The 55,846-nt window shown below is 47.3% G+C and carries 71 protein-coding genes and 1 tRNA gene (1 of these 72 cut by a window edge); 62 read left to right on the forward strand and 10 right to left on the reverse strand.

What is annotated here, in order from left to right:
- The first annotated feature begins 40 nt into the window (after window positions 1–40).
- The 6 genes from FC34_RS07375 (at window position 41) to FC34_RS07400 (ending at window position 6,507) form a co-directional block, all read left to right on the forward strand.
- A tRNA-Pro gene (locus FC34_RS07375) sits at window positions 41–114 on the forward strand.
- A 137-nt stretch (window positions 115–251) separates the two neighbouring features.
- Window positions 252–719, forward strand: coding sequence for a CtsR family transcriptional regulator (locus FC34_RS07380; RefSeq protein ID WP_057894781.1), 468 nt, complete (start codon window positions 252–254; stop codon window positions 717–719).
- A gap of 17 nt (window positions 720–736) precedes the next feature.
- The gene (locus tag FC34_RS07385) at window positions 737–3,223 is read left to right on the forward strand and encodes an ATP-dependent Clp protease ATP-binding subunit (protein ID WP_057894782.1); all 2,487 of its coding nucleotides are present in this window, start codon (window positions 737–739) and stop codon (window positions 3,221–3,223) included.
- Between the two features lie 323 nt (window positions 3,224–3,546).
- Complete coding sequence (locus FC34_RS07390) at window positions 3,547–4,746, forward strand: quaternary amine ABC transporter ATP-binding protein (RefSeq protein ID WP_057894783.1); 1,200 nt, start codon at window positions 3,547–3,549, stop codon at window positions 4,744–4,746.
- Window positions 4,739–5,584: an ABC transporter permease gene (locus FC34_RS07395; RefSeq protein ID WP_057894784.1), complete on the forward strand. Its 846-nt coding sequence runs from the start codon at window positions 4,739–4,741 to the stop codon at window positions 5,582–5,584. The genes FC34_RS07390 and FC34_RS07395 overlap by 8 nt, the downstream gene beginning before the upstream one ends.
- A 65-nt stretch (window positions 5,585–5,649) precedes the next feature.
- Window positions 5,650–6,507, forward strand: a complete 858-nt coding sequence (locus FC34_RS07400) for a glycine betaine ABC transporter substrate-binding protein (protein WP_057894973.1) — start codon at window positions 5,650–5,652, stop codon at window positions 6,505–6,507.
- A gap of 59 nt (window positions 6,508–6,566) precedes the next feature.
- On the opposite strand, the gene FC34_RS07405 is transcribed toward FC34_RS07400, so the two are convergent.
- A complete protein-coding gene (locus FC34_RS07405; RefSeq protein ID WP_057894785.1) occupies window positions 6,567–7,115 on the reverse strand; it encodes a cysteine hydrolase family protein in 549 nt (182 codons plus the stop codon).
- Between the two features lie 392 nt (window positions 7,116–7,507).
- Between FC34_RS07405 and rpsJ the strand changes: the two genes are divergently transcribed.
- From rpsJ to FC34_RS07555, 32 genes are all read left to right on the forward strand, one after another.
- Window positions 7,508–7,816, forward strand: a complete 309-nt coding sequence (rpsJ, locus tag FC34_RS07410; protein WP_057894786.1) for a 30S ribosomal protein S10 — start codon at window positions 7,508–7,510, stop codon at window positions 7,814–7,816.
- 27 nt (window positions 7,817–7,843) lie between these two features.
- Window positions 7,844–8,476 (forward strand): 50S ribosomal protein L3, encoded by a 633-nt coding sequence (gene rplC / locus FC34_RS07415; RefSeq protein WP_057894787.1) that lies wholly within the window; start codon window positions 7,844–7,846, stop codon window positions 8,474–8,476.
- A gap of 23 nt (window positions 8,477–8,499) precedes the next feature.
- On the forward strand, window positions 8,500–9,123 hold the full coding sequence (gene rplD / locus FC34_RS07420; protein WP_057894788.1) for a 50S ribosomal protein L4: 624 nt from the start codon (window positions 8,500–8,502) through the stop codon (window positions 9,121–9,123).
- A complete protein-coding gene (rplW, locus tag FC34_RS07425) occupies window positions 9,123–9,407 on the forward strand; it encodes a 50S ribosomal protein L23 (protein WP_057894789.1) in 285 nt (94 codons plus the stop codon). Before rplD ends, rplW begins: the two co-directional genes overlap by 1 nt.
- Window positions 9,408–9,439: 32 nt before the next feature.
- Window positions 9,440–10,273: a 50S ribosomal protein L2 gene (rplB, locus tag FC34_RS07430; protein ID WP_057894790.1), complete on the forward strand. Its 834-nt coding sequence runs from the start codon at window positions 9,440–9,442 to the stop codon at window positions 10,271–10,273.
- Between the two features lie 39 nt (window positions 10,274–10,312).
- A complete protein-coding gene (gene rpsS / locus FC34_RS07435; RefSeq protein WP_057894791.1) occupies window positions 10,313–10,594 on the forward strand; it encodes a 30S ribosomal protein S19 in 282 nt (93 codons plus the stop codon).
- Window positions 10,595–10,611: 17 nt separating this feature from the next.
- Window positions 10,612–10,965 (forward strand): 50S ribosomal protein L22, encoded by a 354-nt coding sequence (gene rplV / locus FC34_RS07440; RefSeq protein WP_057894792.1) that lies wholly within the window; start codon window positions 10,612–10,614, stop codon window positions 10,963–10,965.
- 13 nt (window positions 10,966–10,978) lie between these two features.
- On the forward strand, window positions 10,979–11,641 hold the full coding sequence (rpsC, locus tag FC34_RS07445; RefSeq protein WP_057894793.1) for a 30S ribosomal protein S3: 663 nt from the start codon (window positions 10,979–10,981) through the stop codon (window positions 11,639–11,641).
- Between the two features lie 3 nt (window positions 11,642–11,644).
- Window positions 11,645–12,079: a 50S ribosomal protein L16 gene (rplP, locus tag FC34_RS07450; protein WP_057894794.1), complete on the forward strand. Its 435-nt coding sequence runs from the start codon at window positions 11,645–11,647 to the stop codon at window positions 12,077–12,079.
- Window positions 12,069–12,263, forward strand: a complete 195-nt coding sequence (gene rpmC, locus FC34_RS07455) for a 50S ribosomal protein L29 (protein WP_057894795.1) — start codon at window positions 12,069–12,071, stop codon at window positions 12,261–12,263. Before rplP ends, rpmC begins: the two co-directional genes overlap by 11 nt.
- 20 nt (window positions 12,264–12,283) lie before the next feature.
- On the forward strand, window positions 12,284–12,547 hold the full coding sequence (gene rpsQ / locus FC34_RS07460) for a 30S ribosomal protein S17 (protein WP_057894796.1): 264 nt from the start codon (window positions 12,284–12,286) through the stop codon (window positions 12,545–12,547).
- A gap of 30 nt (window positions 12,548–12,577) precedes the next feature.
- Complete coding sequence (rplN, locus tag FC34_RS07465; protein ID WP_057894797.1) at window positions 12,578–12,946, forward strand: 50S ribosomal protein L14; 369 nt, start codon at window positions 12,578–12,580, stop codon at window positions 12,944–12,946.
- A gap of 27 nt (window positions 12,947–12,973) precedes the next feature.
- Window positions 12,974–13,285, forward strand: coding sequence for a 50S ribosomal protein L24 (gene rplX / locus FC34_RS07470; RefSeq protein ID WP_057894798.1), 312 nt, complete (start codon window positions 12,974–12,976; stop codon window positions 13,283–13,285).
- A gap of 23 nt (window positions 13,286–13,308) precedes the next feature.
- Window positions 13,309–13,851, forward strand: coding sequence for a 50S ribosomal protein L5 (gene rplE, locus FC34_RS07475; protein WP_057894799.1), 543 nt, complete (start codon window positions 13,309–13,311; stop codon window positions 13,849–13,851).
- A gap of 14 nt (window positions 13,852–13,865) precedes the next feature.
- Window positions 13,866–14,051 carry a type Z 30S ribosomal protein S14 gene (locus FC34_RS09560; protein ID WP_083479293.1) on the forward strand — a complete coding sequence of 62 codons (186 nt, stop codon included), beginning with the start codon at window positions 13,866–13,868 and terminating at the stop codon, window positions 14,049–14,051.
- Window positions 14,052–14,081: 30 nt separating this feature from the next.
- Window positions 14,082–14,480, forward strand: coding sequence for a 30S ribosomal protein S8 (gene rpsH, locus FC34_RS07480; RefSeq protein WP_057894800.1), 399 nt, complete (start codon window positions 14,082–14,084; stop codon window positions 14,478–14,480).
- A gap of 29 nt (window positions 14,481–14,509) precedes the next feature.
- Window positions 14,510–15,040: a 50S ribosomal protein L6 gene (rplF, locus tag FC34_RS07485; protein ID WP_057894801.1), complete on the forward strand. Its 531-nt coding sequence runs from the start codon at window positions 14,510–14,512 to the stop codon at window positions 15,038–15,040.
- A 35-nt stretch (window positions 15,041–15,075) separates the two neighbouring features.
- Complete coding sequence (rplR, locus tag FC34_RS07490; RefSeq protein ID WP_083479294.1) at window positions 15,076–15,435, forward strand: 50S ribosomal protein L18; 360 nt, start codon at window positions 15,076–15,078, stop codon at window positions 15,433–15,435.
- A 22-nt stretch (window positions 15,436–15,457) separates the two neighbouring features.
- Window positions 15,458–15,967: a 30S ribosomal protein S5 gene (rpsE, locus tag FC34_RS07495; RefSeq protein ID WP_057894803.1), complete on the forward strand. Its 510-nt coding sequence runs from the start codon at window positions 15,458–15,460 to the stop codon at window positions 15,965–15,967.
- 11 nt (window positions 15,968–15,978) lie between these two features.
- Complete coding sequence (gene rpmD, locus FC34_RS07500; RefSeq protein ID WP_057894804.1) at window positions 15,979–16,164, forward strand: 50S ribosomal protein L30; 186 nt, start codon at window positions 15,979–15,981, stop codon at window positions 16,162–16,164.
- A gap of 35 nt (window positions 16,165–16,199) precedes the next feature.
- A complete protein-coding gene (gene rplO / locus FC34_RS07505) occupies window positions 16,200–16,640 on the forward strand; it encodes a 50S ribosomal protein L15 (protein WP_057894805.1) in 441 nt (146 codons plus the stop codon).
- On the forward strand, window positions 16,640–17,953 hold the full coding sequence (gene secY / locus FC34_RS07510) for a preprotein translocase subunit SecY (RefSeq protein WP_057894806.1): 1,314 nt from the start codon (window positions 16,640–16,642) through the stop codon (window positions 17,951–17,953). Before rplO ends, secY begins: the two co-directional genes overlap by 1 nt.
- Before the next feature lie 28 nt (window positions 17,954–17,981).
- Window positions 17,982–18,638: an adenylate kinase gene (locus FC34_RS07515; RefSeq protein ID WP_057894807.1), complete on the forward strand. Its 657-nt coding sequence runs from the start codon at window positions 17,982–17,984 to the stop codon at window positions 18,636–18,638.
- A 146-nt stretch (window positions 18,639–18,784) separates the two neighbouring features.
- Window positions 18,785–19,003 (forward strand): translation initiation factor IF-1, encoded by a 219-nt coding sequence (infA, locus tag FC34_RS07520; RefSeq protein ID WP_054717703.1) that lies wholly within the window; start codon window positions 18,785–18,787, stop codon window positions 19,001–19,003.
- Window positions 19,004–19,030: 27 nt separating this feature from the next.
- A complete protein-coding gene (gene rpmJ, locus FC34_RS09565) occupies window positions 19,031–19,147 on the forward strand; it encodes a 50S ribosomal protein L36 (RefSeq protein ID WP_003567518.1) in 117 nt (38 codons plus the stop codon).
- Window positions 19,148–19,177: 30 nt separating this feature from the next.
- Window positions 19,178–19,543 (forward strand): 30S ribosomal protein S13, encoded by a 366-nt coding sequence (gene rpsM / locus FC34_RS07525; protein ID WP_057894808.1) that lies wholly within the window; start codon window positions 19,178–19,180, stop codon window positions 19,541–19,543.
- An 18-nt stretch (window positions 19,544–19,561) separates the two neighbouring features.
- Window positions 19,562–19,951, forward strand: coding sequence for a 30S ribosomal protein S11 (gene rpsK, locus FC34_RS07530; protein ID WP_057894809.1), 390 nt, complete (start codon window positions 19,562–19,564; stop codon window positions 19,949–19,951).
- A gap of 73 nt (window positions 19,952–20,024) precedes the next feature.
- Entirely contained in the window at window positions 20,025–20,963 is a 939-nt protein-coding gene (locus FC34_RS07535) for a DNA-directed RNA polymerase subunit alpha (protein ID WP_057894810.1), read from the forward strand.
- 21 nt (window positions 20,964–20,984) lie between these two features.
- Complete coding sequence (gene rplQ, locus FC34_RS07540) at window positions 20,985–21,365, forward strand: 50S ribosomal protein L17 (RefSeq protein WP_057894811.1); 381 nt, start codon at window positions 20,985–20,987, stop codon at window positions 21,363–21,365.
- A gap of 318 nt (window positions 21,366–21,683) precedes the next feature.
- Window positions 21,684–21,938, forward strand: a complete 255-nt coding sequence (locus tag FC34_RS07545) for a GlsB/YeaQ/YmgE family stress response membrane protein (protein ID WP_057894812.1) — start codon at window positions 21,684–21,686, stop codon at window positions 21,936–21,938.
- Between the two features lie 87 nt (window positions 21,939–22,025).
- Window positions 22,026–22,757: a hypothetical protein gene (locus tag FC34_RS07550; RefSeq protein ID WP_057894813.1), complete on the forward strand. Its 732-nt coding sequence runs from the start codon at window positions 22,026–22,028 to the stop codon at window positions 22,755–22,757.
- Window positions 22,758–22,794: 37 nt separating this feature from the next.
- Complete coding sequence (locus FC34_RS07555) at window positions 22,795–23,511, forward strand: hypothetical protein (RefSeq protein WP_157052274.1); 717 nt, start codon at window positions 22,795–22,797, stop codon at window positions 23,509–23,511.
- Window positions 23,512–23,599: 88 nt separating this feature from the next.
- Here the strand turns inward: FC34_RS07555 and FC34_RS07560 are convergent, their stop codons facing one another.
- Window positions 23,600–24,367: an acetoin reductase gene (locus FC34_RS07560; protein WP_057894815.1), complete on the reverse strand. Its 768-nt coding sequence runs from the start codon at window positions 24,365–24,367 to the stop codon at window positions 23,600–23,602.
- A 172-nt stretch (window positions 24,368–24,539) separates the two neighbouring features.
- Here FC34_RS07560 and FC34_RS07565 point away from each other — a divergent pair, with 172 nt between their 5' ends.
- From FC34_RS07565 to rpsI, 9 genes are all read left to right on the forward strand, one after another.
- Window positions 24,540–25,376 carry an energy-coupling factor ABC transporter ATP-binding protein gene (locus tag FC34_RS07565; RefSeq protein ID WP_057894816.1) on the forward strand — a complete coding sequence of 279 codons (837 nt, stop codon included), beginning with the start codon at window positions 24,540–24,542 and terminating at the stop codon, window positions 25,374–25,376.
- Entirely contained in the window at window positions 25,352–26,218 is an 867-nt protein-coding gene (locus FC34_RS07570; protein WP_057894817.1) for an energy-coupling factor ABC transporter ATP-binding protein, read from the forward strand. The genes FC34_RS07565 and FC34_RS07570 overlap by 25 nt, the downstream gene beginning before the upstream one ends.
- The gene (locus FC34_RS07575) at window positions 26,211–27,005 is read left to right on the forward strand and encodes an energy-coupling factor transporter transmembrane component T family protein (protein WP_057894818.1); all 795 of its coding nucleotides are present in this window, start codon (window positions 26,211–26,213) and stop codon (window positions 27,003–27,005) included. The genes FC34_RS07570 and FC34_RS07575 overlap by 8 nt, the downstream gene beginning before the upstream one ends.
- Before the next feature lie 130 nt (window positions 27,006–27,135).
- Window positions 27,136–27,375, forward strand: a complete 240-nt coding sequence (locus tag FC34_RS07580; protein WP_057894819.1) for a hypothetical protein — start codon at window positions 27,136–27,138, stop codon at window positions 27,373–27,375.
- A gap of 39 nt (window positions 27,376–27,414) precedes the next feature.
- Complete coding sequence (gene truA, locus FC34_RS07585; RefSeq protein ID WP_057894820.1) at window positions 27,415–28,158, forward strand: tRNA pseudouridine(38-40) synthase TruA; 744 nt, start codon at window positions 27,415–27,417, stop codon at window positions 28,156–28,158.
- Between the two features lie 78 nt (window positions 28,159–28,236).
- Window positions 28,237–30,024 carry an ABC transporter ATP-binding protein gene (locus tag FC34_RS07590; protein ID WP_057894821.1) on the forward strand — a complete coding sequence of 596 codons (1,788 nt, stop codon included), beginning with the start codon at window positions 28,237–28,239 and terminating at the stop codon, window positions 30,022–30,024.
- Window positions 30,017–31,873, forward strand: coding sequence for an ABC transporter ATP-binding protein (locus FC34_RS07595; RefSeq protein WP_057894822.1), 1,857 nt, complete (start codon window positions 30,017–30,019; stop codon window positions 31,871–31,873). Before FC34_RS07590 ends, FC34_RS07595 begins: the two co-directional genes overlap by 8 nt.
- Before the next feature lie 124 nt (window positions 31,874–31,997).
- A complete protein-coding gene (gene rplM / locus FC34_RS07600) occupies window positions 31,998–32,444 on the forward strand; it encodes a 50S ribosomal protein L13 (RefSeq protein ID WP_057894823.1) in 447 nt (148 codons plus the stop codon).
- 13 nt (window positions 32,445–32,457) lie between these two features.
- Window positions 32,458–32,850, forward strand: coding sequence for a 30S ribosomal protein S9 (gene rpsI / locus FC34_RS07605; protein WP_057894824.1), 393 nt, complete (start codon window positions 32,458–32,460; stop codon window positions 32,848–32,850).
- A gap of 126 nt (window positions 32,851–32,976) precedes the next feature.
- Here rpsI and FC34_RS07610 read toward each other — a convergent pair whose 3' ends face one another.
- On the reverse strand, window positions 32,977–33,915 hold the full coding sequence (locus tag FC34_RS07610; RefSeq protein WP_057894825.1) for an alpha/beta fold hydrolase: 939 nt from the start codon (window positions 33,913–33,915) through the stop codon (window positions 32,977–32,979).
- A 177-nt stretch (window positions 33,916–34,092) separates the two neighbouring features.
- Here FC34_RS07610 and FC34_RS07615 point away from each other — a divergent pair, with 177 nt between their 5' ends.
- Entirely contained in the window at window positions 34,093–34,662 is a 570-nt protein-coding gene (locus tag FC34_RS07615) for a TetR/AcrR family transcriptional regulator (RefSeq protein WP_057894826.1), read from the forward strand.
- Window positions 34,663–34,857: 195 nt separating this feature from the next.
- Here FC34_RS07615 and FC34_RS07620 read toward each other — a convergent pair whose 3' ends face one another.
- Window positions 34,858–35,871 carry a Dam family site-specific DNA-(adenine-N6)-methyltransferase gene (locus FC34_RS07620; protein WP_420805044.1) on the reverse strand — a complete coding sequence of 338 codons (1,014 nt, stop codon included), beginning with the start codon at window positions 35,869–35,871 and terminating at the stop codon, window positions 34,858–34,860.
- A gap of 86 nt (window positions 35,872–35,957) precedes the next feature.
- On the opposite strand from FC34_RS07620, the gene FC34_RS07625 reads away from it, so the two are divergent.
- Window positions 35,958–37,367 carry a type II restriction enzyme gene (locus FC34_RS07625; RefSeq protein ID WP_057894827.1) on the forward strand — a complete coding sequence of 470 codons (1,410 nt, stop codon included), beginning with the start codon at window positions 35,958–35,960 and terminating at the stop codon, window positions 37,365–37,367.
- 183 nt (window positions 37,368–37,550) lie between these two features.
- Here the strand turns inward: FC34_RS07625 and FC34_RS07630 are convergent, their stop codons facing one another.
- The 5 genes from FC34_RS07630 to FC34_RS07650 are packed head-to-tail and all read right to left on the reverse strand — an operon-like array spanning window position 37,551 to window position 40,844.
- A complete protein-coding gene (locus FC34_RS07630; protein ID WP_057894828.1) occupies window positions 37,551–38,324 on the reverse strand; it encodes a class II aldolase/adducin family protein in 774 nt (257 codons plus the stop codon).
- A gap of 2 nt (window positions 38,325–38,326) precedes the next feature.
- On the reverse strand, window positions 38,327–38,578 hold the full coding sequence (locus FC34_RS07635; protein ID WP_057894829.1) for a hypothetical protein: 252 nt from the start codon (window positions 38,576–38,578) through the stop codon (window positions 38,327–38,329).
- 14 nt (window positions 38,579–38,592) lie between these two features.
- A complete protein-coding gene (locus FC34_RS07640) occupies window positions 38,593–39,993 on the reverse strand; it encodes a PTS galactitol transporter subunit IIC (RefSeq protein WP_057894830.1) in 1,401 nt (466 codons plus the stop codon).
- A gap of 25 nt (window positions 39,994–40,018) precedes the next feature.
- Window positions 40,019–40,357, reverse strand: a complete 339-nt coding sequence (locus tag FC34_RS07645) for a PTS sugar transporter subunit IIB (protein ID WP_057894831.1) — start codon at window positions 40,355–40,357, stop codon at window positions 40,019–40,021.
- 16 nt (window positions 40,358–40,373) lie between these two features.
- A complete protein-coding gene (locus FC34_RS07650) occupies window positions 40,374–40,844 on the reverse strand; it encodes a PTS sugar transporter subunit IIA (RefSeq protein ID WP_057894832.1) in 471 nt (156 codons plus the stop codon).
- Window positions 40,845–41,077: 233 nt separating this feature from the next.
- Between FC34_RS07650 and FC34_RS07655 the strand changes: the two genes are divergently transcribed.
- The 13 genes from FC34_RS07655 (at window position 41,078) to FC34_RS07715 (ending at window position 55,561) form a co-directional block, all read left to right on the forward strand.
- Complete coding sequence (locus FC34_RS07655; RefSeq protein ID WP_057894833.1) at window positions 41,078–41,839, forward strand: DeoR/GlpR family DNA-binding transcription regulator; 762 nt, start codon at window positions 41,078–41,080, stop codon at window positions 41,837–41,839.
- Complete coding sequence (locus FC34_RS07660; RefSeq protein WP_057894834.1) at window positions 41,836–42,828, forward strand: 1-phosphofructokinase family hexose kinase; 993 nt, start codon at window positions 41,836–41,838, stop codon at window positions 42,826–42,828. Before FC34_RS07655 ends, FC34_RS07660 begins: the two co-directional genes overlap by 4 nt.
- Before the next feature lie 194 nt (window positions 42,829–43,022).
- Window positions 43,023–43,979, forward strand: a complete 957-nt coding sequence (locus tag FC34_RS07665) for an NAD(P)-dependent oxidoreductase (protein WP_057894835.1) — start codon at window positions 43,023–43,025, stop codon at window positions 43,977–43,979.
- 1 nt (window position 43,980) lies between these two features.
- A complete protein-coding gene (locus FC34_RS07670; RefSeq protein ID WP_057894836.1) occupies window positions 43,981–44,910 on the forward strand; it encodes an ADP-ribosylglycohydrolase family protein in 930 nt (309 codons plus the stop codon).
- A gap of 321 nt (window positions 44,911–45,231) precedes the next feature.
- Complete coding sequence (locus FC34_RS07675; protein WP_057894837.1) at window positions 45,232–46,692, forward strand: PTS transporter subunit EIIC; 1,461 nt, start codon at window positions 45,232–45,234, stop codon at window positions 46,690–46,692.
- A gap of 9 nt (window positions 46,693–46,701) precedes the next feature.
- The gene (locus tag FC34_RS07680; protein WP_057894838.1) at window positions 46,702–47,757 is read left to right on the forward strand and encodes a MupG family TIM beta-alpha barrel fold protein; all 1,056 of its coding nucleotides are present in this window, start codon (window positions 46,702–46,704) and stop codon (window positions 47,755–47,757) included.
- Window positions 47,758–47,759: 2 nt separating this feature from the next.
- Window positions 47,760–48,653 (forward strand): N-acetylmuramic acid 6-phosphate etherase, encoded by an 894-nt coding sequence (murQ, locus tag FC34_RS07685; protein ID WP_057894839.1) that lies wholly within the window; start codon window positions 47,760–47,762, stop codon window positions 48,651–48,653.
- A 13-nt stretch (window positions 48,654–48,666) separates the two neighbouring features.
- The gene (locus FC34_RS07690; RefSeq protein WP_057894840.1) at window positions 48,667–49,524 is read left to right on the forward strand and encodes a MurR/RpiR family transcriptional regulator; all 858 of its coding nucleotides are present in this window, start codon (window positions 48,667–48,669) and stop codon (window positions 49,522–49,524) included.
- A gap of 11 nt (window positions 49,525–49,535) precedes the next feature.
- Window positions 49,536–50,030, forward strand: a complete 495-nt coding sequence (locus tag FC34_RS07695; RefSeq protein WP_057894841.1) for a PTS sugar transporter subunit IIA — start codon at window positions 49,536–49,538, stop codon at window positions 50,028–50,030.
- Between the two features lie 304 nt (window positions 50,031–50,334).
- Complete coding sequence (locus FC34_RS07700) at window positions 50,335–51,174, forward strand: metallophosphoesterase family protein (protein ID WP_083479297.1); 840 nt, start codon at window positions 50,335–50,337, stop codon at window positions 51,172–51,174.
- A 16-nt stretch (window positions 51,175–51,190) separates the two neighbouring features.
- Window positions 51,191–52,024, forward strand: coding sequence for a metallophosphoesterase family protein (locus FC34_RS07705; RefSeq protein ID WP_057894842.1), 834 nt, complete (start codon window positions 51,191–51,193; stop codon window positions 52,022–52,024).
- A 258-nt stretch (window positions 52,025–52,282) separates the two neighbouring features.
- The gene (locus FC34_RS07710; protein ID WP_057894843.1) at window positions 52,283–54,166 is read left to right on the forward strand and encodes an endonuclease MutS2; all 1,884 of its coding nucleotides are present in this window, start codon (window positions 52,283–52,285) and stop codon (window positions 54,164–54,166) included.
- Window positions 54,167–54,334: 168 nt separating this feature from the next.
- Entirely contained in the window at window positions 54,335–55,561 is a 1,227-nt protein-coding gene (locus tag FC34_RS07715; protein ID WP_057894844.1) for an MFS transporter, read from the forward strand.
- A gap of 71 nt (window positions 55,562–55,632) precedes the next feature.
- Here FC34_RS07715 and FC34_RS07720 read toward each other — a convergent pair whose 3' ends face one another.
- Window positions 55,633–55,846 carry the 3' end of a MarR family winged helix-turn-helix transcriptional regulator gene (locus tag FC34_RS07720; RefSeq protein ID WP_057894845.1) on the reverse strand. The gene runs 464 nt beyond the window's last position, so 214 of the gene's 678 nt are visible here — the last part of the coding sequence; its start codon lies beyond the right edge, outside the window; it ends in the stop codon at window positions 55,633–55,635.

Genomic DNA, 55,846 nt, shown 5'->3' on the forward strand with positions numbered 1-55,846 from the left:
CGCGGGTTCGAATCCCGTCTTCCGCTTTTTTGTTTTATACCGGGAAATAGCTCAGCTTGGTAGAGCACTACGTTCGGGACGTAGGGGTCGCAAGTTCAAATCTTGTTTTCCCGATCGTACTGGAAGATCATTTGTCAGCGGACAGATGGTCTTTTTTGTTGCCATTAAGGCAATTAAACCTGCGGGTAGCAATTCTTGGTAAAAGTTAGTATAATGAATGTCAGAATTGGTCAGAAAAGGAGGCGAGCACATTGCAACATCATAGTATGGCCGATATCATCGAGTTATATATTGAAGAATTATTGGCAGATTCGCCCCAGGTCAAGATTCGCCGGGCAGAAATTGCCCAGCAATTCAACTGTGCGCCGTCACAGATTAACTATGTTATCCAAACTCGGTTTAAACCAGAGCGGGGGTACATTGTTGAAAGTAAACGTGGTGGCGGGGGCTACATTCAAATTGAGAAAATGAAGCTTCAAGATGAACAAATGCGTCTCGCGATGATTCGAGACAACTTGCCCAGCGCTTTGAGCCAACAAGATGCACAAAGCCTCGTGCAAGATTTGTTCAATAGTGGTATTGTAGACCAACAATCTGGAAATCTGATGCTCAGTGCGTTGAGCCATCAAACATTGAACTTTGTCGATCTCAAGGTTGAAAACCAGTTAAGGGCCCAGTTAATGCTCGCATTTCTGGACACCTTACGTTATGAACGCTAACCAACAAGGAGGCACCTATGGATAACTTATTTACGCCGAGTGCTAAAAACGTACTCCTCATTGCGCAGGAACAAGCCAAGTATTTCCACCATCATGCAGTCGGCACAGAACACTTGCTCATGGCCTTGGTCATTGAACAAGATGGCGTCGCAGGTAAAACCCTGCGCCAGTTAGGTGTCAGCGAAATTGATGTCCACGACGAAATTGAACATTTTACCGGGTATGGCACAACAGATACGCGTTTAAAGGCTGATAGTTATTTACCATATTCACCAAAGGGCAAAGAAGTTCTTGGTTTCGCCAGTGACGAAGCCAAGCGGCTAGGAGCTTTGCGGGTCGGCACAGAACACATCTTACTCGCTCTCTTGCGGGAAGATGATATTCTGGCCGCTCGAATTCTTCAAAATCTTGGCCTGTCACTCTCTAAGACTCGCCAGGTCTTGCTTAAGAAGATGGGTATTTCAGAAGCTGCATCCAAGCGGCGCCCAGCTAACCGCAATGCGGCCAAGCAAGAAGGCACACCAACACTTGATGGGTTAGCTCGTGACCTGACCCAAATGGCGCGGGAAAACAAGATGGATCCCGTCATCGGCCGTGACAAAGAAGTCCGCCGGCTGATTCAAATTCTTGCCCGCCGCACCAAGAACAACCCTGTTTTGATTGGGGAACCTGGTGTCGGTAAAACGGCCATTGCTGAAGGCTTCGCCGAGAAGATTATTGCGGGTGAAGTTCCAGAGGATATGCAAAACAAACGCCTGATGATGCTCGACATGGGGTCATTAGTTGCTGGGACAAAGTATCGTGGTGAATTCGAAGACCGGTTAAAAAAGGTCATCGAAGAAATCTATAAGGATGGCAATGTCATTCTCTTCATTGATGAATTGCATACCTTAATTGGTGCTGGTGGTGCAGAAGGTGCGATTGACGCGTCCAACATCTTAAAGCCTGCCTTGGCTCGGGGTGAACTCCAACTGATTGGGGCGACTACCTTGGATGAATACCAAAAGTACATCGAAAAAGATGCCGCTTTGGAACGTCGGTTTGCGACCATTCAAGTGGATGCACCAAGTCCTGAAGAAGCCTTTCAAATTCTGCAGGGGTTGCGCCCACGTTACGAAGCTCATCACGGAGTGGCTATTAGTGACGAAGCCTTGCAAGCTGCCGTTACCTTATCTGATCGTTACATCACCAATCGGTTCTTGCCTGACAAGGCCATTGACCTGATTGATGAAAGTGCCGCTAAGGTTCGCTTAGATCAAGCGCGGATTAAGACTAAGAGCGACAAACTCGAAGATAAGTTAGCTGAAACCATTGCCGAGAAGGAATCAGCCATTGCGGATCAAGATTTTGAAACCGCCGCTAAAATTCGCAAGCGCGAACAACAATTGAAAGCCAAGCTCGACAAAGAACCTGATCAAGTTAATGAAACAGGTGTCCGGACCGACGTTGTTGTCGGGGCCTCTGACGTGGCTCAGGTTGTGGCCCAGTGGACAGGTGTTCCTGTCACCCAACTTGAGAAGAAGGAAAGCGACCGCTTAGTCAACCTCGAACAAGTTTTACATGAACGGGTTATTGGCCAGGATGAAGCCGTTTCAGCAGTTGCACGCGCAATTCGCCGGGCGCGGAGTGGTTTAAAGGACCCTAACCGTCCCATTGGATCCTTCATGTTCCTCGGGCCTACCGGTGTTGGTAAGACCGAATTGGCCAAAGCATTAGCGGAAGCAATGTTTGGTGATGAGAACTCAATGATTCGGGTCGACATGTCTGAGTATATGGAGAAGTTCAGTACGAGTCGACTGATTGGGGCCGCTCCTGGTTATGTGGGCTATGATGAAGGTGGCCAACTGACCGAAAAAGTCCGCAACCATCCATACTCTGTGGTCTTGTTAGACGAAGTTGAAAAGGCGCATCCAGACGTCTTCAACTTATTACTGCAAGTCTTAGATGATGGCTACTTGACTGACTCGAAGGGTCGGCGGGTTGATTTCCGGAACACAATTTTGATTATGACATCTAACTTAGGGGCGACTGCCTTACGCGATGATAAGAGTGTTGGGTTTGCTGCTAAGGATGTCAGTGCTGACTTCAAGGCCATGCAAAGTCGGATTATGGAAGAACTGAAGCGGTCATTCCGGCCAGAATTCTTGAACCGGATTGATGAAGTCGTGGTCTTCCACAGTCTGAACAAGGAACAGTTACACACCATCGTTAAGCTGATGGCCAAGACTGTGGTCAAGCGGCTGGAAGATCAAGACATTCATGTGAAGTTGACACCTGCGGCTATTGATGTCGTGGCTAAAGCCGGATTCGATCCTGAATATGGTGCCCGTCCAATTCGGCGAGCACTGCAAAAGGATGTCGAGGATCAGCTGAGCGAAATCTTGCTCACAGGCCAAGCTAAGACTGGCGATCAAATCAATATTGGGGCCCAGAAGGGGAAACTAACCTTTACTGTGAAGAACCAAAATGATGAGTCGACCAAGGTCAAAGTCACTGCCAAGTAATCTTTTGAATCAAAAACCGTGGCCAACGAGTGTGGTCACGGTTTTTTTATGCACTTATATGAGAAGGTGCTCATTTTTCTTTCATCAGATTTGACAAAAACGCAGTCTCCCTATTTCAAAATCAGATGGACCAATGAGGGGGATGAGCTTGCCCGTTTGCACAAATGATTGATTGGTGGGAAGTTTTATTCTGCGAAAGTCGTAGATGAGAGAATGGACCACTTCAGACAATATCTTTTGCAATGTCATTTCAGGGGCGTAACATAGATTGCAACGTTTCATTTATCGAATTAATGAATCGATCAGACAGAGGAGGAATGTCGATGACAACCAAAGTCGAAGTCAAGAACCTAACGAAAATCTTCGGGAAGCGGGTCGGTAAAGCTAAGGCCTTACTGGATGCCGGCAAAAGTAAAGCAGAAATTCTTGCAGCAACAGATTCTACCATTGGGGTGAACCAAGCTAATTTCAGTATTAATGAAGGCGAGATCTTCGTCATCATGGGGCTGTCAGGGTCTGGTAAGTCTACAATGATTCGGATGCTGAATCGCCTGATTCAACCAACGAGCGGGCAGGTACTGATTGACGGTAAAGACGTCATGACTATGGACAAGCAAGAACTGCGCGAATTACGGCGCAAGACTATGAGCATGGTCTTCCAAAGCTTTGCGCTTCTGCCCAACCGGACCATTTTGCAAAATGCGGAGTTTGGTCTGGAAATCCAAGGCGTTGACAAGGCTACCCGGCAAAAGGCAGCGAATGATGCCCTTGAATTAGTTGGCTTGCACGGTTATGCGGAACAGTATCCTGACCAACTTTCTGGGGGGATGCAGCAGCGGGTCGGTTTGGCTCGAGCGCTGGCCAATAACCCAGAGATCCTGTTGATGGACGAAGCCTTCTCGGCTCTTGATCCATTGAATCGTAAGGATATGCAAGACGAATTGCTCGACTTGCAGGCTAACATGCAAAAGACCATTATTTTCATTTCGCATGACTTGAATGAAGCGCTGCGGATTGGTGATCGCATCATGATTATGAAGGACGGGGAAATTGTCCAGTTAGGCACTCCAGAAGAAATTCTGAGTCAACCAGCTGATGATTATGTTGAACGCTTCATTGAAGACGTTGACCGGAGTAAAGTTTACACGGCTGGTAATGTCATGGAACGTGCGACGACCATCAACATTGAGAAAGATGGTCCTCGGGTTGCGGCTCGGCGGATGCGCGAAAACGAAATTTCTTCCTTATATGTGGTCGATAACCAACGCCACTTAATCGGTATTGTCGACGCCAAGAATGTCCGGCATGCCATTGAAAACAAGCAAACTGATTTAGCCCCACTGGTCAATCACGATGTGCCAACCACACATACGGATACGCCATTGGCTGAGTTAATGGATGAGGTGTCTAGCACACCAATCCCATTTGCCGTCGTTGATGATAATAATCGCCTGTTAGGGATTATCATCCGTGGCGCCGTGCTCGGTGCTTTGTCAGGGAACGAGGTGAATACGAATGTCTAACATCCCACAATTACCATTAGCACAATGGATTGACTCATTGGTGAACTGGTTGGCCCATTTTGAAGGTTTCTTCAATGCTGTGACTGCCTTCCTAGGCGGCATCGTGGCCGGCTTCCAATTTATCTTCGATCATATTCCGATCCCTCTCTTCATTATTCTGGTTATTGGCCTTACTTGGTATTTGACCCGACACACTAAGAAGTACGGCTTGCTGATTTTCGAATTAGCTGGACTACTGCTTATCTGGAATCTGGATTTCTGGCGAGATATGACGCAGACGTTAACTTTGGTTCTGACTTCCAGCTTAATCACATTTGTCATCGGGGTCCCATTAGGGATTTGGATGGCACGGAATGAGACCGTTAATGCCATCGTCAAGCCAATCTTGGACTTCATGCAGACCATGCCGGCCTTTGTCTATCTGATTCCGGCCGTTGCCTTCTTCGGCATCGGGATGGTCCCAGGGGTAGTCGCTTCTGTGATTTTCGCAATGCCACCAACAGTTCGCATGACGAACTTGGGGATTCGAGAAGTTGATCCAGCATTGATTGAAGCAAGCAATTCCTTTGGGGCAACAAGCTGGCAGAAACTGGTCAAGGTGCAATTGCCACTGGCTAAGAACACCATCATGGCTGGGATTAACCAGAGCATGATGCTCGCCTTATCAATGGTTGTTATTGCTTCGATGATTGGGGCCATGGGCTTAGGGACGAAAGTTTACTTTGCCGTTGGTCGTAATGATGCTGGTGGTGGTTTTGCCGCTGGTTTAGCCATCGTGATTTTGGCGATTATCTTGGACCGCATTACCCAAGCCTTCAATCAACAACAAAGTCATTAGCCTAAAGGAGGAATACTGTGCGTAAACAGACAAAAATTCTCACCCTTGGCTTTATCGGATTGCTGATGCTGCTGGCTGGTTGTGCCCCACAAAATCAAGCCTACAACCCTAAACAACCACTTGGGGAGCAGGTCAACTACACGATTACAGGGATTGACGCTGGTGCTGGTATCATGGGTGCGGCCTCAACTGCATTAACAGACTATGGTTTGGCCAAAGATAATTGGCAATTACAAACCAGTTCGACCGCAGCGATGACCAGTGCGATAGATAAAGCCATCAAGCATAAAGAACCAATCGTCATCACTGGTTGGCAACCTCACTGGATGTTCACAAAGTATCCCCTGAAGTTCTTAAAGGATCCTAAACATGTGTTCGGACAAGCTGAGAATATCCACACCATTGTCCGTAAAGGGCTTAAGCAGGATATGCCGACAGCCTATAAGTTCTTGGATAACTTCTACTGGACGCCAAAGGATATGTCAGCCGTCATGATTCAAGTTAATGACGGTGTAGACCCAGCCAAAGCGGCTAAAGCTTGGATTAAGGCTAACCCTGATAAAGTGAACACTTGGATTAAAGGGCTGACCCCGATCAAGAATCATCAGAAGATTAAGTTGACGTACGTTGCTTGGGATTCTGAAATTGCCTCGACTAACGTGGTCGCCCAAGTGCTCAAGCAATTGGGGTATGACGTCACCATCCAGGCGATGGAAGTGCAGCCAGTCTGGGCTTCAGTCTCAACCAAAGCGGCAGACGCGCAAGTCTCAGCTTGGTTACCGAAGACTTCTGGGAAGTTCTATTCCGATTACAAAGGACAGTTCGTTGACTTAGGCGTGAACCTCAAGGGGGCCAAAGTCGGGCTAGCTGTTCCGAAGTACATGACGAATATCAATTCAATTGAAGATTTAAAAAAGAAGTAACGCAAAAAGGCGCTGACAAGATGACTGTCAGCGCCTTTTTTGATGGTGTTTGGAAGGGGCTAGATAATCGTGGCATTCAAGACATTCTTGAAGTGGGCTAAGGCAAACTCGGCACCAGCAGGGTTAAAGGTGGCTACGGCGTCTTGATGAATCGTTAAATGATAATTCAAGTTATAGGCATCAACTGCTGTGTGTAAGACGCAGATGTCCGTATCAACGCCGACCAAATGTAAGTCAGTAATTCTGCGCTCGCGTAACCAAATGTCTAATGGCGTGCCCGCGAAACTGGAATAGCGGGTCTTGTCAAAGAAGATGACGTTTTGCGCGTCTTGGTGAGCCGCGTACCAAGGCTGCAATTGGCCATACAGTTCGCGACCCCAACTGCCGCGAACATTATGGGGCGGGAACAGCTTAGTTTCAGGGTGGTATGGATCACCCGGGGTATGAACATCAGTGGGGAGGAAGACGAAATCACCTCGCTGATAGAAAGTTTCCGCCAGTTGCACGATTGCATTCTCTATGGCCTGGGCTGGCTCGCCCGCGGTCAAGGCACCATCTGGCGCGACAAAGTCATTCGTGTAATCAATAATAATCAACGCTTCTGCCATCTGTCTTGACACCTCTCTTTTCTAAAGTGACTTTACCATACCCGCTTGCTCTGACAGCGTCAAGCAAAAGGGAAGCCGGGCGAATGAAAGTTAGTTTGAAAACGTGAATTGCCTCGAAGCACTTTTCATGGTAAGCTAATCAAGTTGTTTTCTAGCACCGACAACAAAAACGCCGGAAAAGTAAGAAAAAGCTTGTTTTCACGGGATTTTTTTTGTATACTTTTACAAGTGCTTGTTCCCAAGGGAGCAGTATGCACTGCAGGATGCTAAGTGCATCGGGTAGCGTGGATGTGAGAGGTTGCGACACGCCCGGCCGCTTTGCCACGGCGAGCGAGTTGGTAATTTTCACGGAGCTAGTCTACTAACTGATAATAGACGAAGGAGGTCACACAATGGCAAAACAAAAGATTCGGATCCGGCTTAAGGCTTACGAACACCGGATTCTCGATCAATCAGCAGACAAGATTGTTGATACTGCAAAGCGCACTGGCGCAACAATTTCAGGTCCAATCCCTCTGCCAACCGAACGGACATTATATACGGTTTTACGTTCCCCACATAAGTACAAGGATTCACGGGAACAATTTGAAATGCGTACGCATAAGCGTCTGATCGACATCGTTAACCCAACACCTAAGACAGTTGATGCTTTGATGAAGCTCGACTTGCCAAGCGGCGTTGATATCGAAATTAAATTATAATCTACTATAGAAATTGGAGGTGTACCCATGACACGAAAAGGAATCTTAGGTAAGAAGGTTGGCATGACTCAAGTCTTCACCGACAACGGCGAACTTGTTCCTGTTACCGTTATCGACGTGACTCCTAACATTGTAATGCAAGTCAAGACTGTTGAATCTGACGGTTACGAAGCAGTGCAATTAGGTTACGGCGACATGCGTGAAGTTTTGACAAACAAGCCATCCCAAGGTCACGCTAAAAAGGCGAACACAACTCCTAAGCGCTTCGTTAAAGAAATTCGCGATGTTGCGCTTAGTGATTATGAAGTAGGCGCAGAAGTTAAGGCTGATGAATTCACGGCAGGCGACATCGTGGACGTCACCGGTACTTCCAAAGGTCACGGTTACCAAGGTAACATCAAGAAGGATGGCCAATCACGCGGTCCTATGGCCCACGGTTCACGTTACCACCGTCGTCCTGGTTCTCTTGGGGCTATCATTAACAAAGTCTTCAAGGGTAAGAAATTACCAGGTCGGATGGGTAACAATACCCGGACAATGCAAAACCTGCAAGTGATCTCTGTTGACCTCGACCACAATGTTCTTTTAATTAAGGGTAATGTGCCAGGTGCCAACAAGTCATTCGTTACTGTTCGTTCCGCTGTTAAAGCGGCTAAATAATTTAGAAGGGAGGACATTTACGTATGGCAAACGTTACTTTATATAAGCAAGATGGTTCCCAAAACGGCACCGTTGAATTAAACGATGCAGTTTGGGCAATCGAACCAAACGAAAACGTCGTGTTTGACGCAGTTGTGATGCAACGCGCTTCCCTTCGTCAAGGTACACACGCCGTAAAGAACCGTTCAGCCGTTTCTGGTGGTGGCCGTAAGCCATGGCGCCAAAAGGGTACTGGACGTGCTCGTCAAGGTTCAATCCGTTCCCCACAATGGCGTGGCGGTGGTATCGTCTTCGGACCTACACCTCGCAGCTACAGCTACAAGTTACCTAAGAAGGTTCGTCGCTTGGCAATCAAGTCCGTGCTTTCACAAAAGGTTCTCGACAGTGACCTTGTTGTTGTCGATGGTTTATCCTTTGATGCACCTAAGACCAAAGCATTTGCTCAAGTCCTTGCTGGCTTGAATGTGGATACTAAGGCATTAGTTGTGCTTGAAGAAGGCAACGAATTTGCAGCTCTTGCAGCACGCAACTTACCAAACGTTAAAGTTGTGCCAGCAGAAGGTATCAACGTATTAGATGTTGTGAACTACAACAAGCTGATCTTGACCCAAGCTGCGCTCCAAAAGATTGAGGAGGTGCTTGCATAATGGAAGCACGCGACATCATTTTACGCCCAATCATTACGGAACAAACCATGGCTCTCATGGATGACCGTAAGTACACATTCGAAGTTGACCGTCGTGCTGATAAAACAGCCGTTCGTCGTGCCATCGAAGAAATCTTCGAAGTTACGGTTAAGAACGTCAACATCGCAAACGTACGTGGGAAGAAAAAGCGCCAAGGTAACTACGCCGGTTACACCCGGAAGCGCCGTAAGGCAATCGTTACTTTGACTGCTGACTCTAAGCAAATCACGATTTTTGAAGACTAGTAACAAAATTTTGTAAGTAGGAGGGAAAAAACGTGGCGATTATTAAGTACAAACCAACCACAAACGGCCGTCGGAACATGTCTGGCTCAGATTTCGCTGAAATCACCAAGACAAAGCCTGAAAAGACTTTACTTGAAAGCCAAAGTCATACTGCTGGTCGTAATGCTCACGGGCACATTACCGTGCGTCATCGTGGCGGTGGTCACAAGCAATTCTACCGGATCATCGACTTCAAGCGTCAAAAAGACAACGTAACTGCAACGGTTGCAGCGATTGAATACGATCCAAACCGTACAGCTAACATCGCATTATTACATTATGAAGATGGGGTTAAGGCCTACATCTTAGCACCTAAGGGTCTTAATGTTGGTGACAAGGTTGTTTCTGGTGAAGATGTTGATATCAAGGTTGGTAATGCAATGCCATTATCAAACATTCCTGATGGAACAACCATCCATAACATCGAATTGAAGCCTGGTAAGGGCGGCCAATTGGCTCGTTCAGCTGGTGTTTCTGCTCAATTGTTAGGTAAGGAAGACAAGTACGTTACTGTTCGTTTGGCTTCTGGTGAAGTTCGGATGATCTTAGCTCGTAACCGTGCAACTATCGGTGAAGTTGGTAACGAACAACATGAATTGATCAACATTGGTAAAGCTGGTCGTAAGCGCTGGTTAGGCTTCCGTCCAACGGTCCGTGGGTCAGTTATGAACCCTAACGATCACCCTCATGGTGGTGGTGAAGGTAAAGCACCTATCGGTCGTCCATCTCCTCTTTCTCCATGGGGTAAGAAGACTCTCGGTAAGAAGACTCGTGACCATAAGGCTAAGTCTGAGAAGTTCATCGTCCGTCACCGTAAGCACAAGTAATCAGTAATCTGAATTACAGCGTATAAAGGAGGTCACACAATGGGTCGCAGTCTTAAAAAAGGACCTTTCGCCGACGCTCATCTTCTGAAGAAGATTGAAGCACAGGCTGACAGCGAAAAGAAACAAGTCATTCGGACTTGGTCTCGTCGCTCAACCATTTTCCCTAGTTTCATCGGTTACACCATCGCCGTTTATGATGGTCGCAAGCACGTCCCAGTTTTCGTTTCTGAAGACATGGTTGGTCACAAGTTAGGCGAATTTGTTCCTACTCGTACTTTCCGTGGACATGCAAATGATGACAAGAAGTCCAAAGGGCGCTAGAAAGGAGCATATAATTCATGGCTGATCAAATTACGTCTGCAACTGCAACGGCAAAGACAGTTCGGATTGCTGCTCGCAAAGCGCGTTTGGTAATCGACTTAATTCGCAACCGCGACGTTGCTGAAGCTTTAGCAATTCTTGACTTCACCCCAAACGGTGCAGCAACAGATATTTCTAAAGTGCTCAAGTCGGCAATCGCCAATGCAGAACATAACTACGACTTAGATGCACAAAACTTATATGTGAGCGAAGCTTATGTCAACGAAGGCCCAACCCTCAAACGGTTCCGTCCTCGTGCCAAAGGTAGCGCATCACCAATTAACAAACGGACGAGCCACATCACCGTGGTTGTTTCCGAAAAAGAAGCATAAGGAGGGATAACGCGTGGGTCAAAAAATTAATCCAGTAGGTTTCCGTGTTGGTGTCATTCGTGACTGGGAAGCAAAGTGGTATGCTGACAAAGATTTCGCTACTTTCTTACACGAAGATATTAAGATCCGGGACTTCATCAACAACAAGTTGCAAGATGCTTCCGTTTCAACCATCGAAATCGAACGCGCGGCTAACCGCGTTAACATTTCCATCCACACCGCAAAGCCAGGTATGGTAATCGGTAAGGGTGGTGCGGAAGTTGAAAACTTACGCAAGCAATTGAACGGCTTAACTGGTCGTCAAGTGCACATCAATATTGTTGAAATCAAGAAGCCTGACTTAGATGCTAAGCTTGTCGGCGAAAACATTGCACGTCAGCTCGAACAACGTGTTGCTTTCCGTCGTGCGATGCGTCAAGCAATGCAACGGACAATGCGTTCAGGTGCTAAGGGGATCAAAACCCAAGCTGCTGGCCGTTTGAACGGTGCAGATATTGCTCGTCGTGAACACTATGCTGATGGGACCGTGCCTTTGCACACATTGCGTGCAGATATCGACTACTCATGGCAAGAAGCTATCACAACTTACGGTAAGATCGGGATCAAGACTTGGATCTACCGGGGTGAAATTTTACCTGATAAGCCAAATCGTAACAATGCGAAAGGAGGACACTAATCGATGTTAGTACCTAAGCGTGTTAAGCACCGTCGCGAATTCCGTGGGAAAATGCGTGGTGCTGCTAAAGGCGGCAAAGAATTAAACTTCGGTGAATTCGGACTGCAAGCTTTGGATTCACATTGGATTTCCAACCGGCAGATTGAAGCTGCTCGTATTGCCATGACTCGTTATATGAAGCGTGGTGGGAAAGTATGGATTCGTATCTTCCCTCAAAAATCCTACACCACTAAAGGTGTCGGTGTTCGTATGGGTAATGGTAAAGGGGCACCAACTGGTTGGGTCGCTGTTGTTAAGCGCGAAAAGATTATGTTTGAAGTCGCTGGCGTGCCAGAAGCTGTTGCTCGCGAAGCATTGCGGCTCGCTTCAAACAAACTCCCAGTGCGCACTAAGATCGTTCAACGCGAGGAAGTAGGTGAGCAATCAAATGAAGGCTAAGGAAATTACTGCATTAACCACTGCTGAGATGCTCGACAAGGAAAAGCAATACAAAGAAGAGCTGTTCAACCTGCGCTTCCAACAAGCAACCGGTCAACTTGAAAACACCGCTCGCTTAAAGCAAGTGCGTAAAAACATTGCTCGGATCAAGACGGTCCTTCGGCAGCAAGAACTAAGTAAATAATCGGAAAGGAGACATTTACCTTGGAAGAACGTAATCATCGTAAAGTTTATCAAGGCCGCGTGGTCTCAGACAAAATGGATAAGACCATCACAGTAGAAGTCAGCACAACAAAGACTCATCCTGTTTATGGCAAGCGTGTGAAGTACTCTAAGAAGTATTATGCTCACGATGAAGATAATACCGCTAAGGTTGGCGATATTGTTCGGATCATGGAAACTCGTCCTTTATCACGCAATAAGCGCTTCCGTTTATTGAACGTTGTCGAAAAGGCAGTTATCATTTAATTTTTGAAGTGATGAAAGGAGGACCTACCCGTGATTCAACAAGAAAGTCGTCTTAAAGTAGCCGATAATTCTGGCGCACGTGAAATCCTTGTTATTAAAGTACTTGGCGGTTCATACCGTAAGACTGGTAACATCGGTGACGTCGTCGTGGCAACTGTAAAACAAGCTACACCAGGTGGCGTTGTCAAGAAGTCTGATGTTGTTAAGGCTGTTATCGTCCGGACTAAGTCTGGCGCTCGTCGTTCTGATGGTTCATACATCAAGTTTGACGAAAATGCAGCTGTCATCATCAACGCTGACAAGAGCCCACGCGGGACTCGGATTTTTGGACCTGTGGCACGTGAATTGCGTGACGGCGATTTCATGAAGATCGTTTCCTTAGCACCCGAAGTCCTTTAATCATTCTGACCATATAGGAGGTGCGATATGTTCTTAAAAAAAGGTGACAAAGTCCGTGTTATGCGTGGGAAAGACGCTGGCAAGGAAGGCACCGTGACTAAGGTTTTGCAAAAGACCGATAAGGTCATCGTTGAAGGTGTCAACATGATTAAGAAGCACGAAAAGCCATCAACCCTTAACCCTCAAGGTGGGATTGTGGATAAGGAAGCAGCCATTCACGTTTCTAACGTAATGTTGCTTGACCCAGAATCCAACAAGCCTACTCGTATCGGTAAGGACGTTAAAGACGGTAACAAGGTTCGGATCGCCAAGAAGTCTGGCGCCGCAATCGACAAGTAATTAGAAAGGAGGACAAATTCTTTATGGCTAATCGTTTACAAGAACGCTATACAAAAGAAATTGCACCTGCTTTAATTAGCAAGTTCAATTACAAGAGTTCCATGCAAGCACCTAAGATCGAAAAGATCGTTTTAAACATGGGTGTTGGTGATGCCACCACAAACGCAAAGAACCTGGACGAAGCAGTTGCAGAACTTGCTTTGATCTCTGGTCAACAACCTTTAATCACAAAGGCTAAGAAGTCAATTGCTGGCTTCCGCTTACGTGAAGGTATGCCGATTGGTGCAAAAGTAACCTTACGTGGCGAACGCATGTATGATTTCTTAGATAAGTTAATCAACGTGTCCTTGCCTCGTGTGCGTGACTTCCATGGTATTTCCGCTAAGTCCTTCGATGGTCGCGGTAACTATACTTTAGGGGTACGTGAACAATTGATCTTCCCTGAAATTGATTACGATCAAGTTAATCGGGTTCGTGGGTTAGACGTTGTTATTGTTACTACTGCTAACACTGATGAAGAAGGCCTCGAATTGCTGACGCAAATCGGGATGCCATTCGCTAAATAAGGGAGGTCCACTGCTTGGCTAAGAAGTCACTCATCGTCAAGAATCAGCGGCCTGCTAAGTTCGCAGTGCAAGAATACACACGTTGCGAACGTTGTGGTCGCCCACATTCTGTTTATCGTAAGTTCAAACTTTGCCGGATTTGCCTTCGTGAATTAGCTCATGCCGGCCAAATTCCTGGTATGCGTAAAGCTAGCTGGTAAAGCACTACCAAGTAAAAGGAGGTTAAATCAATGGTCCTGACCGATCCAATCGCAGACTACTTGACTCGGATTCGTAATGCAAACATGGTTCGCCACGAATCTTTAGTCGTACCTGCTTCCAAGATGAAGAAAGACATTTCTGAAATTTTAAAGCGTGAAGGCTTCATCCGCGACTTCGAAGTAATCGAAGACGACAAGCAAGGCATGATCCGGATTTTCTTAAAGTACGGTAAGGATAACGAACGCGTTATCTCCGGCTTGAAGCGGATTTCTAAGCCTGGTTTACGTTCATACGTGAAGAGTAATGATGTGCCTAAGGTCTTAAACGGCTTAGGGATTGCTATCATCTCAACTTCTGAAGGTGTTATCACCGACAAAGAAGCACGCGCTAAGAACGTCGGCGGCGAAGTGCTCGCCTACATTTGGTAATCAATTAATCTAAAAGGAGGTGCCCACAAGTGAGTCGTATCGGTTATAAAGTTATTAATATCCCTGCTGGTGTTACCGTAACCAAGAATGGTGACGATATTACAGTTAAGGGGCCAAAGGGTGAATTAACCCGTACTTTTGTTCCTGAAATCGAGATGCATCAAGAAGGCAGCGAAATCAATTTCACTCGCCCTAATGATTCATACAAAGCAATTCACGGCACAATGCGGGCCAACTTAAACAACATGGTTGTAGGGGTAACTGATGGTTACCAGAAGTCCTTGACCCTGGTTGGTGTTGGTTACCGTGCCCAATTGCAAGGTAAGAAGTTAGTACTGAATGTTGGTTACTCTCATCCAGTTGAAATGGAAGCCCCAGAAGGCATTACCATTGAAGTTCCAAGTAACACTAACATTCTTATCAGCGGGATCAGTAAGCAAGTTGTTGGTCAATTTGCTGCCGAAATCCGTGCAGTCCGTTCCCCAGAACCTTATAAAGGTAAGGGTATTCGTTACACAGACGAAAACGTCCGTCGTAAGGAAGGTAAGACTGGTAAGTAGTCGTTTCATATTAATCTAAACAAGAGGTGAACATTGTGATTTCAAAGCCAGATAAAAACAAAACTCGGCAACGTCGTCACTCACGCGTCCGGGGTAAGATTTCTGGTACGAGCGAGCGCCCACGCTTGAACATTTTCCGTTCTAACAAAAACATCTACGCGCAATTAATTGATGACGTAGCGGGTGTGACGCTAGCAAGTGCCTCCACTCTTGATAAAGAAATTTCAGCTGATTTAAACAAGACTGACTCAGCTGCTGCTGTTGGTGAATTAATCGCCAAGCGCGGCGTTGCTGCTGGTCATAAAGTTGTGGTCTTTGACCGTGGTGGGTATCTCTATCATGGTCGCGTTGCTGCTTTAGCTGAAGCTGCTCGCGAAAACGGCCTCGAATTCTAATACAAAGGAGGATAACCGACACATGGCATCATCATCATTTATTGATCCAGCTCAGTTGGACTTAGAAGATCGTGTTGTATCGATCAACCGGGTCACCAAAGTTGTCAAAGGTGGTCGTCGTCTGCGTTTTGCTGCTATTGCAATCGTTGGTGATAAGCACGGTCACGTTGGCTTTGGTACCGGTAAAGCGCAAGAAGTGCCAGAAGCAATTCGTAAGGCGATTGAAGACGCTAAGAAGAACCTTATCGAAGTCCCAATCGTTGGCACAACTATTCCTCATGAAGTTATTGGTCACTTCGGTGCAGGTGAAGTTCTCTTGAAGCCTGCCGTTGAAGGGTCCGGGGTTGCTGCTGGTGGCGCGGTTCGTGCCGTCATGGAACTTGCAGGTATCAACGATGTTACCAGTAAGTCACTTGGCCGTAACACGCCAATCAACATGATCCGTGCAACCATTGACGGTCTTAGCCAATTAAAGACTGTTCAACAAGTTGCCGACCTTCGTGGCATCTCTGTTTCTCAATTACAAGACTAGGAGGATTTACCATGGCTCAATTAAAAATCACTTTGACCCGTAGTGCTGTCCACCGTCTCCCTAAGCAACGCAAAATTGTTAAGGAATTAGGTCTTGGTCGGGTAAACAGTTCCGTTGTGAAGCCTGATAATGCAGCTACTCGTGGTGCTATTTTCCAAATTGCACACTTGGTTTCTGTTGAAGAAATTAAGGACTAATACGCAAATCAATTAACAAGGAGGTGCCTCAGAGCATGAAGTTACATGAATTAAAGCCTAGTGAAGGTTCACGTCACTCACGCAAGCGGCTTGGCCGTGGTACTTCTAGTGGTCAAGGTAAGACTGCTGGTCGTGGCCAAAAGGGTCAATTAGCTCGCCAAGGTGGTAAAACTCGTCTCGGGTTTGAAGGTGGCCAGATGCCATTATTCCGCCGGATGCCAAAACGTGGATTTAACAACATCAACCGTAAAGTCTTTGCCGTGGTCAACATTGCTGACTTAAACCGGTTTGAAGACGGTACAGAAGTAACACCAGCCCTCTTAGTTGAAGCTGGTCTTGTTAAGAACGAACGTGATGGAATCAAGTTACTTGCTAACGGTTCACTTGAGAAGAAGCTTTCTATCAAGGTCAATCACGCATCAAACGCAGCTAAAGAAGCCGTTGTTGCTGCAGGCGGTTCAATTGAGGTGATCTAATGTTATCGACCCTCAGAAACGCGCTCAAGGTTAAGGAGATTCGTAACAAGATTCTCTTTACCTTAGGCGTTTTACTGGTCTATCGATTAGGGGCACAAATTTCCGTACCTGGTGTAAATGCCAGAGCTCTAACAGAAATTGGCCAAACAGGTTTGATTCCATTATTGGATACTGTTAGTGGTGGGGGTTTATCGAATTACTCGATTTTTTCCATGGGGGTTTCCCCGTACATCACGGCTCAAATTGTGGTTCAGCTTTTGCAAATGGACATTTTACCCAAGTTCGTTGAATGGAGTAAGCAAGGGGAAACTGGTCGGCGTAAGCTGAATCAGGCGACCCGTTACCTCACGATTGTACTAGGGTTCGTTCAAGCATTAGGGATTACAGCCGGGTTCCAACAGTTGAGTAGTCTCGGGTTGGTTCGCAACCCAAGTGTCTCAACCTATGTCACTATCGGGATCATCCTGACTGGTGGGACCATGTTGCTGACCTGGATGGGTGAGCAGATTACAGATAAGGGATTAGGGAACGGGATTTCCCTCATCATCTTCGCTGGGATTATCGCTCGCCTGCCAAACGGCGTTTACGAATTGGTCCGTGATAACGTGATCAACGTCGATGCTGGTTCTCGCTGGCAAGGCATTTTGTTCCTCGTTGGCTTGGCAATCATCATTATGTTGGTGGTTGCGTTTGTCACCTGGGTTCAACAAGCCAATCGTAAGATTCCGATTCAATACACGCGTCGGGTGACCAACGCGGGTTCAAACAGCTACTTACCTTTGAAGGTTAATGTCGCTGGGGTGATTCCGGTTATCTTCGCCAGCTCGTTCATTGTGACACCACAAACCATCCTGATGGCTTTCCAAAGCAGTCACGGTAATGATGGCTGGTACATCACTTTGACCAACATTTTCAACATGCAAAAGCCAATTGGGACTGCATTGTATACGTTACTGATTGTCTTATTCACTTTCTTCTATGCGTTCGTGCAAGTGAACCCAGAGAAGGTGGCCGAGAACTTAACCAAGCAAGGCAGTTACATTCCTGGTGTTTGGCCAGGGAAGGGGACTGAGAAGTTCCTTTCAGGCTTACTAATGCGGCTATCAACCGTAGGGGCTTTGTTCCTCGGTGTGGTTGCACTATTACCACAGCTTGCCGCTAATATTTGGGGCCTGCCACAATCAATCGGATTGGGTGGGACAAGTTTATTGATTGTTGTGATGACAGCCATTGAACTGGTCCGTCAATTGGATGGGTTATTGATGAAACGCGAATATGTCGGTTTCATTCAAGGCGATCTCGTCAAAGACTAACGCAAGCAAACAATGAGGAGGATGCAACGTGAATCTCATCTTAATGGGACTTCCCGGTGCAGGTAAAGGGACTCAGGCAGAACGCATTGTCGATGCTTACCAAATCGCCCATATCAGTACGGGTGATATGTTCCGTGCAGCCATGGCTGCCGGCACAGACCTCGGTCTGGAAGCAAAACGTTACATTGATCAGGGACAACTTGTTCCCGACTCAGTAACCGATGGCATTGTTAAGGATCGGTTGGGTGAACCTGATACTGATTCAGGCTACATGCTCGACGGTTTCCCTCGGACCATCCAACAAGCTGAAGCACTTGAACAAATCACTGCTGATTTGAACAAGCCTTTGGACGCGGTTATCAACATTGATGTTGATCCGCAAATCTTGGTTGATCGCCTGTCTGGGCGGTTTATCTGTAAAACCTGTGGGGCAACGTATCATAAGTTATACAATCCCCCTAAGGTTGCCGGCACTTGCGACCGTTGTGGCGGTCATGAGTTCTTCCAACGTGAAGACGACAAGCCAGAAACAGTGAAGAATCGTTTGAAAGTGAACATCGAAATGAACACCCCATTGCTTGACTTCTATAAGGAACGCAATGTGTTGTATACAGTTGATGGTGATCAAGCCATCGATAAAGTGTTTGCCGAGATTCAGAAAATTCTGACTACCGTTGCAAAGTAGATGACTCGTCTTTTGCACCGTCCTCACGGCAGTTTTCAAAGCCGAATATTTATGGTACAATATCGCGGTATACGCGGTGAGTGCTATTTGGCCTCACCCTTTTCGCGCGTACTGCGTGGACCCAAAATTTAGGAGGAATATTTTACGTGGCAAAAGACGATGTAATTGAAATTCAAGGCACCGTGGTGGATACCTTACCCAACGCGATGTTTAAAGTCGAACTTGAAAATGGTGCAACAATTCTGGCCCATGTTTCAGGTAAAATTCGGATGCACTACATTCGGATCCTGCCTGGTGATCGTGTAACGGTGGAATTATCTCCGTATGACTTAACCAAGGGCCGAATCACGTATCGTTTCAAGTAGTTGCCAACCTGAGGAGGCTATATAAACATGAAAGTACGTCCATCTGTTAAAAAGATGTGTGAGCACTGCAAGGTCGTTCGTCGTAAAGGACGCGTCATGATCATTTGCTCTGCAAACCCAAAGCATAAGCAACGCCAAGGATAATCATTTAAATCAATAGGAGGTGTCAGTTACATGGCTCGTATCGCAGGTGTGGACTTACCCCGTGGTAAGCAAATCGTCATTGCGTTAACGTACATCTTCGGGATTGGTAAGACGACTGCTCAAAAGATTCTTAAAGAAGCAGGCGTTCCAGAAACCACTCGTCAAGATGACTTAACACCAGATCAAGAAGATAAGATTCGTGCAGTTGTCGACAACTACCGTGTTGAAGGTGACTTACGTCGTGAAGTTAGCTTGAACATCAAGCGTCTGCAAGAAATCGGTTCTTATCGTGGTATCCGTCATCGTCGCGGATTGCCTGTTCGTGGTCAAAATACCAAGAACAACGCTCGTACTCGTAAGGGTAAGAAAGTTACCATTGCTGGTAAGAAGAAATAATTAAAGGAGGTATGATCGATGGCAACACGTAAGACAAGCCGTAAGCGCCGTGTTCGTAAACATATCGAATCCGGTGTGGCACATATTCACTCAACGTTTAACAATACGTTGGTTATGATTACCGACCCTCGTGGGAACGCGATTTCTTGGTCATCAGCTGGTGCTCTTGGTTTCAAGGGTAGCCGTAAGTCAACACCATTTGCTGCACAAATGGCTGCTGAAGCTGCTGGTAAAGAAGCAATGGAACACGGGATGAAGTCTGTTGAAGTTGCAGTTAAGGGTCCTGGTTCTGGTCGTGAAGCAGCTATCCGTTCACTTCAAGCAACTGGTCTTGAAGTCACTGCAATCCGCGATGTGACTCCTGTGCCACATAACGGTTCTCGTCCTCCAAAGCGTCGTCGTGTATAATTGTTACCCTGCGACCGCGAATTGGTCGGGTATGCAAAACTTCACTTCTCGTTTTGAAAGGGGTACAGACTAGATGATCGAATTTGAAAAGCCAAACATCACTAAGGTTGATGAAGGGACCAATTATGGTAAGTTTGTCGTTGAACCACTTGAACGTGGCTATGGGACAACTTTAGGGAACTCGTTACGGCGGATCTTATTGTCTTCTCTGCCAGGGGCTGCTGTTAGCAGCATCCAAATCGATGGCGTCGTGCATGAATTCTCGACAATCGATGGCGTGCTTGAAGATGTGACGCAAATCATCTTGAATGTTAAGGAATTAGCATTGAAGATTGAAGGCGACGAAGATAAGACTGTTGAAATCGACGTTCAAGGTCCTGCAACCGTCACGGCTGCAGACATTGTCGCTGACAGTGATGTTGAGGTGCTAAATCCTGAGCAGTACATTTGTACAGTTGCAGAAGGTGGTCACTTCCACGTCCGCATGACAATTAAAAAAGGTCGCGGGTATGTGGCAGCTGATCAAAATAAAGTTGATGACATGCCAATTGGGGTCTTGCCAATCGACTCGATTTTCACCCCGATCAGTCGGGTTAACTACCAGGTTGAAAGCACCCGGGTTGGTCGGCGTAATGACTTTGATAAGTTAACGCTGGACGTTTGGACCAATGGTTCCATCAGTCCCCGTGAAGCTATCAGCTTGGCCGCGAAGATTCTGACTGAACATTTAGATATCTTTGTTAACTTGACCGATGAAGCTAAGAACGCTGAAATTATGGTTGAGAAGGAAGAAACACACAAGGAAAAGATGCTTGAGATGACCATCGAAGAGCTTGACTTGTCTGTTCGTTCTTACAACTGCTTGAAGCGTGCTGGAATCAACACCGTTCAAGAGTTAACCAACAAAACAGAAGCCGATATGATGAAGGTTCGTAACTTAGGTCGTAAATCACTTGAAGAAGTGAAGAACAAGTTATCTGACTTGGGCTTAGGCTTACGTAACGAAGACTAAAACAGCAAAGGAGGCCAACTCATGAGTTACCGTAAATTAGGGCGGACAAGCTCTCAACGTAAAGCAATGCTTCGTGATTTAACGACTGACTTGTTAATCAACGAACGCATTGTGACCACTGAAGCACGTGCCAAGGAAATCCGTTCAACTACTGAAAAGATGATTACCCTTGGTAAGCACGGCGACTTGCATTCACGTCGTCAAGCAGCTGCATTCGTTCGTAATGAAGTTGCTGACATCCGTGAAGATGGCGACACTGTTGTCGTTCAATCTGCATTGCAAAAGTTGTTCAGTGACATCGCTCCTCGTTACGCAGATCGTAAAGGCGGTTACACCCGCATTATGAAGACTGCGCCTCGTCGTGGTGATGGTGCCCCTATGGTCATCATTGAACTTGTCTAATTAAATATCCGAGTTCACCCTTGTGGTGATCTCACTTTGATCATTTGATCGATGGAGCGTTACGATGTTGGCTACCTTTCGGTACGGATTTTATCCGAGGCAGAGGTTTCTGCTGGCCTAGTCTAGCTTGCGAGTGCTGGGGCAACCCAGTTTCTCCATCATTAAATGATTTTTTTACATATTAGAGTTGTTCGATGAGGACAACCCAGCGTGTGAACACGTTTAGCCGCCTCAATTCTGTTGGGGCGGCTTTTTGTGTGCATTGGCGGTGGTCAATCAGTTATGCTTAATATAAGCCATTCATAAGGAGGAATTATTATGTTACATTTCATCTGGCTTTTGATTATCGGCGCCATTATCGGTGCCATTGGTAGTATGATTGTTGGCCGTGATATGCCTGGTGGTTGGGTTGGTAATATCCTGGGCGGACTTGTCGGGGCCTGGCTAGGGACGATGCTGTTGGGCAGCTGGGGGCCTCATGCTGCTGGCCTGGCAATCTTTCCGGCGATTATCGGTGCGATTATTGTCGTTCTGATTGTTTCAGCCATTATTGGGACCCGTAAACGACGGTAATTAAATGCAAAGTGGCGCGCAGGCGTCACTTTTTTTGTGTTTCCGGATACTGGCAGGTATAGTGCTGGTAGAAGGATGTGAATTGCGATGAAGAAATTACTAGGGTGGCAATTTGGGTTAATTTTTGCGATCGGTTGGACTGCTGTGGAAGTGTTGAGTGTTTATCTTCGCCTATTAATCTCCCAAAAGGATAGCTCATCTGGTGGTTTGATTATTCCCAACATGTATGTCAGTCCGACTGGGGCTGCGGCTGTGGATTGGATCAGCGGAATTCTGGGATTTGTCATTGTCTCCGTATATTTTATCAACAGGTTTACGTGGAAGACGGCCTCTAAGGGGTATTTATTCACAGATGTGATCGGTTCAACTGTCATGGCGTCTGGTTTATACACAGTGCTTGTGACAATCGCCGCACAATTTTATCCGGAAGTTCACCTGCAGTGGACAAGTAATTGGCTCGGAGGCAGCATGCTATTCTTGCTGTTCTGGCTATTGACCGAAACCATTCTATTGCTGGCCAGTGCGGTGGTGTTGGGCCAACACGCTCAGCGCCTGCGGGCAGTCGAGTTTCAACGCGCAAATGCGCCTGCAATTATTTTCGTGCTAGTGGTGGTCTTGCTAAGTGCCGCACAGTACCGGAGCACCCGACTCGCCATTCCTGGTGGCTATTATCAAGTCGGCTGGTCATTTAGTACGGCAGCCACCTCAACTTGGTTAGTGGTGGCTGGCCTGATTGTGTTATTCGCGTTGGGACTGTGGCTAACGCAACGCTTGGCCCAAGCACTGGATGGTGATCAATCCACAGCTGGGGATAACTAACGCGCAGATGTGCGTATAATGATGGTAACGAGGTGTAATGATGAAAAAGATATTGGGTTGGCAACTAGGGGCAATATTGGCTATTGGTTGGGCGCTTATCGAAGTGCTGACGGTCTACTTACGAGCCGCAGTGGTTCAACCAGGGGCAATGGGACCAGGGTTCCTGTTATTACCGACGATGTGGGTCCATCAAGGCGGTGGCATCAGCGTTGACTGGCTTTCTGGCGTGTTTGGCTTCGTGTTCATCACCGTGTACTTCATCAGCCGCGCGACCTGGAGCACGGCATCTAAAGGCTATTTACTCACAGATGTCATTGGATCAAGCGTGGTCACCGCGACGTTATACACAGCTGTGATTATTGGCGCCGCCCAACTTTACCCGGAGGCAAATCTTGTGTGGACCAGCAACTGGCTGGGGGCGATGAGCACGGTGATGCTGAGTTGGTTGATGATTGAAGCCATGTTGCTGATGGCGATGGCGGTGGTTATTGGCGGTCACGGTCTACAGATTCATGCCATTGATCAGGCACTGGCTGTTGCACCGGCTTGGACTTTGCTTTTCATTTTGCCGTTTGTTGGGTTTCTAGGGGTCCAACAGCTGCAAGTGATTATTCCTGGTGGACAATATCAGTTCGGGCCCGCCTATGCTGGTCCAGCTCATTCAGGCTGGTTGGTCAGTTTTGCGCTCATGATGATTACTGCTTTAGCCGCCGCTTTTATCTGGCGATTTGCCCAAGACTTAGACCACAAATAAAAGGAGGTGTGACAAAACTTGGTTTTGTCGCACCTCCTTTTTGGTTGTCATCACTATGCCATGGGCAAGAGTGCGTGGTGATGCTGCGTTAAATGTAGCGGATGCCGCCATCGACGACGTACGTTTGACCGGTAATGTAATCAGCCTTATCACTGGCTAAGAAGCTGACCAGGTTGGCAATATCTTGGGGATGTTCGCCACGGCCCAGAGCGATGCTTTGGATATAATCGTGCAATGATTGGCCGATTGGCACATTGTGGATTTCTGACATCCGCTTATCAATCAGATCCCACATTGGGGTCAGGACAATTCCGGGGGCATAACCATTGACAGTAATATGGTCTTTGGCTAATTCTTGTGCGGCTGATTGGGTCAAGCCACGGATGGCAAACTTGGTTGCAGAATAAGGGCCGAGGAGTTCCATCCCTTCATGGCCGGCAATAGAGCTGGCGTTGATAATCTTACCCTTGCCTTGTGCGCGCATGATTGGGGCGACGGCCTTGATGCCGTAGAAGACGCTATTAACGTTAATCTTGAAAATTTTGTCGAAATCAGCAGCACTAGTTTCTTCAATCGTTCCCACTTGGGCGATGCCGGCGTTATTAACTAATACGTCAATGGTGTCAAAAGCGTTCTTGGCTGCGACAACCATGGCGTTGACACTGGTTTCGTCTGAAACATCTGTTTGGACGGCGAGGCCTTTAACACCTAGGGCCTCAACTTGGGTCACTGTGTCTGCGGCTGTGGTTGGATTTAAATCCGCAATCACGATATTGAAGCCGTCTTGTGCCAGTTGCAATGCGATTCCTTGGCCAATCCCTTGGCCGCCACCAGTTACAATTGCTGTCTTTGTCATTTTGAACACCCTTTCATGGTGAAATATACGTGAAGTATATCACTAGGTTTGATGTTCGACACTTAATTTGTCCCGCACAGGTTTCTGACAAGACATTTAGCATGAAACCGCCATTTTGCGCATGAATATGGTAAGATAGTCTCGTTGTAAAACGGATAAAAGGGGTGGCCTTGTGGACAACGCGATTTCGGTATCACATCTAAATTATCACTATGCGGACTCAGACCGCTTAGCACTCAATGATATTAATTTTGACGTCGCGGCTGGCGAATGGGTCGCTATCATTGGCCACAACGGGAGCGGGAAAAGTACCCTGGCCAAGAACCTCAATGGCTTGCTGGCACCTGACTCAGGCACCGTTGAAGTTGCCGGCATGACCCTGTCGGAAGACACCGTTTGGGATATCCGTTCTAAAATCGGGATTGTCTTTCAGAATCCAGATAACCAGTTTGTTGGCGCAACGGTGGCAGATGATATTGCTTTTGGTTTGGAGAATCGGGGCGTGCCCCGACCAGAAATGGTTGAGCGCGTCAAAGATGCCCTCGCGCGCGTGAAAATGACGGATTTCGCCGATCGCGAACCGGCGCGTCTGTCTGGAGGCCAGAAACAACGCGTCGCCATCGCTGGGATTATTGCCCAACAACCGGAAATTATTATTCTTGATGAATCAACGTCCATGCTGGACCCGGCTGGTCGCCAAGAAGTATTGGCGACGATTAATCAGTTGCGGGATGAGCTGGGCTTAACCGTATTATCAATTACTCACGATATTGAAGAGGCTGCCGGTGCCCATCGAATTATTCTGCTCAACGATGGTCAGATTAAAGAAGTGGGCACGCCAGAAGAAATCTTCGCCCACGGTTCTGAACTCCTGGAATTGGGCTTAGACGTACCGTATGCGGCTAAATTAAAAGAAGCCTTGAGTGAGCGGGGCGTGAAGCTCCCAGATGGCTATTTGAATGAAGAAAGGCTGGTGGATTACCTGTGGACATTACATTCGACCATGTAGATTTTACCTATCAAGCAGGGACACCATTTGCCGGCGACGGGATTAAAGACGTCTCCGTCACCATTCATGATGGGAGCTATACTGCCATCATCGGCCACACCGGGAGCGGGAAGTCGACGCTGTTGCAACATTTGAACGCGTTGCTCAAGCCCACCGCCGGCTCTGTCACGATTGGCGATTTCACCATCACCAAGGAGACAAGCAATAAGAATCTCAAACCCCTGCGGCAAAAAGTGGGGATGGTCTTCCAATTTGCCGAGAACCAATTGTTTGAACAAACCGTTGCCCGCGACATTGCTTTCGGCCCGAAAAACTTCGGTGTCAGTGATGCCGATGCCCAAGACTTAGCCAAGCGGATGGTCAAACTTGTTGGCTTACCAGAGGATGTCTTGGACAAATCGCCTTTTGATTTATCTGGTGGGCAAATGCGCCGAGTGGCGATTGCTGGCGTTTTGGCCATGCAGCCAGAAGTTCTGGTTCTCGATGAACCCACAGCCGGCCTGGACCCTGCCGGTCGTCATGAAATGATGGCCATGTTTGAACGCTTGCATCGCGAACAAGGGCTGACCATTGTGCTGGTCACGCATCAAATGGATGACGTGGCCGACTATGCTGATCATGTTTTAGTGATGGAGCAGGGCCATTTGATCAAAACTGGCAGCCCGCGGGAGATTTTCGCCGACCCAGCGTGGCTCCAAGAGAAGCAATTAGGGTTACCGACTACAACCCAAATGGCACAGGACTTAGTGAATAAAGGTTTCAGCTTCAACCCAATGCCACTGACCGAACAAGAATTGGCCGACCAGCTCGTCCCACAACTGGGAGGTGCTAGCCATGAATAAATTACTTTTAGGCCGGTATGTGCCTGGTGACTCGTGGGTGCATCATTTGGATCCCCGCACGAAGCTGCTCGCCAGCTTTTACTACATTGGGATTATCTTCTTAGCCAATAATTGGCAGACGTACTTGTTGATGTTTATCGTGACCTTATTTATTATCTATCTTTCAAAAATTAACATCAGCTTCTTCCTGCGCGGCGTGCGCCCCTTGATATGGTTGATTCTGTTCACTGTCACGCTGCAAATTCTATTCTCGCGTGGCGGAACGGTTTACTTCCACTGGGGATGGTTCTGGCTGACGGAGTACGGGCTGATTAATGGGGCATATATCTTTATGCGATTTGTCCTCATTATCTTCATGTCCACATTGCTGACGTTAACGACCCAACCATTGTCATTGGCCGACGCTGTGGAATCGCTCCTCAAACCATTGAAGCTGCTGCATTTCCCAGTGGTAGAATTGGCCCTTGTGCTCCAGATTGCCTTGCGCTTTGTGCCAACCTTGATGGATCAGACCACCAAGATTATGAATGCCCAGCGCGCGCGTGGGGTGGACTTCGGGACCGGGAATATTTTCCAACAGATGAAGGCCGTTGTGCCACTGTTGATTCCACTCTTTGTCAGCAGCTTTACGACTGCAGAGGACTTGGCGACAGCCATGGAATCTCGCGGTTACCAAGGCGGTGACAATCGGACCAAGTTCCGGGTTCTCAAGTACCACAATAGTGATATCATCGCTGGCGTCTTCATGGTCGCATTGACCGTCGCACTGGTGCTACTGAAAAACTAACAGTAAAGGCTGCAGCCTATCGCCGCAGCCTTTTTTGTATGAGGGGCATTACTATTAGCCGAAAATTCGATATACTGATAGCTATAGAAATTTCGGACAAACCGGATAGATTTTATAATTTGGAGGGCGTATGGGTTTATTAGACCGTTACTTGGAAATGAACAGCGCGACTCGTTATAGTGTGGCCAAAGCTAATGGCGTTACACCATCAAAATTACAACGTGCGGCGGGCTATACGACAGCTGGTGGCATTACTACCCATGTTATTATCTATGTTGCGAGAGCACTCGATAAGACACCGGGCACAGTGCTTGATGAGCTTATTGCTTTGGAGAAGACTGGCGATGCATTTGATAAAAATCTGGACTAATCAATTAAGGTAGCAGCTTTTTTGAATGAAGGAGACACAATGACGCATTACAAACTAACCCTGGCTTATGATGGCACCAATTTTGCCGGGTATCAGGTTCAGCCAAAGCAGCGGACCGTTCAGGGCGTTTTGGAGAAGGCCCTGGCCAAGATGACGAAAGGTATCCCAGTCCATGTAGACGGCTCAGGAAGGACCGATTCAGGCGTCCACGCGCTGGGTCAAGTGATTTCATTTGAGTATCCCGGCGACATTCCTGCGCCCAGTATGTTACGGGCCATGAATAGCCTCATGCCGTTGGATATTGAAATTTTACAAGCTGAGATTGTGCCTGAGGATTTCCACGCGCGTTTTTCCGCCAAGGGCAAACGCTACTTGTACCGCGTGGCACGCGGACGCTACACCGACCCGTTTAATCGGCTGTATACCGGCCACTATCCGTATCCGCTGGATGTCAGTCGGATCGAGTTGGCCTTGCAAGACTTGATTGGTACCCACGATTTCACCAGTTTTGCCGCCAGCGGTGGGGTGATTGTGGATAAGGTGCGCACGATTTATGAGGCCACCGTGGTGGAAAAGCCAGAGCAGAATGACTTGGTATTTGAGTTTTACGGGAACGGTTTCTTGTACAATATGGTCCGGATTCTGGTCGCCACTTCGCTTGAAATTGGCAACGGTCGCCGCGATGTGCATGATTTTATCCGCCTGTTTGAGGTCAAGGATCGCCAGCAAGCGCGTGGTACGGCACCGGCATCCGGGCTGTACTTGAAGGAAGTTTACTATTGAATATTAAAAACATTGACATTTTCCTTCGATAACTCTAATCTTTCTTTAATCATTGGAAAACTTTGGAGGAGGTGCGCAATGGGAGAACAAGTCCGGACAATTCTCGCGAATCTTGCCTGGCTGCGGCGACAGCCTGGTAGTGGTCGCATACGCAGACAGACATTTGCGGGGCTCGGCCTCAATTTGATAATTGTGATTGGTGGCGCATCAATACCCGCAGTTGTCATCAATCTGCTGACTCAGCCGCAGGTATTACCGTTAGTGGGGATTATGGCACTTGTGGCAGGTTTGGCCTTGGCCAGCTGGTTTTATGATCAAAATACTACCGCCACGCTTTGGGGCACTATTGCTCTACGAATGCAATTAAGCCTTAAGGATGCTAAGACATTTCTGAATCTTCCATATCTGGTGCAGACTAATCCGACCATTCAAGCACAGCGGGCTGAAAGTGCCAAGAGAGGTTTTGAAGATGATGAGCGTGGCGTTGGGCCCTTTGTGACGGCAGGCACTCAACTTTTAGAATCGTGCCTTATCGCGGTCATTATCATAGTGATTAGCCTAACCCTAGCCTGGTGGATCCCCGGGGTATTAGTCGGCACCATTGCCCTGACTCTCGTTGCCTTATACCAGCTGAATCAGTTCCGCACGCAGGCGTCAGCAAAGCTGAATCAGCTCTATTTTCGCCAGAATTATTTCTTTGAAACTGCGTTTTCGAGTCAGGCCAGTGAAGATATGCGATTGTTTCATTTCGATGGGTTGATGATTCAGAATATTGATAAGTTGCAGGCTGAAATTCTCGGGCTGGAACGGGTCGTCAATCGGCACCAGCAGTTGATTGAATTACTGATTAGTGGCATTTCGGCGTTACGAATGTTGACTGTATATGGCTGGCTGCTCTGGTTAACAATCAATGGTCATCAAAGCGTCGGCCAATTTACGTTTTATTTTGTCTTATTGAGCACCATCGAAGGCCTCGTTAGAGCGAGCAGTTTGGCTTTAAGTGAGTTTTTGCGAGCAAATACCGATTTAACGATTGGTCGCCAGTTCATCGAGACCTACGAAGGGGCGGAAGATTCGGTGCTATCTCCGGCAATCACAAGGCAAGGGTTAAAGGTCATCTTCAATCATGTCTCCTTTAGTTATGGGGACCAGGTGATTATCGATGATTTGAGCTTCACGATTAGGTCGGGGGAATCGATTGCCCTGGTAGGCAGTAATGGCGCGGGTAAGACGACCCTCACCATGTTGCTAATGGGGATGATTCGACCAACTAGCGGGGAGATATTTTTCAACGACCAATCAATCAACAATCTGACTACTGCTGAAATTCTGGCCTATTTTTCGACGATGTTTCAAGATAATGTGATTTTTGCCGCCGATGTCCAACAAAATGTGAGCGTTAGTCGCGACCCCTCAGTCGAAAGCGTCCGTCAGGCCCTTAGTCAGGCCGGACTCTATGACCGCATCGCAGCATTGCCAGATCAAGAAGCGACTGAGATGACCCAGTATTTGAGTTCAGATGGCGTGTCGTTATCAGGTGGCGAGACCGAAAAGTTGATGTTAGCGCGGATGGTTTACCATGCTGCCCCCATGGTCATTTTAGATGAGCCCACGGCGGCGCTCGATGCCCTAGCTGAGAGTCAGCTTTACCAACAAATTCAACACTTAGTCAAAGGTAGAACAAGCCTATTCATCTCGCACCGGTTGGCCTCAACTGGTTTCGCCGATCGCATTTTCTTCATGCGAGCCGGTCGCATCATTGCCGAAGGCACACACGCGCAATTACTGCAGACAAGTTCAGATTACCGAGCGCTGTTTAACGCTCAGCGGCAATATTATGCTGAAGGCGGTGATCAGCATGCTTAGTCGACAGAATGCTTTTCACTCGTTGCGCCATGTTCGTCGAAACTTACAGGCGGCGAATCAACTTTATCCTCATATTGTGTTACTCCAACTGCTTAGTGCAGTCGTTGCCAGCCTGACAAGTTTTGTGAGTCTCAGCTTTTTAGGGGTCTTTATTAATCAGTTGGTTGGCGGCCAGGCCAAGCAGACTGGGTTCTTCTTACTAGGTGCATTTGTGATGGTCGTTTTCTTATTGAACGCAATCGGCCAGTGGTTGGCCGTGAATGCCAGGTTGCAAAGCCAGGCGCTCAATATGCGCGCACGGTCTAATATGGCTAAGCATCTTGTCGAGGTCGATTACACGACGTTCATCGATGGCGAATTTCGAAATCGATATAGTGCGACCAAAACAGGTCTGCAATTCACTGGGGGATTTGAGATTTATATCAATTCGTTCTTAAATCAATTGGTTACGTTAGTCACAACCAGTGTGTTAGCCGCTGGGCTGGTTGTGACCTTGCTGGTGAGCCGGAGCCCTCAGCAAACGGTTTTGGCGGGTTTCGTTAATTCGCCTTTTTTCATAGTTGTGTTAGTGATTCTCGTTGTTTTGCCGCTACTTGCGGCGGTATTCTTCTCGAAGCGTGGAAGTGCAGTACTGGACGCGTTCTTTGCAGCCAATATCAAACTGAATCAGGTCCTCTCATATTATTTCGAAATTGCCTTCAAGAGCGTCTCTGTGGCGAAAACACTACGTTTGTTTGATCCCAAAGATAGTTTTCTTGATGAGGCCAATAAGCAGGTTATAGCAGGTGTGAGCACTGATACCGAGTTGCAATTGAAGTACAATCAGCTTGCTGGGATGCCGGGCTTGATTACAGGTGCCTGTGTGGGTGCGTTGTATATTTTAGTAGCCAGCAAAGCATTGACAGGGGCAATTTCAGTCGGCTTTGTGGTAGCTAGCGTCGGATATCTGCAAGTATTGATTCTGGCGTTGTCTGGGCTGTTTAATGCGTGGGGGAATCGGCGGGCTGCCATGCGGACAATCGACGATTACACCGAATTTATGGCTATGGGTGAAGTCGGCGCCCAACCCGGATTGCCATTGAAGGAAACTGCTAAATTCCGGATTCAGTTTGAACATGTTAGTTACCGTTATCGTGGGCAAACGGGGTTGGCTTTAGATGACATTAATCTTCGAATTGACGAAGGGGAACGAATCGCCGTTGTCGGGCCCAATGGTAGTGGTAAATCTACTTTTGTGAAACTACTCATTGGGCTCATTAAACCAACGAGTGGCCGGATTCTCTTTAATGGTGAGGACGTTCAACAATTAGATCACATCGCCTATCAGCGATTATTTGGCGTCGTGGCCCAGGATTTCTTTGTGTTCGCGACCTCGATAGCGGAGAATATTGTTGCTGGCACATCGCCACGGCGTCAGGAGCTTGACGATAGCTTGCGCCTCAGCGGACTGGCTGATCGGGTTGCTGATTTACCCGCTGGCAGTCGGACACCTGCCACACGGGAGCTGGATGCACAGGGCGTCAGCTTGTCTGGCGGCGAGGCGCAGAAGCTAGCAATTGCTCGGGCCATTTATCAGCAGCCAGAGTTTCTGGTTTTAGATGAGCCGACTGCTGCTTTAGACCCACTGGCTGAGGTGGCTGTGTACCAGAACTTTGATCAGATGATTCAAGGTAAAACAGGGTTGTACGTTTCTCACCGGATGAGTTCCACTCGATTCAGTCAGAAAATTTATGTTTTCAATCAGGCTAAACTTGTTGCTCAGGGAACGCATGAGAGCCTTATGGCCGAAAACGGGCTCTACGCTGAGCTTTTTAATGCGCAGGCACAGTACTATCAGGATAACGCCTGACTTTTTTTAGATTGACTTGAGGCTGAATTCTTGTTACATTAGTAGCTGGTATTGTTTGCCCCACGATAGGCCCCGGAAACTTATTGAGTGTCAAACAAACACAGATTATTGGAGGAAACAAATCGTGCGTACAACTTTCATGGCTAAGCCAAACGAAATCGAACGTAAATGGTATGTTATCGACGCAACAGATATCGCCTTAGGTCGTTTATCTTCTGTCGTGGCTTCTATTTTACGTGGTAAAAACAAGCCTACCTTTACCCCAAACGTTGATACTGGTGATAACGTCATCGTCATCAACGCTTCCAAGTTGAAGTTAACAGGCAAAAAGGCCTCTGACAAGATTTACTACCGTCACAGTCAACATCCAGGTGGTTTGAAGCAAGAAGTTGCTGGCGATCTCTTACGGGACAACCCAGCTCGCTTAGTTGAATACTCAGTTAAGAAAATGTTGCCAACCAAGAACACTCTTGGTCACCAACAATTCTTGAAGCTTCATGTGTACGCTGGTGAAGATCACCCACATGCTGCTCAAAGCCCTGAAGTATTGGACATCACAAACCTAATTTAAGGAGGAAACTACTGTGGCACAAGTCTCATACAGCGGCACTGGTCGTCGCAAAAACTCTGTTGCTCGGGTACGTTTAGTTCCTGGTAACGGTAAGATCACTATGAACGGTAAAGACGTTCGTGACTATCTTCCATATGAAAACCTGATTACTGATATGGTGCAACCATTTGGTATCACAGAAACTACCGGCAGCTATGACGTTCTCGTTAACGTTATCGGCGGTGGCTTCTCTGGTCAATCTGGTGCTACCCGTCATGGTATCGCTCGTGCACTCTTAACTGTTGACCCTGATTTCCGCGGTCCTCTTAAGCGCGCCGGCATGCTTACACGTGACCCTCGTATGAAGGAACGTAAGAAGCCAGGTCTCAAGAAGGCCCGTAAAGCTTCACAATTCTCAAAGCGTTAATCTTTCGATTATCTCTTTGGAGAACGCAGAAAACCCCTGTGGACATTTGTCCGCAGGGGTTTTTGTGTGGCAGCTATTATGTTTCTTGGCACGAAAAAAGGGAACCAATAACGGGTCCCTTTTGATTTAAGCAATGAAGTCTGACGTCAGCTGGCCAACCTGGGCTGGCTGATCAAGCCAAGGCATGTGCCCGGCATTTTGAATCAGTTGAAATTGACAATTGGGAAATGCAGCCGCAATCTCTTTGCCTTTATCGACGGTCGCAAAGGTATCATTGACGCCCCAAATCATTTCAACAGGAAAGTTTAGATTTGCTAACTCATTCGCTTCGATTTCATTGGTAGAATTGGCATTGAATGTCCGTAGCAAGGACAGGGTGGATTCTTGATAGTATGGCAAATTCTGGAATCGATAATAACATTCACGAAAGGCTTTCGGGAGACCATTCATCGCTTGTTCGCTCGTGCCCATCATTTTCAAACCGTTCAAGGCATGATCATAGTCTTTCGGCACCATCTTTTTGACGGCAAACTCACCGACAACTGGCATCACCATTAGCTTGAGTGGCAGTGGCGTTTTACCTAACATGACCCGACCGGGATTCCCAATCAAGACTAATTTCTCGATCCGTTCTGGGCGAGCCATGGCGTACCATAAAGTCCAGTGACAGCCCATGGAGTGTGCCATAATTGTGACCTTGTCGAGATGTAATTCATCTAAAAGGTGATCAAATAAGTCGATAATAAAGGGACGGATGTCAACTTTTTGATGATTCATACCATCACTCAGCCCGCCACCAGGGCGATTGAAGAGGAAGAATTTGTTTTCTTTCATCTGGGCAATCAGTGGAATGAAGGGGAACATGTCGCCGGTATTGCCAGGCACGACTAAAACGGGCGCGCCAGTGCCAATCTCGGACACACGGAGACGCAGATTTTCTTTCTCATAGGTAAACCAATGTTCTGTTTCTTCTAAATCATAAGCCCTTAAAAGTTCCTGCTCGGCTTGAGCTGCCGCTTTAAAGGCGGCACTGTCGTGATCTAAACGTGGTTGTTGATATGCCATTATTTTTCTCCTAAAATTTACTTTGAGCACGCGCTAGCGAGTTCTAAATAGTTGCGGCATGCTTCATTTTGTTGTTTCGTTGCAGACTTAGAAGCACATTGGAATTCTTTTATATTGCTATTGTAAGTCAACCTCATGCCAGAAGGGAGGTACAGAATTACAGATTCTGTTTCACTTATGGAAAAACTATCAATCAGTAAACAAAAATTATTAACCGCTCTGGCCTATCTTTTAGCGACTGAACCAGTCGAAAACATTAAAGTATCAGAACTCATTTCAAAAGCTGACGTGAGTCGTTCAACCTTTTATCGGGTTTTTGAGACGAAAGAAAGTTTCTTCCAATGGGTATTGGATCATTATATGGAGGGACTCTCGGGAGCGGCCAAGTACAGTGCCAGCTCACCCCGGAAATTCTATCAGCATTATTTTGGCTACATCTACGACAACGCCATTTATTTCAAAACCTTCAACAATAGTTACGTGTGGCCACGATTCCACTATGAGCTGAGCCAGATTGGGATTGATGACTATCAGAAGTTTATCTATCGTCAAACTAATGATTCAACCTTAAGCAATGTTCTCAGCCATTATGTTGTCAACGCGCATATCGGGGTCGTGATGGCATGGCTTGGTGAAACGCCAATCCAGAGCCCTGACAAAATCGCCGAATTAGTCACAGCCATGACGAGTAGTGTATTTGCCAGCCAAGGCCTAGATTTGGCGGATGTGTTTCCGTATCGGAATTAGAGGCAGTAAGGTAGATGCGTGTGGTGAAGTCTGGAAGCGGGCCGGTAGGACTTCGAGTTCACAGGTTAGTAGCTGCTCAGTAGATCTGGCCGGGAGAAATAGAAACCCCCTGTGGACATTTGTCCGCAGGGGGTTTTGTTCTATATAGTGTTGGATGATATCATTAGAACTGTTAGGCTGCGATTAAGCTTCCGCCTAGTACGTAGTAATAATGACTTCACCAATCTTTCCGCGTCCGGTGGCTTTACTATTGATGGCTCTATTGGCCTTTACATGGTGTATCTTAAAGGCTTTGTCTTGATAAAGTTCTTTCGTCAATGGCACGTCCGCGTTGGACAACATCACAGAAACACCATCGCTGGCAAGTTCAAGGGCGAGGTCTCGTAACTCCTCTTGTTGAACCAAGCCAAATCCGCCTGCTGTATAGCTGGTGAAGGTGGAGGTCAGATTAACCGGGATATATGGGGGATCAAAGTACACAAAATCGTTTTGCTTGGCTGAATCCATAATGTCTTGATAATCGAGGTTGAAGATTTGAACATCATTGCGACTCAAATATTTTGAGACATAAGGGAGTGAAGGTGGGACGATTTGCGGGTTGGTGTAAGTTCCAAAAGGAACATTATTTTGACCCTTTGAATTGACTCGCCACAACCCATTAAAGCCGGTTTTGTTCATATAAATAAAACGGGCGGCTCGTTCAGTATCGGACAGCCTTACAATTCTTCCGTCACGATCCATGGAGCGGATATCCAAGTAATATTCTTTACTATTCTTGTTTTGATGAACCGCCAATAATTCCGTGAGGTGGTGTAGATCTTCCTTCACGGCGCTCCAGGCAAAGTAAAGGTCAGGATTGAAATCATTGATCACAGCTCTTTCTGGCTGTAGGGCGAGTAACAGTGCCCCGCCTCCGACGAAGGGCTCGAAATAAGTTTCAAAATTGTTCGGAATATATTTTTTTAGTTGAGGAAGCAATTGGCGTTTTCCGCCAACCCATTTAATAAACGGCGTGGGGGCTTGAATCTTCGCACTTGCGATAATATCCTCCCCAAGCGCAGAGGAGACTTTAACCTGGTTTTGCGTCTTCCAAGTATCGACGGGCTTCTGAACCATGGACATCAATGTTGTGTAAGTAATACCCGACTTTTTAGCCAGATCTTTCATAGTCATGCCCTGGGACAGGGCTATCTCCTTGACAGTCGTCATGGCAATCTCCTTTTCGTATTCGCTAACAAGATTTTAACAGTAATTACGATCCTTGTATATAATTTCTTTTGAAGGGTGGCATCATAGTGGAACTTAAGAAACTTTCTTCTGACCTCGCACGAGATCGAAAGGTTGACAAAGCGTGGGATATTCTGTTCGAGGAATTACATATTGCCGATACGATTGCGAGATCGGGAGAATTTGTCATTACAGCCAACACAATTAATAGGGTAGTTAGAGAACATTACGCAGAAAGATTCCATGAAAATGCACCTGACGCCCGGAATTTACTGAAATTTGATTTTTCAGTTGACCAGCCGAATGTCTTTCGCGCAAATGATCTGTCTATTATGCCGATCGGTCACGATCACTATAAAATTTCAGATTTTAAGATGTACCAAGAACTTAAATACGAATCTGGCGAAATCTATAAGCGATATTTTCCTGATTGGATCGTCGGGATTGATCCGACCAAGTTGACTAGTGAGCCCACTGCCCAGGCCGTTGCAGACGTCACGGGCATGCTTAAAATTGTTATGGGTGTTGATGACCCACCGATTTCGACATTGAGCGGCAAGAAGGGGACGGGCACGCTGGATTTTGACATCGAAACCTTTGGGGGACCTTTTAAATCGGTGGAAATTGATGGCTGGCAATCTGAAATTGATGGTCTGTATGAAACTGAGGACACAGCTCTCATTTTAGAGTCTAAGATGAAGGCACCGAAAGATTTCAATGTCCGGCAAATCTACATCCCAACGCTGATCTATCAGCAGATGTTGAAAGAACGGAATGTACACAAGCGGATATTGGCTGCGTATTTCATCTATTCAAATGATACATTCATCTTTAATTTATATGAATTTAAAGACTTAACGATGTACAACTCATTGGAATTGAAACACCAATTTCGCTTTAGATTGAGTGAGGGAGAGGTCTTCTCAATGCCTGAATTGTCTGATTTAACCGCAAAGACCCAGCCAATTGGCGAACCTGCCAACGATGCAGATCCGATTCCATTTCCACAGGCCAATAACGTATACGTTATGTCAGATTTGATTGAGAGCTTGCAAGCTCCGAAAGTCGTTTTGAATGTTGATGGGCAAGAGGAGACTTTCACTTCAGGAACCACTGAAGCGTTTGTTGCACAAAACAAGTATTCTCCACGCCAAGCAGGCTACTATTACAATGTTTTACGCTATTTTGGATTCGCCGATAAGGATGCTACAGGAATTTTCAAAACCACCTCGCTGGGCACGGAATATGCTAAGGCAACTGGTTCAAAACGGACAGAACTCATGGCTGCTGGACTGCTAAGAAGTGCAGTTTTTAATAGCCTCATCGAGTTGCAGTTAAAACAAACCGAGCCATTGACGGATGAAGATATTATTCAAGTGATGAAGGATCAAAGGCTTCAAATTAGTGAAAGCACTATGAAACGCCGCTCAAGTACTGTCCGAGCATTAATTGGCTATCTTTTTGATAATTTAGACTAGGCACGAGACTATTAGCGTGTAGTTTATTTTTCAAACAGATTGATGTTTTCTGGCTGTAAACTTTTGAAACGAAAAAAACTACCCCTAAATTGTTAGATGGTAAATCTAACAATTTAGGGGTAGTTTGAGTTATTATCGTGAACCCGGTCATCTTTGCGGAACTAGGCGTGCTATCGGGATGGATTAGTCTCCGACTGCCACTGTTCCACGGTTATAAACTGGACGATTATTCATAAGATCTTCCAGATCACCGATGCGATCACCCTTGGAGTAAAAACCATCAAGCAAGCCCAATTTTTGGAAGATGGCTTGTTTGTACGCAATCTCAGCGTTCCATTCGGTTGTATCTACAATAGCCAATGCCTGATGAATTGCTGACAATCCGTCCATGACTTTGTCTTTCTGACCAACTGTAATCAGAACTCCGTGACTATTCAAAAGATACATGTGCATGAGTGCAGCATCGCCAATCTCTGCCACATGAGAGGCCACCAGTTCTGCTAAAGGTTCAGAGCAGTTTGGCTCAAAGTCAAGAGTCTCAATTGGCCCGAGCTTTTGTGTTGCTTCAGTGACATTAGGTTCGTTCAGTCCGCTGGTAGCCCAAAACATCGAATTTTTGGCGTGTGAGTGTAGAACGGCCCGGATATCTGGGTTAGCATCGTAAACTGCTTCGTGCATGTTAATTTCACGAGTGAGTTCGCCTTCGCCGGCAATTATCTTTCTTGTGTGAGGTTCTACAACGAGAATTTGTGACGGACTGAGTTCACCAAGATAAGCTTGCGACATCATAGTAGGTGTCATGATGATGTAGTCTTTGCCGTCATCTCCAGTTACTTTAAAGGAGAAGTTCCCACCAGCAATATTTGTATCATCCCGTTCCATGATAACTTTAACGATCTTAGCCAAATCTTCACGTTCATGTTCAAAAATAATACGGCCTTCAGGTGCACTAATCATAATTAATTACCTTCCTTTTTTGGTGACCCCTTGAATACTCCTGCTTTGACTAAATCTTCCTTTAAAAATTCCCTTTTTTTACGATTCTTAGCAAACAACGCAGCATCGCCTCTGTATTTCACGAGCAAGCCTAACGGAATCACAAAAGCGTTTAGCCAGTAAATTCTTGATGTCATCGCTGTAAAAAAGATTGCAAAGGCCAGGAAAGCGATGGCAGTCCATAAGATTTTTTCTCTCTTACTTTCCTTAGACATTCGGTTGCCTCCAATCAAGCTTTGGCCTGAGCTGTTGTATCTTCAGTTGCAGTCGCTTCTTTACTAGCCGCTTTCTTGTAACGCTGAGCTGGGATAGGATTCTTCTTGAAACTCCGGTAAACCAACCAGAACAGCGCGATCAACATGATGAGAAGAACAATTTGAATCCAGTGCCCCTGAAAGGCAGTTGCCATCAGGTAGCGAAGATCAGGGGCTTCAATTGAGCTCCAAGAGACCTGTGACCCAGCTGGAACCTGGATTGCTTTTGTTGACTTTGCCAAGTCGGTGAAGACATTTGAGAAATAACTAGCACCGTAGAGGAATAATGGTTCGTAGATTACGCCTAGAACTACCATCCGGAGCAAGTTACCACCAGTCAGTAACAATCCGCCAACACCTAAGCTGTAATTGATAACACCGGCGAATGGGAGAATTGTATTACCTGGCAGAATTGCTGCATAGATAATGCTGACAGGAATAAGAATCACCATTGTTACCCACAGTTCAGTACTCTGACCGAGAATTGGCCAATCGAGTCCAATGACAAAATCACGGTTTTTGAAGCGCTTCTTCATAAAATTGCTCATGGTTGTACCGAAAGGTGTTAATGAGTCCATAAAGAACTTGGCCATTACCGGGAAGATTGCCATGATAGCACCGGTGGTAACTGCTAGATTGAGGGCGTTACCGACGGAATACCGACCGGCCAAAGCCAAAATCAAACCAATAATGAAGCCCATGACAACTGGTTCCGAAAGAATCCCAATCTTCTTTTTAAGTGCCTTAGCATCCCATTGAGTGTTGAAGACGGGGATGAAGTCCATCAACCTGTTTATCGGCCACATAATGATAGCGGTGAAAGCTTCAATGTGGGTTGTTGTAACCCCTGGGTAACCCAGCATATCGTGAATTTCATCGCGCCACATATCGCCTAATTTAAGCATGATAGCCACTTGGATGGCGCCAGCCACGAATGCCCAAACATAGTTTCCAGTGAATGAGTAAACCATATAGGCTGTCAATGCAATACCCCAAACGTTCCACATATCGGCGTTAATTGTATCTGTCGTCTTGGTGAGTAACATGATAACGTTTACACCAATCTCAACGGCAAAGAACACGAAGGCCAGTGGCCAAGCCCACGTAATGGCAGCAGCGCCCGTCCAGCCAAAATCGACAGTGGGAAGATTGATACCAGTGTTTGTAGCTAATGCTTTAGCAGCTGGGCTGACTGCAGCAACTAACGCATTAATTGCCATGGTCATCCCGACAAAACCAACCCCAAGATAAAGACCTGATAGTATTGCCCGTGAGGCTTTCATCCCAAAGATAAAACCTAAGATCATGATTAAAGCCGATACAACAACTTGTGGTCCTGGTGACAAAATCGCTTGAACTATTCCATTCCAATCCATCATATTACCCCCCTTCGACGAAGAATTAATCTACACTGTGGCTCTTGGCAACATCTTCAACAGCCTTCAGCACCTTAGCGTCGGCTTCTTCTTCACCGATACCAGTGAGCCATGGAACACCGATGATTTCTGTCACATTGTGTTCATCGATTGTTTCTTTCAAATCATCGTCAGCAGGGGCGATCCCCACATAGACGATGATGTCAGGGTTGCTGTCAATCTTTGCTTTTGCAGTCTCAACAGGCGCAGGATCTGCGTGAGCAAAACGATCCAAGTCATGATCTTCAAGAAATTCATTAATCTTACTTGCGACTTGAGGACTTGTTGCGACACCGGAACCACAGCATACTAAGATTGTTTTCATTTTTAAGATCTCCTTTTTAGGCCTTCACATGGCTAAATTTATTGACTAAAAGTTGTGACATTTTATCTGTTGTTTCCGAAGCAAGGAATTGCTCAACAAAGGTTTCATCTTTAAAAGCAGCAATGATATCAGCGAGCAGTCCTACCTGTGCAGAGGGTTCCTTAATGCCTAAGAACAAGAAGTTTTCAGTCTGCATGTTTTGTGAGTCACCCATTTGTAACCAATCAAGTAGCTGGGTAGTTCGTGCCACGTAGATGAAAGGTTTCTCTACAAATTCAGGATCGACGTGAGGTAGAGCTAAACTAATATTTGGAAAGACAAGTCCGGTAGGGTAAGCCTTTTCCCGTTTGATCAGCCCTTCGATGTAACCTTTGCCAGCAAACCCTTTTTCCTGAGCATCTCGACCTATCAAATCAAATAATGAAGTTGAATCAGTAGCTTGCGCATTGAGGTTGATCAAATCTTTGTTAAATAGTGAATCGTACATTTTTCCTCCTCCTTTTTATGTTCACCTTTTTAAATAATGTTCATCTTTGTTTCACCACGTATAGTAAACGCTTTCTTTGGAAGAGTCAAGACTTTTTTATTTTATATTTTTAGCGCACATTCAGGAGGAGTTCACCTAAGGGATCAACTAGGACGATCATCAATTGAGATGAACACACTTGAACATTTTTTTGCAGAGATATATAATACGGGTATTCAGATGGAGGTGAAGAGATGTTCAAACAAGATAGGCAGAATGCCATTGTTGCACTGCTGAATAAATCAAAATCTGGCACTCTTTCTACTGTTGACATTGCCTCAAAACTTGAAGTGGCACCGATGACAATTCGACGGGATTTAACAGAGATGGAACGCAATAAGCAGGTAACTCGCATCTACGGTGGCGCTAGTGTCTATATAGAAAAGTCGACGGACGAGAAGAAGATTCTCCAGAAGGAAGCTAAATCTGAAATTGGCAGAGAGGTGGCCAAGTTAGTTAGACCACAGATGACGGTTTACTTAGGTGCAGGGACAACTATCTTTGCAAGCTTGGACTTTCTTCCAACTAGTTCTGACATTCAATACGTTACAAACTCGGATATTGCCTTTCATCACTTAGCCCAAAAAGACGCAAACGTTGTTCTAACAGGAGGCACATACCATCGGACCACAAATGAATTTGTCGGCCTCATTGCTCAGCAGGCGTTGAACAATTTTGTTTTTGATTTGGCATTTGTCAGTACAAACGGAATTTGGAAAGACGGGGCTACAACGTCAAATATTGCAGAAGGTACTGTGCAAAAGGTTGCTATTGATAGATCAACTAAGACGTATGTTGTCGCAGACCACACCAAGTTCGATCAAGCCGATCGATTCAGCTTTCTGCAACTTGATAAAACGAATTCGTTAATCACTGATTCAGGAATTTCAAAACGGGACTATCAACATTTTAAGACTAGAACAAACTTGATCGTAGGAAAGAAGGCAGAGTTATGATTTTAACGATTACATTGAATCCTTCGCTAGATGTTGTTTATCAGACCGCAACTTTTAAAATCGGGGCTACTAATCGAGAATTGAATCACCGGACAGTAGTGGGAGGGAAAGGTGTTAACGCCGCGAGGGTGTCATCGATTCTTGCAGGAAAGACTTCTGGGAGAATATCCGCGACCGGTTTTATTGGAAAGAAAAATTCTGATCTGATCCTTGACGAACTGAAAAATTTCAACATTAATAACGAATTCGTACCAATCGATGGAAAGACCCGATATTGTTATACAATCCTCGATGAAGAAGGGACTAAGACGGAACTCAATGAGATTGGAGAACCAATAAGCCAGGGATCTTTGGAGAAATTGCTAACTATCATTGATAAGATGGCCGATCTGACGGCGGTTTCCATAAACGGTTCTGTTCCTGCTGGATTGCCGACCGATACGTACAGACAGATTTTGAAACACGTAAAAGCACACAATCCTGAGGCACAAGTGATCCTTGACAGCTCTGGCGCGGCATTCTCTGCCGCGCTCCAATCTGCAGAACTGCCTGATATTATTAAGCCCAATTCTGATGAATTAGGGCAACTTCTGAACCAAGAGATTCCTGAATCTCCGATTGAAACTCTGCGAGCGTTGCAAGATGATCGGTTGAAGGGTATCCCAGCAGTTGTTGTTTCTCTTGGCCATCAGGGAGCTGCTTTGAAAATAGGGACCGATGTACCACACTTCTATTTCGTAAAGACTCGGCTTCTTCGTGAAGTGAATGCTGAAGGATCGGGCGACGCTGTTGTTGGCGGGATGCTCTACGCAATCGACCAAGGCCTCGATCTGTTGACGGTCATTAAGTACGGAATGGCCGCAGGTATGGCTAATGTGATGGAAGCAAAAACCGGATTTGTTAATCCAGAAAATGTTAGCGCTTACGTTGAGGACGATTCGCAAATCATTTTTCAAGAGGTTAATCGTACTGATCTCTCAATGAATTGATAAAAGGTTGATTATCACGAGGAACCTAGTTGATCAAATGTTCATGTGTGATATCAACAGCGGCGTGGTATCAGGTTCTATATCAAGTCGACAAGTCACCCCATCCCCGGGGGTGGCTTTTTTGCACTTCCTTTGCCTTTTCGCCAGAGAACTCCGATAATGGGCTGTAATAAGACAAGTCAGGAGTGAGCAGGATGGCAAGGGTATTTATTAGTGATAAGATTCCGGCGGTGGCTGCAGATCAGTTGCAGCAAGCGGGGCTTGATGTAGTGGCTTATGCGGGCGATGGGTTGATTGACCACGACGAATTGAAGCGCCAAGTGGCGAGTGCCGACTTCTTGATTTCGACGCTCTCCACGACTGTCGATGCGGACATCATTGAATCCGCGCCTCACCTCAAGCTGATTGCCAATTTTGGCGCGGGCTTTAACAACATTGATATTGCGACGGCCAGTGCCCACAAAATTCCTGTGACCAACACCCCAGCGGTCTCAACGAATTCAGTCGCCGAGGTCACGATGGGTCTGATGCTCGCGGCAAGCCACCGAATTGTTGAAGGTGACCAATTGATGCGCACAGAGGGTTTTGATGGTTGGCAGCCGTTGTTCTTCTTAGGCCATGAACTGCGTGACAAAACGCTTGGCATTGTCGGTCTGGGCAATATCGGGCAGGCAGTGGCCAAGTTGGCTGATGCGTTTGGGATGCACGTGAACTACACCCAGCGGCATCAGCTGACGCCGGATCAAGAACAGGCGCTGAATGTGCATTTTGCAACGCTGGACGAGATTGTGGCCGACAGTGATTTCATCTCACTACACATTCCGCTGACAGCTGATAATAAGCACATGTTTAATGCGACAACGTTCAAACGGATGAAGCGAACGGCTTGGCTGATTAATGCGGCGCGCGGTCCAATCGTGGACGAAGCAGCATTGGTCACCGCCCTACAACAAGGCGATATTGCCGGAGCGGCGCTGGATGTTTATGAACACGAACCGGAAGTTGAAGTCGGCTTAAAGCCGCTGAAAAACGTCATCTTAACGCCGCATATTGGTAATGCTACGGTGGAAGCGCGTGATCAGATGGCTAAAATCGTCGCCGGTAACGTGATTAAAGTCTTGCAGGGTGAAAAGATTGTGGCGGTGAACTAATATGCTTTCACAACAACAAATTAAGCATCTTATCACGGGCAGCATGGTTGCCGATGCGCTAGGGGTGCCGGTCGAATTCCAACCGCGCCAATCGGTGGCTGTCTCGGGGATGACGGGTTATGGTACTTACAATCAACCGCCAGGCACTTGGTCAGACGATTCGTCTCTGACCTTGATTCTGATGGCTAACCTCACTGAAGGCGGCGACCTGGAAGACCTTTTTCGTAAAATGGTCCGCTATGTTGAGAACGGAGACTACACCCCGTTTGGACAAATGTTTGATATCGGCGTCACCACCCAAAAAGCCATCGACAATTTTCGGGCGCGTGTGGCACCGCTTGATTGTGGCGACCCTTCAGAGTTTGCCAATGGCAATGGGGCGATCATGCGCCTGGCGCCACTTGCGATTACGCTGTTGGACCAGGTCGACTTGGTGGCGCGCATTGCAGCGATTCATGACTATACGGTGATTACACATGCCCATCCTCGTTCAGTGGTTGCCAGTGTGATTTACTGTGAACTCCTGCGGGAGTTGTTCTTGGGGCAGAGCCTTGCGAGCGCCTTGGCGATTGCAATGAATCGGGCTGAAGAAGTCAATCAAACTGACGAACTGATGCATTTCTCGCGGTTGCGTGATGGTTCATTTGTTGCCCTGCCAGAATCTGTCATCGCTAGTGACGGCTACGTGGTACATTCATTGGAAGCAGCGCTGTGGGCCAACTTTCAAGCAGAGACGTTTGAGACGGTGGTTTTAAAGGCCGTCAATCTGGGCAATGATGCTGATACGGTGGCTCAACTGGCCGCAATCATCTTCTTATCTGGTCATCCTGAGGCACCAATCCCCAGTGATTGGCTTAAAACGTTAGTGACAACACCGCAAGCAGACCAGATCACTGCGGACTTTGCGCAGGCTTTTGGTCAGCCGAACTGAATGATTTCTCGGGTGATGAAATGAAACGAATAATTGGACTGCTGGGCATGCTGGTGCTGACGTGGCATTGGCGACCAAAAAGGGTACATTAAGCAATAGGCTGCCGTTGGCGGTCTATTTTTTTGCGTCGAAATGAGCGACCAAAGAAATAAAGTTTCTTATTTTATATTTTTTAAAACATTTACTTGAAACTTTACTTCACAGGACGTATACTTTCTTTGTAAGCGATACCAATTGGAGGGATTAGATGGAAGATCACTCAAGTATCACGGGAATTGTGTTAACAATACGTCGGATTTCGATGAATAAGGAGACGAGATTATGAACAGCGAAGAAATGGCCAAAAAAATTCTGGAAAATGTTGGTGGTAAAGATAACATTGCCTCCAACGTGTCCTGCATGACCCGGTTACGTCTCGGGGTGAAGGATAAGGATAAGGTCAATGCTGATGCACTCAAGGATATTGACGGGGTACTGGCAGTGGTGGATGCTGACACGCTGCAGGTTGTTTTGGGCCCAGGGAAAGTGAATAAAGTCGCTGAACCTTTTGCAGAGATGACTGGCGTGCCATTAGGATCTGGCGAAGAAGACGAGAGTGAAGTTGCCCAAGATACCTCGATGAGTCAATCGACTGATGTGAAGTCAATTGCCAAAGAGAACAAGTCGGCCAATAAGGCCAAGCACGACAAGCCACTTCAACGTGGTTTACAGCACATCGCCAATGTCTTCATTCCCTTATTACCAGGGATTATTGCCGCTGGGTTAATTAATGGTTTGACCAACGTGATTGATTTCCAAACCCATCAAGCCTTCATGACGGATTGGTGGTACATGACCATCAAGACGTTAGGCTGGGGACTGTTTACGTTCTTACCAATCTTTGTTGGGATGAACGCCGCCCGGGAATTCAAGGGTAGCGCCATCCTTGGTGGGATTGGGGGCACGCTCTGTTTAGGGGCTATTGTGCCGGGCTTTCCGCTTGCGGCTAAAGGCGTCATGATGCCTTTGACCAATGCGCCTTATGTCGTTGGGGTTGGTGGGTTGATGACCGCCCTATTCATGGGAATTTTCTTCGCCTGGCTGGAACGCAATATTCGCCGGTTCATGCCAAGCATCTTGGATACGTTCTTCACGCCATTATTGACGGTCATTATCGGTGCCTTGATTGCGGTGGTCTTCTTACAACCTGCAGGGGCATGGTTAACCAATGGCATCTATCTAGTTATGGACTTCATTTACACGCAACTAAGTGTCTTTGGTGGCTTCCTCTTGTCATCGACATTCTTGGGATTGGTTTCAGTCGGCTTGCACCAAGCCTTGACGCCAATCCATGTGTTACTCAATGATCCAAATGGCCCAACAAAAGGGATTAACTACTTGTTACCAATCTTAATGATGGCCGGTGGTGGCCAAGTTGGGGCCGGCTTAGCCTTATACTTCAAGTCAGCCAACAAGCGCTTTAAGAAAATGGTCATGAGCTCCATCCCCGTTGCCATTCTTGGGGTCGGTGAACCACTGATGTATGCCGTAACCTTACCGTTAGGCCGCTCATTTATTACCGCATGTATCGGTGCCGGTTTTGGTGGGATCGCCGCTTCCTTATTCCATCTTGGCGCTGTTTCTCAGGGTGTGTCTGGATTATTCGGCCTGCTGATTATGCAACCAGGGCAACAATTCACTTATTTGCTGGCACTCTTAGTGGCTTATATCGGCGGCTTCGTGATGACTTGGTTCTTTGGGGTTGATGAATCACGGATCGATGAAGTTTATCCAGAAAAGTAGGGTGTGCGCATGCTAGGATTTTCAATGTATTTACATGATGAGATTGATGCTTCACAAGAACAGATATTGAAAACGTATGCGACTGCTGGATTCAAAGGGGTGTTCACCTCAGTTAACTTGCCAGAGGATGACCCAAGTCTTCTCTTGGCCCATCTTCAACAACTGGGTCAGCTCTGTGCGCAATATGGCTTAGCGTTAACCGTTGATGTGTCGGCTGCAGCGTTGACACGCCTAGGCTTACAATTGGCCGACTTGTCGGCGTTTCAACAACGGCATGTGACCACATTACGGATGGATGATGGCATCAACATGTCGGACATCGCCGCACTGACACAGACTTTCCATATCGCGTTGAATGCTAGCACGATTACGGTGGCCGACATTCAAGCGCTGACGGCGAATCACGCGAACTTTGACCATCTTGAAGCCTGGCATAACTATTATCCGCGGGAAAATACTGGTTTAGACCGCGATTGGTTTAAGCAAAAGAATCACTGGCTCGTGGATCATGGTTTCACCGTCATGGCGTTTGTGGCCGGGGATGGCGAACGCCGGGGCCCAGTCTTTGTCGGACTGCCGACCTTGGAAGCCCATCGCTATCTCCATCCGTTGGCGGCAATGCTTGATATGCAGCAATTGGATGTGACCCATGTTTTCATTGGGGACCCAACGTTGAGTTCGACAACTATGGAACAGCTCACGCAGTACACGCAAGCGGGCGTCGTCGTCCTGCATGCCCAGATGCAGCATTGGCCGGATTATTTTGACCGGGTGTTGCACCAACGGGCTGATGTGGCCCGGGATGTGATTCGCTTGGCAGAAGGCCGGCGCTTGCTTGAAGGTCATGTCTTACCCGAGGCGACAACGCCACGGCCAATTGGTGCGATTACGCTCGATAATGAACGCGCCGCTCGTTACGAAGGTGAATTAGAAATTGTTAAACGCGAACTACCCGCGGATCCGACGGTGAATGTCATTGGCCAAGTGGTGGCCAGTGATTGTGATTTATTACCATTTTGTTCGGCCAATCAAGCAATTAAAATTATGGCCACGAAAGGAGTTTAACCATGGATATTACGAAATTAACGACAGAAGCTCAAAACGCGGCCACGATGAATTTGGACCAGATGACGCCATTAGAAATTGTGACCACGATGAATGCTGAAGATAAAAAAGTGCCACTTGCCGTCGAACAACAACTCCCACAGATTGCAGAAGCAGTGAGTTTAATTACCGCGGCCTTCAAACAAGGCGGGCGCCTCTTTTATATCGGAGCTGGAACTAGCGGCCGTTTGGGCGTGCTGGATGCTGCCGAATGTGTGCCGACGTTTGGCATTGATCCCGAAATGGTGCAAGGCCTTATTGCCGGCGGGCAACAAGCCATGACCACCGCGGTTGAAGGGGCTGAAGATAGTTTAAGCTTGGCACAATCGGATCTTGAAGCCCGGCATCTCAATGCCAAGGACATTGTCGTCGGGATTGCGGCCAGTGGCCGAACACCCTATGTCATTGGTGGATTGCAATTTGCTCAAAAGAACGGCGTCAAAACGGTGGCACTTTCTTGTAACGCTAACGCTGAAATTAGTGCTTTTGGGGATGTGGCGATTGAAGTGGTTCCAGGACCGGAAATTCTGTCTGGTTCAACCCGTTTAAAGTCTGGGACGGCCCAGAAAATGGTCTTAAACATGTTATCGACAGCGTCCATGGTGGGCATTGGCAAGACGTACGGCAATCTGATGGTGGATGTTCGTCCAACCAATGAGAAGCTCGTTCAACGGGCTAAAAATATCATCATGCAAATTACACACGTCGACGAAGCGACTGCTGGCCAGGCACTGAATGCGGCAGATCAATCGGTTAAACTTGCGATTGTGATGTTGATGACGGATGATGACATTGCACAAGCTGCCCAACGTTTAGAGGCAGCCAGCGGATTCGTTCGCGGCGCAATCGAGAAATAGGATGTGAGTGACCATGGCTAATACAATTTTGCTAACGATTCATGAGAAACTGCCAGAAATGAGCCAGACTGAGCAGCAACTGGGAGACTATATTCTCAATCATGCTGAACAGGTGGTCCGCTTTAGTATTGCTGAATTGGCACAAGAAAGTGGCGTCAGCCAAGCGACCATTGTCCGGTTCGCCAAGCATCTTTCACTTGACGGTTTTAAGACGCTGAAAGTGGAACTGGCTGGTATTAATAACGACGAAACGCCACTTTATGAAGAAGTGGCGCCAACCGACACACTCGACGTGATCAAGCAAAAATTAGCCTTGCGCACGCAGCATAGTATCGAAACCACTAATCAACAATTGGAAGATGAAACGCTCGACCAGGCAGTAAACCTGTTGCAAAAAGCCAAAGTAATTCATGTGTATGGCCTTGGCGCCTCAGACTTAGTTGCGCAAGATGTGACCCAGAAGTTCTCCCGGGTGGGCAAGGTGACCATCAATTCGCAAGACACCCATCAAATGGCCGTGAATTTATTATTACCAGACCGCCCGCAAGTAATGGTATTAATCTCAAACTCTGGTCAAACTGTCGAAACGGTTAAATTAGGCCAACTGGCCGTCCAACAACAGATTCCGGTCATTGCCCTCACGACTAATCCGAAAAGCAGTTTAGGCCAATTAGCCTCACTTGTGTTGCTGACGGATGGCACCGAATCACATTCGAAGGTACGGTCGGCAGCGACAACTTCGCTGTTAAGTCAGTTATATGTCATTGACCTGATTTACTATCGGTATTTACAACAAGACTACACGGCCAACGTTTCAAACTTAACTGCGTCGTCAGAACTAGTTGGTAAGTTCTTTCGCCAGTCGAAATAGGAGGTATTAGCATGTTTAATTTCTTTAAGAAGCACGAAAAAGTCGATTGGACCCCCAAGACATTCTTGGCCCCAGCTGATGGAGAAGTTGTGGCCTTAGCCAATGTTTCAGATCCAGTTTTCTCACAAAAAGCGATGGGCGATGGGTTTGGCCTCACGCCGAGCGCTGATGAAATCTATAGCCCTGTGTCAGGCACAGTCACCATGGTCGCCGACACGAAGCATGGGATTGGCATTACCACCGAGGACGGTGAGGAAGTGTTGGTGCATATGGGGATTGATACGGTTGAACTGAAAGGTGCACCGTTTACGGTTAAAGTAGCCGCTGGCGATCACATCGATGCGGGTGCTGAACTCGCAGTGATGGATCGTCAGGTAGTGAGCGCCGCCGGCAAGGACACCACAATTATTGTGGTCGTCACCAATTCCTTGGATAAAGGCTGGTCAGTTGATTTAACGGCTAGCGGGACTGTCGAGCACAATGCCGTTGTCGCAACATTGAAATAAAATAAAAAAGCTGAGATTGCCCATAACCCTGGCAATCTCAGCTTTTTTGTATAGAAAAAACCCTGCGAATCGATTTCGCAGGGCTTCTCTTAATGGCATCAGCTACTTAGCTGCACGCTCCGTGGCTGATGCCTTAAGATTACTATCGGTAGTCAAAAGGCATCACCCCCTTTCATAATATGTGACTAGAATACCCCCATTCAGACCAAATGTCAAACATGTGTTTGCACCTTGATTTGGCGGGCTTTTCAGGTGTACCACTCACCATTTAGGGCGTATACTGGTGAAAATTTGAGGGGATGAGATGATGGCTGACCGAATTGCAATTTTGGCAGATGTGCATGGTAACATCACGGCGCTTGACGCGGTTTTGCGCGACGCCGCAGTTAACAAAGCGTCGCAATATTGGTTTCTGGGTGATCTGTTTCTGCCCGGACCGGGCCGGAGTGAACTGCTTGCGATGTTGCGGGCCGTGCACCCTACAGTGTGGCTACGGGGCAATTGGGAGCGGACGATTTTTGATTTGGTTGCTGGTCACATCGATGTCACGAATCCAGTTGACATTTATCAGGCTCGATTGAGTGAATACCTCTTGGAAGATCTGACCACTGAAGACTATGCCTGGTTGCAGCAACTGCCGATTAGCACCATGGTTAGCGTGGGCCACTTAACCATCGGCGTGTCTCATAGTCAACCATTTCGGGATGACGGTCGCGATTTATTTCCGCCAGAAGCTCAAGCCAATTTTGAACAGCTCTTCATCACCCCGAGCCAAGATATAGCTGTCTATGCCCACACACATACGCAGCTCGAACGCGTGAGCCAAGCTGGCCAATTGATTTTGAACCCTGGGTCGGTGGGCCAGCCTTTCAGTAACTGGCCGCGCTTCTTCAAGGACCATCGTGCCAATTACTTACTGCTTGATGTGAATGACGCTGATGAAGTCACGGTGAATTTTCGCAAAGTGGCTTATGATGAAGCGGCCGAAATCCAATTGGCCAAAGCAATGGGGGAACCCTATGCCGATTTATATGCGCAAATTCGCAAAACGGGCATTCCCGTCAACCACAGTCCGGAAATTTTGGCGCCGATTAATCAACGTGAAGGGTATACTGAAGACGTGACAAAATTTTTCGATTTGTAGCGAAGGTGACTAACAAGTGAAACAAAAAATTGCCATTCTGGCAGATATTCACGGTAACATGGGCGCCACGGAGGCGGTGTTGGCGGACGCGAAAGCCCAACAGGCGACGGATTATTGGTTTATCGGCGACCTCTTTTTGCCGGGGCCTGGCCGCAGTGACCTGCTGGCCCTGTTACGCAGCGTCAAACCGAGTTTGTGGTTGCGTGGGAACTGGGAACGGGTTATTTATACCGTCGCGGCAGGTCGATTCAATCCGCAGGCCCCTGATCACGTCTATTTTGCGCGGCTGACGCAGTTTTTGCTCGAAGATTTATCCAGTGCGGATTTTGCTTGGATGAAGGCCTTACCGATTGCGGCGACTACGACGGTCAACGGCGTCAAAATCGGCCTATCGCACAATCAGCCATTTCGGGATGAGGGCCGTGATTTGTATCCTGCAGAAGCAGAAGCCAATTTCGACCAGCTGTTTGCCCCTGACCAAGATATTGCCATTTACGGCCATACCCATCAACAGGTGATGCGTGTCAGTGACGCCGGACAGTTAGTGATTAATCCTGGGGCCACGGGTCAGCCGTACAGTCCCTGGCAACACTTCTTTGATGATCAACGGGCCCATTATGCGTTGTTAGAAATTGACGACGCCGGCAGGGTCCAGGTCGACTTCCGCAAGGTTGAGTATGACATCGAAGCTGAAATTGCGCAGGCGAAGGCAATTAAGGTGCCGTATTTTGATCTCTATGCCCACCTGCGCCGGACAGGCAAAACCAGCACGCATGACAATCCCGCCTTGCAAGCGATTAGTGACCGTGAAGGCTATGTCGCCGATGTGCGGAAATTCTTCCAGGTGTAAGCCTAGACAGACACTTTGCGACCATGTTATCCTGAAATCAGTAAATAACTGGACAAAATTTAAGGAGCCCTTTATGAGTGTGGTAGGTATCTAATTCAGTAACTGAAGCGTCGAATGAACCGAGATGGTTTATTTGGCGTCCACTGAGTGATACCCGTCATAAAGCCGTTTCTGGTCAAGCCGATGGGGAACTGTCGGCTTTTTGTGTACGCCCAGTTATTTACGGGCGGGTATTGCGCTTCGAAAGGAAGAGCAATCATGCAAAACGATACCCTACAAAAACTCCAATTCAACGAAATTAAGGCTCAAGTCAAAGCACGCGCGATTGGCCATTATAGTCAAGACCGTCTCGATGCGCTGCAACCACAAACAGATTTGGCCACGGTCGAAACCTGGCAACAAGAAACGCTGGAAGCCCGGAGGTTACTCGATGCCAACCAGCACGTGCCATTTTTAGGCCTGAACGACATTGATCGCTTGTTGGCCCAATTGCAAAAGGGCCTGATCCTGAGTCCCATTGATCTAATACGCTTCGCTGACTTCTTGCGCAGCAGTCGCCTATTGCGCCAATTCTTTGAGACCAATATGGGCATGGCACCATTGCTGAACCAATATGCGTCAGGTTTGCCTGATTTTTCTGAGATTGAAAATGCGATTTACAGTCAGATTCAGCATCAGCAAGTGGCCGACAGTGCATCGCGTCAACTCCGCAAACTTCGGCGCCAGTTGCAAGACATCGACACAGAGATTCAAGATAAGTTACAACGCTTCATCCGCCATGCCGATAATCAACGCTACTTGCAAGAACCGATTATCGTCAAAAAGTCTGATCATTATACAGTGCCCATTCAAGCAACGTATAAGAATAAGATTGAAGGTAATATTGTCGAATCTTCAAATAAAGGCACAACGGTCTATGTTGAGCCCAATGCGGTAGCCAAGTTAAATGCCAAGTATGCCATGGTCAATGCCGAGGCCGTGGCGGAAGAATATCAGGTCTTGGCTGAACTCACTGGTCGTATTGCCGAGGCAGCCGCCACGATTGACCTGGTCGTCGAGACAATCACAGCACTGGACATAATTATGGCGCGCGCTAAGTATAGCCGCGAAATCGACGGCCAGACACCGCAAGTCAACAAGGCTGAACGAATTATCATTCATCACGGCCGCCATCCCTTGTTACCAAAGGATGCTGTCCCCCTGGATCTGCGCCTCGGCACCGATTATCGCGGCCTGGTGATCACTGGCCCAAATGCTGGTGGCAAGACTGTCACCTTAAAGACGGTGGGCTTATTGACGTTGATGACCATGTTTGGTCTGCAAATTCCTGCCGAAGCCGGCACCGATATCGCGGTCATGGACCATATTTTTGTCGATATGGGTGACCAACAAGATCTCGGTAACGCGCTGAGTACTTTTTCTGGGCATATGCACAATGTGGCTGGCATTCTCAGTCAGGCAGGGCGCAATACACTCGTCCTCTTGGATGAAATCGGCAGCGGCACTGAGCCGAACGAAGGGGCGGCCTTAGCCATTGCGATTATGGAAACACTCTACAGTCAAGGGGCGCTCATCATGGCGACAACCCATTATGGTGAGATTAAACGTTTCGCCGAAGCCCATGCAGACTTCATTCCGGCCGCAATGGCCTTTGATCAAGAGACCTTGATGCCGAAATACCAGCTGAAGTTGGGCGTCACGGGTGACAGCCAAGCGTTATGGATTGCCCGCAAAATGAAGATGTCCACTCAATTATTGCGCCGAGCGGAAAAGTATTTGCACACCAAAGACTATCAAGTCACTAAGCAGGATTTTCCTGGGCCAAAGGCTACACCTGTGCAAAATACGCCGCAGTTTGTCCAAGGTGATCGGGTCTGGTTATCCGGTCTGCAACAAGAAGGCTTGGTCTACCAAGATGATGGTGACGAGCTGGATGTCTTCGTCAATCATCACCATCTAAAGCAACCGCGGCGTCGGGTGCAATTATTGACGCCTGCTAGTGAACTGTATCCAGAAGGTTACGAACTGGCGCGCTTGTTTGTCGATTACGACAGTTACAAACAACAACGCGATTTGAATCGTGGGTCCAAAGCCGCCCAACGGCAATTACGCAAAGCCGCAGCTGCGCGAAAAACTGAATAACGCATAAGGCCGTTCTTACCCAATAAGTAGGAACGGCTTTTCTGCTGGCGTGGCGCGCTTTTGGGGCTTGTTCAATGCGTTATTTTAGTGCATAATGTTTAACAATGTGCTTAGGCACGGTATCAAAATAACGACCGACAGTGAGCGGTCATTTTGGAGGAACAGGATATGGAATTAACTGAATCAAAACACCAAGGTTTGAGCGGGGAGCAGAAGAAGGTCATCGTCTCGACTGGGGCCGGATTCTCCTTACAAAACATGGATATCATGTTCCTCTCATTTTCGTTAACACCAATTATTGCCCAATTACATATTTCTAGCGGTGCGGCCGGCCTGATTAGTTCGATTACCAACTTAGGGATGCTGGTCGGTGGCGTGATTTTTGGGATTCTAGGTGATCGATACGGGCGGGTTAAAACCTTCTCCCATACGGTCATTATTTTCGCGATTGCCACGGCGTTGATGTATTTTGCCAATGACATTACCACAATTTATGTATTGCGGTTCCTGGCCGGGATTGGCGCGGGGGGCGAGTATGGTGTTGGGATTACCTTGATTGCTGAAAGCTTCCGTCAAGATCAAATTGGTAAAATGACATCAATTGCAGCCATCGGAGGGCAGACGGGGGCAATCTTTGCGGCCATCGCGGCAGCGTTGATTATTCCGCATTTTGGCTGGCATGCTTTGTTCTTACTGGGCGTTTTGCCGGTTATTCTCACTTTCTTCATTCGGCGCAATATTAGCGAAACTGATGAATTCCTGGAGGCTAAGCAGCATCAAGACCCAGCGCATAAGGTCTCGATTGCACGGCTGTTTGAAACGCCAGCTATTACTCGCCAAACGCTGGGTCTCCTAGTGATGACCATTGTGCAAATCGCTGGCTATTTCGGGCTAATGAACTGGTTACCAGTCATTGTCCAGCGACAGCAAGGGTTATCAGTCGCCGGCTCATCAATTTGGATGATCGCAACGATTATCGGAATGAGTTTGGGAATGCTGACGTTTGGCAGCATTCTGGACCGCTTCGGGCCTCGGCGGGCGTTTGCGATTTTCTTGGTTATTTCTGCTGTAGTTGTTTTCGCGTTAACGCTGGCGCATAGTACCTGGACGCTCGCGTTGATGGGTGCAGTGGTTGGCTTCTTTTCTAACGGGATGTTCGGTGGCTATGGCGTCGTCATTAGCCGTTTGTATCCAACGGAAATTCGGTCCACAGCTAATAACGTCATCATGAACCTTGGTCAAGCCATTGGCGGCTTCTCATCGGTGATGATTGGCGTGTTGATGGATCGTTTCGGGTTAGCGGTGACAATGGGCAGCTTATCAGCCTTATACATCGTCAGCCTGATCGTTATGCTCAGTTTACCTGGTATTAAGCAGTTGAGCGCTGAACGCTAAGTTTAACGCACAAAAATAGGTCTGTGAGCCCGCCAATTGGCAGGAACACAGACCTATTTATTATCGGTTAATTAGTGGAAATCGGGATGGTTAAACCGGGGACCATCTGGGAAACCGTGATGGCCACGGCCGCCACGAGGGCCGCCAAAGCCGCGAGGGCCACCGAAACCACCAAAGCCACCGCGGGGGCCGCCATGATGATGGCCTTCACCGTTGCCAGGGGCACCGAACAGTTCACGGAATTGATGACGTAAGTCGCGGGCCTTCTCAAAGTGGGCTTGAAGG

The sequence above is a fragment of the Lacticaseibacillus brantae DSM 23927 genome (assembly GCF_001436115.1).
GTDB classification, from domain to species: domain Bacteria; phylum Bacillota; class Bacilli; order Lactobacillales; family Lactobacillaceae; genus Lacticaseibacillus; species Lacticaseibacillus brantae.

Coding starts and splice junctions, on each gene's coding strand:
- FC34_RS07590 (WP_057894821.1), top strand. CDS start 28,237: ATGGGAGAACAAGTCCGGACAATTCTCGCGAATCTTGCCTGGCTGCGG.
- FC34_RS07385 (WP_057894782.1), top strand. CDS start 737: ATGGATAACTTATTTACGCCGAGTGCTAAAAACGTACTCCTCATTGCG.
- rpsE (WP_057894803.1), top strand. CDS start 15,458: ATGGCATCATCATCATTTATTGATCCAGCTCAGTTGGACTTAGAAGAT.
- FC34_RS07700 (WP_083479297.1), top strand. CDS start 50,335: ATGATGGCTGACCGAATTGCAATTTTGGCAGATGTGCATGGTAACATC.
- FC34_RS07630 (WP_057894828.1), bottom strand. CDS start 38,324: ATGATTAGTGCACCTGAAGGCCGTATTATTTTTGAACATGAACGTGAA.
- rplO (WP_057894805.1), top strand. CDS start 16,200: ATGAAGTTACATGAATTAAAGCCTAGTGAAGGTTCACGTCACTCACGC.
- FC34_RS07655 (WP_057894833.1), top strand. CDS start 41,078: ATGTTCAAACAAGATAGGCAGAATGCCATTGTTGCACTGCTGAATAAA.
- rpsS (WP_057894791.1), top strand. CDS start 10,313: ATGGGTCGCAGTCTTAAAAAAGGACCTTTCGCCGACGCTCATCTTCTG.
- murQ (WP_057894839.1), top strand. CDS start 47,760: ATGGATATTACGAAATTAACGACAGAAGCTCAAAACGCGGCCACGATG.
- rpsH (WP_057894800.1), top strand. CDS start 14,082: ATGGTCCTGACCGATCCAATCGCAGACTACTTGACTCGGATTCGTAAT.
- FC34_RS07550 (WP_057894813.1), top strand. CDS start 22,026: ATGAAGAAATTACTAGGGTGGCAATTTGGGTTAATTTTTGCGATCGGT.
- FC34_RS07660 (WP_057894834.1), top strand. CDS start 41,836: ATGATTTTAACGATTACATTGAATCCTTCGCTAGATGTTGTTTATCAG.
- rplX (WP_057894798.1), top strand. CDS start 12,974: ATGTTCTTAAAAAAAGGTGACAAAGTCCGTGTTATGCGTGGGAAAGAC.
- truA (WP_057894820.1), top strand. CDS start 27,415: ATGACGCATTACAAACTAACCCTGGCTTATGATGGCACCAATTTTGCC.
- FC34_RS07395 (WP_057894784.1), top strand. CDS start 4,739: ATGTCTAACATCCCACAATTACCATTAGCACAATGGATTGACTCATTG.
- FC34_RS07560 (WP_057894815.1), bottom strand. CDS start 24,367: ATGACAAAGACAGCAATTGTAACTGGTGGCGGCCAAGGGATTGGCCAA.
- rplW (WP_057894789.1), top strand. CDS start 9,123: ATGGAAGCACGCGACATCATTTTACGCCCAATCATTACGGAACAAACC.
- FC34_RS07400 (WP_057894973.1), top strand. CDS start 5,650: ATGCTGCTGGCTGGTTGTGCCCCACAAAATCAAGCCTACAACCCTAAA.
- rpmJ (WP_003567518.1), top strand. CDS start 19,031: ATGAAAGTACGTCCATCTGTTAAAAAGATGTGTGAGCACTGCAAGGTC.
- FC34_RS07640 (WP_057894830.1), bottom strand. CDS start 39,993: ATGGATTGGAATGGAATAGTTCAAGCGATTTTGTCACCAGGACCACAA.
- FC34_RS07675 (WP_057894837.1), top strand. CDS start 45,232: ATGAACAGCGAAGAAATGGCCAAAAAAATTCTGGAAAATGTTGGTGGT.
- FC34_RS07680 (WP_057894838.1), top strand. CDS start 46,702: ATGCTAGGATTTTCAATGTATTTACATGATGAGATTGATGCTTCACAA.
- FC34_RS07635 (WP_057894829.1), bottom strand. CDS start 38,578: ATGTCTAAGGAAAGTAAGAGAGAAAAAATCTTATGGACTGCCATCGCT.
- FC34_RS07390 (WP_057894783.1), top strand. CDS start 3,547: ATGACAACCAAAGTCGAAGTCAAGAACCTAACGAAAATCTTCGGGAAG.
- FC34_RS07645 (WP_057894831.1), bottom strand. CDS start 40,357: ATGAAAACAATCTTAGTATGCTGTGGTTCCGGTGTCGCAACAAGTCCT.
- FC34_RS07620 (WP_420805044.1), bottom strand. CDS start 35,871: ATGACGACTGTCAAGGAGATAGCCCTGTCCCAGGGCATGACTATGAAA.
- FC34_RS07690 (WP_057894840.1), top strand. CDS start 48,667: ATGGCTAATACAATTTTGCTAACGATTCATGAGAAACTGCCAGAAATG.
- FC34_RS07695 (WP_057894841.1), top strand. CDS start 49,536: ATGTTTAATTTCTTTAAGAAGCACGAAAAAGTCGATTGGACCCCCAAG.
- rplC (WP_057894787.1), top strand. CDS start 7,844: ATGACACGAAAAGGAATCTTAGGTAAGAAGGTTGGCATGACTCAAGTC.
- FC34_RS07405 (WP_057894785.1), bottom strand. CDS start 7,115: ATGGCAGAAGCGTTGATTATTATTGATTACACGAATGACTTTGTCGCG.
- FC34_RS07715 (WP_057894844.1), top strand. CDS start 54,335: ATGGAATTAACTGAATCAAAACACCAAGGTTTGAGCGGGGAGCAGAAG.
- FC34_RS07710 (WP_057894843.1), top strand. CDS start 52,283: ATGCAAAACGATACCCTACAAAAACTCCAATTCAACGAAATTAAGGCT.
- FC34_RS07580 (WP_057894819.1), top strand. CDS start 27,136: ATGGGTTTATTAGACCGTTACTTGGAAATGAACAGCGCGACTCGTTAT.
- FC34_RS07595 (WP_057894822.1), top strand. CDS start 30,017: ATGCTTAGTCGACAGAATGCTTTTCACTCGTTGCGCCATGTTCGTCGA.
- rpmC (WP_057894795.1), top strand. CDS start 12,069: ATGAAGGCTAAGGAAATTACTGCATTAACCACTGCTGAGATGCTCGAC.
- FC34_RS07615 (WP_057894826.1), top strand. CDS start 34,093: ATGGAAAAACTATCAATCAGTAAACAAAAATTATTAACCGCTCTGGCC.
- rpsJ (WP_057894786.1), top strand. CDS start 7,508: ATGGCAAAACAAAAGATTCGGATCCGGCTTAAGGCTTACGAACACCGG.
- secY (WP_057894806.1), top strand. CDS start 16,640: ATGTTATCGACCCTCAGAAACGCGCTCAAGGTTAAGGAGATTCGTAAC.
- FC34_RS07545 (WP_057894812.1), top strand. CDS start 21,684: ATGTTACATTTCATCTGGCTTTTGATTATCGGCGCCATTATCGGTGCC.
- rplQ (WP_057894811.1), top strand. CDS start 20,985: ATGAGTTACCGTAAATTAGGGCGGACAAGCTCTCAACGTAAAGCAATG.
- rplE (WP_057894799.1), top strand. CDS start 13,309: ATGGCTAATCGTTTACAAGAACGCTATACAAAAGAAATTGCACCTGCT.
- rpsK (WP_057894809.1), top strand. CDS start 19,562: ATGGCAACACGTAAGACAAGCCGTAAGCGCCGTGTTCGTAAACATATC.
- rplP (WP_057894794.1), top strand. CDS start 11,645: ATGTTAGTACCTAAGCGTGTTAAGCACCGTCGCGAATTCCGTGGGAAA.
- FC34_RS07555 (WP_157052274.1), top strand. CDS start 22,795: ATGATGAAAAAGATATTGGGTTGGCAACTAGGGGCAATATTGGCTATT.
- FC34_RS07650 (WP_057894832.1), bottom strand. CDS start 40,844: ATGTACGATTCACTATTTAACAAAGATTTGATCAACCTCAATGCGCAA.
- FC34_RS07610 (WP_057894825.1), bottom strand. CDS start 33,915: ATGGCATATCAACAACCACGTTTAGATCACGACAGTGCCGCCTTTAAA.
- FC34_RS07575 (WP_057894818.1), top strand. CDS start 26,211: ATGAATAAATTACTTTTAGGCCGGTATGTGCCTGGTGACTCGTGGGTG.
- rplD (WP_057894788.1), top strand. CDS start 8,500: ATGGCAAACGTTACTTTATATAAGCAAGATGGTTCCCAAAACGGCACC.
- rplV (WP_057894792.1), top strand. CDS start 10,612: ATGGCTGATCAAATTACGTCTGCAACTGCAACGGCAAAGACAGTTCGG.
- rpsM (WP_057894808.1), top strand. CDS start 19,178: ATGGCTCGTATCGCAGGTGTGGACTTACCCCGTGGTAAGCAAATCGTC.
- rpmD (WP_057894804.1), top strand. CDS start 15,979: ATGGCTCAATTAAAAATCACTTTGACCCGTAGTGCTGTCCACCGTCTC.
- FC34_RS07535 (WP_057894810.1), top strand. CDS start 20,025: ATGATCGAATTTGAAAAGCCAAACATCACTAAGGTTGATGAAGGGACC.
- FC34_RS07665 (WP_057894835.1), top strand. CDS start 43,023: ATGGCAAGGGTATTTATTAGTGATAAGATTCCGGCGGTGGCTGCAGAT.
- FC34_RS07670 (WP_057894836.1), top strand. CDS start 43,981: ATGCTTTCACAACAACAAATTAAGCATCTTATCACGGGCAGCATGGTT.